At 72.8% G+C, this 55,964-nt stretch carries 53 protein-coding genes and 1 pseudogene (2 of these 54 cut by a window edge); 27 read left to right on the top strand and 27 right to left on the bottom strand.

Annotation, left to right across the window (positions count from 1 at the left end; translation table 11 throughout):
* From ACGFYQ_RS20600 to ACGFYQ_RS20570, 7 genes are all read left to right on the top strand, one after another.
* Positions 1-754: the 3' portion of a sensor histidine kinase gene (locus ACGFYQ_RS20600; protein ID WP_393745800.1), read on the top strand. 452 nt of this gene lie to the left of the window's left edge; only the last 754 of its 1,206 coding nucleotides appear in the window; its start codon lies off the left edge, out of view; the stop codon is at positions 752-754.
* A complete protein-coding gene (locus ACGFYQ_RS20595; protein WP_393745798.1) occupies positions 751-1,416 on the top strand; it encodes a response regulator in 666 nt (221 codons plus the stop codon). Before ACGFYQ_RS20600 ends, ACGFYQ_RS20595 begins: the two co-directional genes overlap by 4 nt.
* A 181-nt stretch (positions 1,417-1,597) precedes the next feature.
* A complete protein-coding gene (locus ACGFYQ_RS20590) occupies positions 1,598-1,888 on the top strand; it encodes an SHOCT domain-containing protein (protein WP_393745796.1) in 291 nt (96 codons plus the stop codon).
* Positions 1,885-2,745: an ABC transporter ATP-binding protein gene (locus ACGFYQ_RS20585; RefSeq protein WP_393745794.1), complete on the top strand. Its 861-nt coding sequence runs from the start codon at positions 1,885-1,887 to the stop codon at positions 2,743-2,745. Before ACGFYQ_RS20590 ends, ACGFYQ_RS20585 begins: the two co-directional genes overlap by 4 nt.
* Positions 2,742-5,312, top strand: a complete 2,571-nt coding sequence (locus tag ACGFYQ_RS20580) for an ABC transporter permease (protein ID WP_393745792.1) — start codon at positions 2,742-2,744, stop codon at positions 5,310-5,312. Before ACGFYQ_RS20585 ends, ACGFYQ_RS20580 begins: the two co-directional genes overlap by 4 nt.
* Positions 5,313-5,630: 318 nt before the next feature.
* Positions 5,631-6,776 carry a gluconolaconase gene (locus ACGFYQ_RS20575; RefSeq protein WP_393745790.1) on the top strand — a complete coding sequence of 382 codons (1,146 nt, stop codon included), beginning with the start codon at positions 5,631-5,633 and terminating at the stop codon, positions 6,774-6,776.
* A gap of 53 nt (positions 6,777-6,829) precedes the next feature.
* A complete protein-coding gene (locus tag ACGFYQ_RS20570) occupies positions 6,830-7,987 on the top strand; it encodes a hypothetical protein (RefSeq protein WP_393745788.1) in 1,158 nt (385 codons plus the stop codon).
* On the opposite strand, the pseudogene ACGFYQ_RS20565 reads toward ACGFYQ_RS20570, so the two are convergent.
* The 4 genes and pseudogenes from ACGFYQ_RS20565 to ACGFYQ_RS20550 all read right to left on the bottom strand — a co-directional run.
* Positions 7,977-8,150: pseudogene (locus ACGFYQ_RS20565) on the bottom strand (IS701 family transposase); the annotation flags it as partial. The gene ACGFYQ_RS20570 and the pseudogene ACGFYQ_RS20565 overlap by 11 nt on opposite strands.
* A gap of 95 nt (positions 8,151-8,245) precedes the next feature.
* Entirely contained in the window at positions 8,246-9,049 is an 804-nt protein-coding gene (locus ACGFYQ_RS20560) for an Ig-like domain-containing protein (protein ID WP_393745786.1), read from the bottom strand.
* A 664-nt stretch (positions 9,050-9,713) separates the two neighbouring features.
* Entirely contained in the window at positions 9,714-9,962 is a 249-nt protein-coding gene (locus ACGFYQ_RS20555; protein ID WP_393745784.1) for a hypothetical protein, read from the bottom strand.
* Positions 9,963-10,278: 316 nt separating this feature from the next.
* Positions 10,279-10,761 (bottom strand): hypothetical protein, encoded by a 483-nt coding sequence (locus ACGFYQ_RS20550; RefSeq protein WP_393745782.1) that lies wholly within the window; start codon positions 10,759-10,761, stop codon positions 10,279-10,281.
* A 263-nt stretch (positions 10,762-11,024) separates the two neighbouring features.
* On the opposite strand from ACGFYQ_RS20550, the gene ACGFYQ_RS20545 reads away from it, so the two are divergent.
* Together ACGFYQ_RS20545 and ACGFYQ_RS20540 are read left to right on the top strand one after the other, a co-directional pair.
* Positions 11,025-11,840 (top strand): serine protease, encoded by an 816-nt coding sequence (locus tag ACGFYQ_RS20545; protein WP_393745780.1) that lies wholly within the window; start codon positions 11,025-11,027, stop codon positions 11,838-11,840.
* A gap of 149 nt (positions 11,841-11,989) precedes the next feature.
* Positions 11,990-12,364, top strand: a complete 375-nt coding sequence (locus tag ACGFYQ_RS20540) for a toxin Doc (protein ID WP_388562788.1) — start codon at positions 11,990-11,992, stop codon at positions 12,362-12,364.
* Positions 12,365-12,385: 21 nt separating this feature from the next.
* On the opposite strand, the gene ACGFYQ_RS20535 is transcribed toward ACGFYQ_RS20540, so the two are convergent.
* The 10 genes from ACGFYQ_RS20535 to ACGFYQ_RS20490 form a co-directional block, all read right to left on the bottom strand.
* Entirely contained in the window at positions 12,386-12,772 is a 387-nt protein-coding gene (locus tag ACGFYQ_RS20535) for a hypothetical protein (RefSeq protein ID WP_393745941.1), read from the bottom strand.
* A 321-nt stretch (positions 12,773-13,093) separates the two neighbouring features.
* On the bottom strand, positions 13,094-14,011 hold the full coding sequence (locus ACGFYQ_RS20530; RefSeq protein ID WP_393745777.1) for a MurR/RpiR family transcriptional regulator: 918 nt from the start codon (positions 14,009-14,011) through the stop codon (positions 13,094-13,096).
* 64 nt (positions 14,012-14,075) lie between these two features.
* Entirely contained in the window at positions 14,076-14,708 is a 633-nt protein-coding gene (locus ACGFYQ_RS20525) for an NADPH-dependent FMN reductase (protein WP_393745939.1), read from the bottom strand.
* A gap of 290 nt (positions 14,709-14,998) precedes the next feature.
* Positions 14,999-15,331, bottom strand: coding sequence for a TcmI family type II polyketide cyclase (locus tag ACGFYQ_RS20520; RefSeq protein WP_393745775.1), 333 nt, complete (start codon positions 15,329-15,331; stop codon positions 14,999-15,001).
* Between the two features lie 32 nt (positions 15,332-15,363).
* Positions 15,364-15,843 carry an SRPBCC family protein gene (locus ACGFYQ_RS20515; protein ID WP_393745773.1) on the bottom strand — a complete coding sequence of 160 codons (480 nt, stop codon included), beginning with the start codon at positions 15,841-15,843 and terminating at the stop codon, positions 15,364-15,366.
* A gap of 1 nt (position 15,844) precedes the next feature.
* Positions 15,845-16,099 (bottom strand): phosphopantetheine-binding protein, encoded by a 255-nt coding sequence (locus tag ACGFYQ_RS20510; RefSeq protein ID WP_362306185.1) that lies wholly within the window; start codon positions 16,097-16,099, stop codon positions 15,845-15,847.
* Positions 16,100-16,163: 64 nt separating this feature from the next.
* Positions 16,164-17,402, bottom strand: a complete 1,239-nt coding sequence (locus ACGFYQ_RS20505) for a beta-ketoacyl synthase N-terminal-like domain-containing protein (RefSeq protein WP_393745771.1) — start codon at positions 17,400-17,402, stop codon at positions 16,164-16,166.
* On the bottom strand, positions 17,399-18,670 hold the full coding sequence (locus ACGFYQ_RS20500) for a beta-ketoacyl-[acyl-carrier-protein] synthase family protein (protein ID WP_393745769.1): 1,272 nt from the start codon (positions 18,668-18,670) through the stop codon (positions 17,399-17,401). The genes ACGFYQ_RS20505 and ACGFYQ_RS20500 overlap by 4 nt, the downstream gene beginning before the upstream one ends.
* On the bottom strand, positions 18,667-19,110 hold the full coding sequence (locus ACGFYQ_RS20495; RefSeq protein ID WP_328924097.1) for a cupin domain-containing protein: 444 nt from the start codon (positions 19,108-19,110) through the stop codon (positions 18,667-18,669). Before ACGFYQ_RS20495 ends, ACGFYQ_RS20500 begins: the two co-directional genes overlap by 4 nt.
* Positions 19,111-19,170: 60 nt before the next feature.
* Positions 19,171-20,268 (bottom strand): SchA/CurD-like domain-containing protein, encoded by a 1,098-nt coding sequence (locus ACGFYQ_RS20490; protein ID WP_393745767.1) that lies wholly within the window; start codon positions 20,266-20,268, stop codon positions 19,171-19,173.
* A 275-nt stretch (positions 20,269-20,543) separates the two neighbouring features.
* Here ACGFYQ_RS20490 and ACGFYQ_RS20485 point away from each other — a divergent pair, with 275 nt between their 5' ends.
* Positions 20,544-22,175 (top strand): FAD-dependent oxidoreductase, encoded by a 1,632-nt coding sequence (locus tag ACGFYQ_RS20485; protein ID WP_393745765.1) that lies wholly within the window; start codon positions 20,544-20,546, stop codon positions 22,173-22,175.
* Between the two features lie 50 nt (positions 22,176-22,225).
* On the opposite strand, the gene ACGFYQ_RS20480 is transcribed toward ACGFYQ_RS20485, so the two are convergent.
* Positions 22,226-22,441 (bottom strand): acyl-CoA carboxylase subunit epsilon, encoded by a 216-nt coding sequence (locus ACGFYQ_RS20480; protein WP_393745763.1) that lies wholly within the window; start codon positions 22,439-22,441, stop codon positions 22,226-22,228.
* A 263-nt stretch (positions 22,442-22,704) separates the two neighbouring features.
* Between ACGFYQ_RS20480 and ACGFYQ_RS20475 the strand changes: the two genes are divergently transcribed.
* The 4 genes from ACGFYQ_RS20475 (at position 22,705) to ACGFYQ_RS20460 (ending at position 27,399) form a co-directional block, all read left to right on the top strand.
* Positions 22,705-22,962, top strand: coding sequence for a hypothetical protein (locus ACGFYQ_RS20475; RefSeq protein ID WP_393745761.1), 258 nt, complete (start codon positions 22,705-22,707; stop codon positions 22,960-22,962).
* 285 nt (positions 22,963-23,247) lie between these two features.
* Positions 23,248-24,705, top strand: a complete 1,458-nt coding sequence (locus tag ACGFYQ_RS20470; protein WP_393745759.1) for a glycoside hydrolase family 16 protein — start codon at positions 23,248-23,250, stop codon at positions 24,703-24,705.
* Between the two features lie 23 nt (positions 24,706-24,728).
* Positions 24,729-26,252, top strand: a complete 1,524-nt coding sequence (locus ACGFYQ_RS20465) for a glycoside hydrolase family 64 protein (RefSeq protein WP_393745757.1) — start codon at positions 24,729-24,731, stop codon at positions 26,250-26,252.
* A gap of 100 nt (positions 26,253-26,352) precedes the next feature.
* Complete coding sequence (locus ACGFYQ_RS20460) at positions 26,353-27,399, top strand: LacI family DNA-binding transcriptional regulator (protein ID WP_393745755.1); 1,047 nt, start codon at positions 26,353-26,355, stop codon at positions 27,397-27,399.
* 83 nt (positions 27,400-27,482) lie between these two features.
* Here the strand turns inward: ACGFYQ_RS20460 and ACGFYQ_RS20455 are convergent, their stop codons facing one another.
* Positions 27,483-28,124: a DUF4360 domain-containing protein gene (locus tag ACGFYQ_RS20455; RefSeq protein WP_393745937.1), complete on the bottom strand. Its 642-nt coding sequence runs from the start codon at positions 28,122-28,124 to the stop codon at positions 27,483-27,485.
* Positions 28,125-28,339: 215 nt separating this feature from the next.
* On the opposite strand from ACGFYQ_RS20455, the gene ACGFYQ_RS20450 reads away from it, so the two are divergent.
* Complete coding sequence (locus ACGFYQ_RS20450) at positions 28,340-30,151, top strand: galactose oxidase-like domain-containing protein (protein ID WP_393745753.1); 1,812 nt, start codon at positions 28,340-28,342, stop codon at positions 30,149-30,151.
* Between the two features lie 4 nt (positions 30,152-30,155).
* On the opposite strand, the gene ACGFYQ_RS20445 is transcribed toward ACGFYQ_RS20450, so the two are convergent.
* Entirely contained in the window at positions 30,156-30,665 is a 510-nt protein-coding gene (locus ACGFYQ_RS20445) for a MarR family winged helix-turn-helix transcriptional regulator (protein ID WP_393745750.1), read from the bottom strand.
* A 19-nt stretch (positions 30,666-30,684) separates the two neighbouring features.
* On the opposite strand from ACGFYQ_RS20445, the gene ACGFYQ_RS20440 reads away from it, so the two are divergent.
* Complete coding sequence (locus ACGFYQ_RS20440) at positions 30,685-31,605, top strand: EamA family transporter (RefSeq protein WP_393745748.1); 921 nt, start codon at positions 30,685-30,687, stop codon at positions 31,603-31,605.
* Here the strand turns inward: ACGFYQ_RS20440 and ACGFYQ_RS20435 are convergent.
* The 3 genes from ACGFYQ_RS20435 to ACGFYQ_RS20425 are packed head-to-tail and all read right to left on the bottom strand — an operon-like array spanning position 31,553 to position 33,024.
* Positions 31,553-32,140: a HutD family protein gene (locus ACGFYQ_RS20435; protein WP_393745746.1), complete on the bottom strand. Its 588-nt coding sequence runs from the start codon at positions 32,138-32,140 to the stop codon at positions 31,553-31,555. The two genes, ACGFYQ_RS20440 and ACGFYQ_RS20435, sit on opposite strands and share 53 nt — an antisense overlap.
* An 8-nt stretch (positions 32,141-32,148) precedes the next feature.
* Positions 32,149-32,520 carry a DUF4180 domain-containing protein gene (locus tag ACGFYQ_RS20430; protein WP_393745744.1) on the bottom strand — a complete coding sequence of 124 codons (372 nt, stop codon included), beginning with the start codon at positions 32,518-32,520 and terminating at the stop codon, positions 32,149-32,151.
* Positions 32,521-32,580: 60 nt separating this feature from the next.
* The gene (locus ACGFYQ_RS20425; protein WP_393745742.1) at positions 32,581-33,024 is read right to left on the bottom strand and encodes a MarR family winged helix-turn-helix transcriptional regulator; all 444 of its coding nucleotides are present in this window, start codon (positions 33,022-33,024) and stop codon (positions 32,581-32,583) included.
* A gap of 145 nt (positions 33,025-33,169) precedes the next feature.
* Between ACGFYQ_RS20425 and ACGFYQ_RS20420 the strand changes: the two genes are divergently transcribed.
* Together ACGFYQ_RS20420 and ACGFYQ_RS20415 are read left to right on the top strand one after the other, a co-directional pair.
* The gene (locus ACGFYQ_RS20420; protein WP_393745740.1) at positions 33,170-34,714 is read left to right on the top strand and encodes an MFS transporter; all 1,545 of its coding nucleotides are present in this window, start codon (positions 33,170-33,172) and stop codon (positions 34,712-34,714) included.
* A 51-nt stretch (positions 34,715-34,765) separates the two neighbouring features.
* Positions 34,766-35,275, top strand: coding sequence for a DinB family protein (locus tag ACGFYQ_RS20415; protein WP_393745738.1), 510 nt, complete (start codon positions 34,766-34,768; stop codon positions 35,273-35,275).
* A gap of 123 nt (positions 35,276-35,398) precedes the next feature.
* Here the strand turns inward: ACGFYQ_RS20415 and ACGFYQ_RS20410 are convergent, their stop codons facing one another.
* Both ACGFYQ_RS20410 and ACGFYQ_RS20405 read right to left on the bottom strand, forming a co-directional pair.
* Positions 35,399-35,872, bottom strand: coding sequence for a hypothetical protein (locus ACGFYQ_RS20410; protein ID WP_393745736.1), 474 nt, complete (start codon positions 35,870-35,872; stop codon positions 35,399-35,401).
* Positions 35,873-36,032: 160 nt separating this feature from the next.
* Entirely contained in the window at positions 36,033-36,695 is a 663-nt protein-coding gene (locus tag ACGFYQ_RS20405; RefSeq protein WP_393745734.1) for an NADPH-dependent F420 reductase, read from the bottom strand.
* Between the two features lie 267 nt (positions 36,696-36,962).
* Between ACGFYQ_RS20405 and ACGFYQ_RS20400 the strand changes: the two genes are divergently transcribed.
* Positions 36,963-37,436, top strand: coding sequence for a hypothetical protein (locus tag ACGFYQ_RS20400; protein WP_393745732.1), 474 nt, complete (start codon positions 36,963-36,965; stop codon positions 37,434-37,436).
* 62 nt (positions 37,437-37,498) lie between these two features.
* On the opposite strand, the gene ACGFYQ_RS20395 is transcribed toward ACGFYQ_RS20400, so the two are convergent.
* Complete coding sequence (locus tag ACGFYQ_RS20395; protein ID WP_393745730.1) at positions 37,499-38,860, bottom strand: FAD-dependent oxidoreductase; 1,362 nt, start codon at positions 38,858-38,860, stop codon at positions 37,499-37,501.
* 181 nt (positions 38,861-39,041) lie between these two features.
* Here ACGFYQ_RS20395 and ACGFYQ_RS20390 point away from each other — a divergent pair, with 181 nt between their 5' ends.
* From ACGFYQ_RS20390 to ACGFYQ_RS20380, 3 genes are all read left to right on the top strand, one after another.
* The gene (locus ACGFYQ_RS20390) at positions 39,042-40,862 is read left to right on the top strand and encodes an Imm49 family immunity protein (RefSeq protein ID WP_393745728.1); all 1,821 of its coding nucleotides are present in this window, start codon (positions 39,042-39,044) and stop codon (positions 40,860-40,862) included.
* A 35-nt stretch (positions 40,863-40,897) separates the two neighbouring features.
* Positions 40,898-41,089: a DUF5302 domain-containing protein gene (locus ACGFYQ_RS20385; RefSeq protein ID WP_150521078.1), complete on the top strand. Its 192-nt coding sequence runs from the start codon at positions 40,898-40,900 to the stop codon at positions 41,087-41,089.
* Between the two features lie 172 nt (positions 41,090-41,261).
* On the top strand, positions 41,262-41,675 hold the full coding sequence (locus ACGFYQ_RS20380) for a rodlin (RefSeq protein ID WP_393745725.1): 414 nt from the start codon (positions 41,262-41,264) through the stop codon (positions 41,673-41,675).
* A 74-nt stretch (positions 41,676-41,749) separates the two neighbouring features.
* On the opposite strand, the gene ACGFYQ_RS20375 is transcribed toward ACGFYQ_RS20380, so the two are convergent.
* The 3 genes from ACGFYQ_RS20375 to ACGFYQ_RS20365 form a co-directional block, all read right to left on the bottom strand.
* Positions 41,750-44,533: an AAA family ATPase gene (locus tag ACGFYQ_RS20375; RefSeq protein ID WP_393745723.1), complete on the bottom strand. Its 2,784-nt coding sequence runs from the start codon at positions 44,531-44,533 to the stop codon at positions 41,750-41,752.
* A gap of 211 nt (positions 44,534-44,744) precedes the next feature.
* Entirely contained in the window at positions 44,745-46,499 is a 1,755-nt protein-coding gene (locus ACGFYQ_RS20370) for a S8 family serine peptidase (RefSeq protein WP_393745935.1), read from the bottom strand.
* Between the two features lie 408 nt (positions 46,500-46,907).
* Entirely contained in the window at positions 46,908-47,663 is a 756-nt protein-coding gene (locus ACGFYQ_RS20365) for a DUF1838 family protein (RefSeq protein ID WP_393745721.1), read from the bottom strand.
* Between the two features lie 230 nt (positions 47,664-47,893).
* On the opposite strand from ACGFYQ_RS20365, the gene ACGFYQ_RS20360 reads away from it, so the two are divergent.
* From ACGFYQ_RS20360 to ACGFYQ_RS20350, 3 genes are all read left to right on the top strand, one after another.
* A complete protein-coding gene (locus tag ACGFYQ_RS20360; protein ID WP_393745719.1) occupies positions 47,894-48,892 on the top strand; it encodes a DUF1996 domain-containing protein in 999 nt (332 codons plus the stop codon).
* A gap of 109 nt (positions 48,893-49,001) precedes the next feature.
* Entirely contained in the window at positions 49,002-49,607 is a 606-nt protein-coding gene (locus tag ACGFYQ_RS20355) for a sigma-70 family RNA polymerase sigma factor (protein ID WP_393745717.1), read from the top strand.
* Positions 49,604-50,326 (top strand): anti-sigma factor family protein, encoded by a 723-nt coding sequence (locus tag ACGFYQ_RS20350; protein WP_393745715.1) that lies wholly within the window; start codon positions 49,604-49,606, stop codon positions 50,324-50,326. Before ACGFYQ_RS20355 ends, ACGFYQ_RS20350 begins: the two co-directional genes overlap by 4 nt.
* Positions 50,327-50,741: 415 nt before the next feature.
* Here the strand turns inward: ACGFYQ_RS20350 and ACGFYQ_RS20345 are convergent, their stop codons facing one another.
* A complete protein-coding gene (locus ACGFYQ_RS20345; protein WP_393745713.1) occupies positions 50,742-51,473 on the bottom strand; it encodes a hypothetical protein in 732 nt (243 codons plus the stop codon).
* 81 nt (positions 51,474-51,554) lie between these two features.
* Here ACGFYQ_RS20345 and ACGFYQ_RS20340 point away from each other — a divergent pair, with 81 nt between their 5' ends.
* Together ACGFYQ_RS20340 and ACGFYQ_RS20335 are read left to right on the top strand one after the other, a co-directional pair.
* Positions 51,555-54,947 carry a hypothetical protein gene (locus tag ACGFYQ_RS20340; RefSeq protein ID WP_393745711.1) on the top strand — a complete coding sequence of 1,131 codons (3,393 nt, stop codon included), beginning with the start codon at positions 51,555-51,557 and terminating at the stop codon, positions 54,945-54,947.
* Between the two features lie 128 nt (positions 54,948-55,075).
* A protein-coding gene (locus ACGFYQ_RS20335; protein ID WP_393745709.1) for a RimK family alpha-L-glutamate ligase crosses the window boundary here: on the top strand, positions 55,076-55,964 show its 5' portion. The gene runs 17 nt beyond the window's last position; the window shows 889 of its 906 coding nt (coding positions 1-889); the start codon lies at positions 55,076-55,078; the stop codon falls past the right edge of the window.

Here is a 55,964-nt window from a genome sequence, read left to right as displayed (position 1 = left end):
GCAGGAGCTGGGCATCACCGCGTGGGTGCTGGCGATGCTCGCCGTCTCCGAGCTGGTCCGCGTACGCCGGGAGCAGTGGGCCCGTGACCGGGCCGAGCGGGCGGCGGCCGAGCGGCGCCGGGTGGACGAGGAGCGGCTGCGCATCGCCCGCGAGCTGCACGACGTCCTCGCGCACAGCATCTCGGTGATCAACGTCCAGGCGGGCGTCGGGCTGGCCCTGCTCGACAGCGACCCCGAGCAGGCCCGTACGGCTCTGACCACCATCAAGGCCGCCAGCAAGGAGGCGCTGGGCGAGGTCCGGCAGGTCCTCGACACCCTGCGTACTCCCGGTGACGCACCGCGCACCCCCGCGCCCGGTCTCGACCGGCTCCCCGAGCTCGTCGAGCAGGCCTCGGCGGCCGGGCTCGACGTGGCCGTGGCGCCGGAGGGCACGGCGCGGGCGCTGCCCCCGGGTGCGGACCTCGCCGCCTTCCGCATCCTGCAGGAGGCGCTGACCAACGTGGTGCGGCACTCCGGTTCGCGGACCGCCCGGGTCCGCCTCTTCTGGCGGCCGGACACCCTGGAGCTGCGCGTGGACGACGACGGCCCCGCCACCGGGGGCGCCGCGGGCGGCAGTGGAAACGGTCTCGTCGGGATGCGTGAGCGGGCCGCGGCCCTGGGTGGCACGATCGAGGCCGGCCCACGTCCCGACGGGGGTTTCCGGGTGGTCGCGAGGCTGCCGCTGGGGCCCGTCGCGTCCAAGGAGGACTCGTGATCCGCGTACTGCTCGCCGACGACCAGCTGCTCGTCCGGGCCGGGTTCCGGGCGCTGCTCGACGCACAGCCCGACATCGAGGTGGCGGGCGAGGCGGCCGACGGCGACGCGGCCGTACGGCTGGTGCGGGAGCTGCGCCCCGACGTCGTGCTCATGGACATCCGGATGCCGGTGCTGGACGGGCTGGCCGCCACCCGCCGGATCACCGAGGACGGGAAGCTGGCCGCGGTCAGGGTCGTCATGCTCACCACCTTCGAGCTCGACGAGTACGTCTTCGAGGCGATCCGGTCCGGTGCCTCGGGCTTCCTGGTCAAGGACACCGAGCCGGAGGAACTGCTGCGCGCCGTCCGGGCGGTGGTGGAGGGCGACGCTCTGCTGTCCCCGGGTGTGACGCGCCGTCTGATCGCGGAGTTCGCGGCCCGCTCGAAGCAGCCCGCGGCCGCGGCGGAGCTCGGGCGGCTCACCGACCGGGAGCGGGAGGTGATGGCGCTGGTGGGCATGGGCCTGTCCAACGAGGAGATCGCCCGCCGCCTGGTCGTGAGCCCGCTCACCGCGAAGACCCACGTCAGCCGGGCGATGGTGAAACTCGGTGCCCGGGACCGGGCCCAACTGGTGGTCCTGGCCTACGAGTCCGGGCTGGTCCGGCCCGGCTGGCTCGGCTGACCCCGGCCTCCTGCGACCCGCGACGCTCCCCCGTCCCGGCACCCGCGCGCCCGCGCGCCCCGGCCCCGTACTCCCGGGGAAGTACGCACGGTGCAGCCGGCCGTACGACGACCCGACCCCTCTCCCGGAGCCAGTCTCGGAGTGAGACGAAACGTCCACGCTTCCGAGGAGCTGAACCGAGATGAACACCCTCACCACCCTCGCGTACGACGGGCCCGGCCCGTGGATCCTGTTCTTCCCGCTGATCTGGGCGGCGGTCGTGATCGGCGCCGTGACGGTACTGCGCCGCACCGTGTGGCGCGGCCGCCGCGGGCCGTGGCAGGCCCGGGGGGCGGCGTACGGCGAGCAGTCGCCGATCGCGGTCCTGGGGCGCCGCTTCGCGTCCGGGGAGATCGACGAGGACGAGTACTGGCGGCGGCTGTCCGTGCTGGACGAGCAGTTCGGCCCGGCCTCCAAGGGCGGTGCGGCATGAGCACCGTCAGCGCCGTGCCGGGCGGCGGCAGCGACGCCGCCGCCCGGGTCGTCGACGCACGGAAGGTCTACGGCCGGGGCGACACCGAGGTCCGGGCCCTGGACGGGGTGAGCGTCGACTTCCCCGCCGGCCGCTTCACCGCGATCATGGGGCCGTCCGGTTCCGGCAAGTCCACGCTGATGCACTGCGCCGCCGGGCTGGACACGCTCACCTCCGGATCGGCCTTCATCGGCGGTACGGAGCTGGGAGCGCTCGACGACCGCGGGCTCACCCTGCTGCGCCGCGAGCGCGTCGGCTTCGTCTTCCAGGCCTTCAACCTGGTCCCCACCCTCACGGTCGCCGAGAACATCACCCTTCCGCAGGACCTCGCGGGCACCCGCGCCGACGGCGCGTGGCTCGACAGCCTCATCGACATCGTCGGCCTGCGCGACCGGCTGCACCACCGGCCTTCCGAACTGTCCGGCGGCCAGCAGCAGCGGGTCGCCGTGGCCCGCGCCCTCGCCGGCAGCCCCGACGTCGTCTTCGCCGACGAGCCGACCGGGAACCTCGACTCCCGCTCGGGCGAGGAGGTGCTGGGGCTGCTCGGCCGGGCGGTGCGCGAAATGGGCCGCACGGTCGTGATGGTCACCCACGACCCGGTGGCCGCCGCCCACGCGGACGAGGTCGTCTTCCTCGCCGACGGGCGGCTGGTCGACCGGATGGCGGCTCCGACGGCCGAGCGCGTCCTGGACCGGCTCAAGGCCTTCGACAACCGTTCACCGAGTTCACCGAGTTCGCCGAGTTCCGCGAATTCCCCGAGTTCTTCGAGCTCCCCGGAGGCCGCTTCGGCCCTCGCACCGTCGGGGGTGGAGTCATGAGTGCCGCCCGTACCACCCTGCGGCTGAGCACCGCTTCGCTGCGCGCCCACAAGCGGCGCTTCGCCGGGACGTTCATGGCCGTACTGCTCGGCGCCGCCTTCTTCGCCGGCACCCTCGTCATGGGCGACACCCTCCGCGCGAGCTTCGACAGCATGTTCGCGGGCGCGGCGAGCGGGACCGACGCGGTCGTCCGCAGCTCCCGCGTCGTCACCGTCCCCGGCGAGGCCCAGGGCAGCCGGCAGCCCGTGCCCGCGGACCTCGCCGAGCGGATCCGGCGTACGCCGGGGGTGGCCGCGGCGGAGCCGGACATCAAGGGCGCGGGACAGCTCGTCGGCTCGAACGGAAAACCGATCGGCGGCCAGGGCCCGCCCACGCTCGCGGGCAACTGGATCACGGACCCGCAGCTCAACCCGTACCGGCTCGCGGAAGGCCGCGCGCCCCAGGCCTCCGGTGAGGTCGTCGTCAACCGGGGCACCGCCGCCAAGGGCGGGCTGAAGATCGGCGACACGACGGTGCTGCGCACCCCCGACCCGGTCCGGGTGACCGTCGTCGGGCTGGCCACCTTCGGCGGCGCGGACGGCATGGCCCAGGTCACGTACACGGGGATGACCCGGGCCGACGCGGAGAAGTATCTGACGTCCGGGCCCGGTCAGGCGGCCTCCATCCAGGTGCGGGCCGGCCCGGGCACCAGCCAGCGGGAACTGGTGGCCGCGCTGGCCCCCGTGCTGCCGCAGGGCGTCGAGGCGATCACCGGTGAGGAGTCGGCCCAGGAGAACACCGACATGATCTCCGGCCAGTTCCTGTCCCTGTTCACCACCCTGCTCCTCGTCTTCTCGGGCATCGCCCTGCTCGTCGCGACCTTCAGCATCCACAACACCTTCGCGATCGTGGTCGCCCAGCGCACCCGCGAGAACGCCCTGTTGCGCGCGCTCGGCGCCTCCCGCCGCCAGGTCGTCGGCGGCACGCTGGCCGAGGCCGCGGTCGTGGCCGTCCTCGCCTCGGCGGCCGGGCTGCTCGGCGGCATCGGGATCGCCGCCGGGCTCCAGGCACTGTTCCCCGCCATCGGATTCCCCTTCCCCGAGGGCGACTTGGTGATCAGCGGCCTGTCGATGCTGCTGCCCCTCGCGGTGGGCGTCACCGTCTGTCTCGGCTCCGCCCTGCTGCCGGCCGTACGGGCCGGGCGTACCGCTCCGCTGGCGGCGCTGCGCGAGAGCTCCGTGGACGACTCCGGGACCTCGCGGGCCCGGACGGCCGTCGGCGCCGGACTGGGCGCGGCCGGCCTCGGGGTGATCCTGACCGGGGTGCTGGCCGTACCGTCCCTGTGGCTGTCCGGGGCGGGTGCGGTGCTGGTGACGGCCGCGTTCGTCGTCCTGGGGCCGGTCGCGTCCTCGTCCGCCGTACGGATCCTCGCGCGCCCGCTGGTACGGCTGCGCGGGGTGACCGGCGCACTGGCCGGGCGCAACGCCCGGCGCAGTCCCAAGCGGACGGCGTCGACCGCGACCGCGCTGATGATCGGCGTCGCCGTCGTCTCGCTCTTCACCGTCTTCGGGGCCTCTTTGAAGGCGACGATGGACCGGACCGTGTCGCGGTCCTTCGCCGGTGACGTCGCCATCAGCGCGCCCGCGTTCGGGGCCGGCGGCAGCGGCCTCAGTCCGGCGCTGGCACCGGCGGTCGCGGCGCTGCCCGAGGTGGCGAGCGCGGTCGGCCTCGGCAAGGGGGCCGCGGAGGTCGACGGCTCCGGCCGCGCGCTGACGGTCACCGACCCGGCCGCCCTCGCGGTGGACCTCGACCTCGGAGCCGTCCGGGGCCGACTCGACTCGCTCGGCGCGGACGGGATCGCCGTGGCCGGCCAGGAGGCCGACCGGCACGGCTGGCGGCCCGGCAGCACGGTGGAACTCGCCTTCACCGACGGGCAGAAGCAGCGCTTCACGGTCCGCGCGGTGTACGGGCGCTCGGAGCTCGCGGGCGACTACGTCATCACGCGGACGGCCTGGGCCCCGCACCACACGCAGGACACGGACAGGCTGGTGGCCGTCACCTTCAAGGACGGGGTGTCGGTGGCGGACGGTACGGCGGCGGTCGAGCGGACCGCGGAGCGGTTCGGCGGCCCGGAGGTGCAGACGCGCGAGGCGTACGCGCAGTCCTCGGCGGGCGGCATCGACATGATGCTCACCCTCGTCTACGCGCTGCTCGCGCTCGCCGTGCTGATCGCCCTCCTGGGCATCGCCAACACGCTCACCCTCGCGGTGTACGAGCGCACCCGTGAGCTGGGTCTGCTGCGGGCGGTCGGCCAGAGCGGGGCGCAGCTGCGGGCCATGGTCCGCTGGGAGTCGGTCCTGGTCGCGGCGTTCGGCACGGCCGGGGGGCTGGCCCTGGGAGGCTTCCTCGGGTGGGTCCTGGTGAAGGCTTCGGACGGGACGAGCGACAGCGCCTTCGCCTTCGCCGTCCCGCCGTCGCAACTGGGCGTCGTCGCCCTGGTCGGTGTCGCGGCGGGCGTCCTGGCGGGCTGGCGTCCGGCCCGGCGGGCGGCGCGCCTGGACATCCTGCGCGCCATCGCCGCCGACTAGCCGGGCCCGGACGACCCGGCCCACTCCGGCCTGACCCGCTCCGGCCTGACCCGCTCCGGCCCGGCCCGCGCGCGTACGGCACGGCGCGCCGCCGGCTCGCACCGGCGCACACCCGCAAGAGCGGCGCGTCCCGGCAGCGGCACATCCCCGCCACTTCCCGACCGCCCCCGGCCCCGCACGCGGTCCGGGACCACGGATCCGGCCACACCGGACGTCCCACGCCGCCGGGGGACGGGCCGGTCCGACCGTCGCCGAAAGGGTGATCACGCAGGTGGAAAGGGGGTTGTCCGGTTTTCACCCCATGACCATTTCCGCTCGATGATCATCCTGCACCGGCCGCGTAGTTTCACCATGCACCGGAAACATCTCATTTCCGCGACGCAGGGAGACCTCAGGTACATGTCGGAGAAAAGCGCGAAGAGTGATGTGGGCAAGGCCTATATCAACGACGTGTTCATGCGCCACCCGCTCACCACGCGGAACCAGGACGAGCTCGAAATTCCGGCCAAGGCCGAAGCCATCCTGGAGCGGAACAAATTGCGGGGCGCGCTGAAGAGGACCCCCGAAGGAGGGGGCGAGCCGATCAGCCCCATCGGGTTCTCGTTGAACAAGAAGCGCTACGGCGAGTTTCCCGAGGATGAGAAGACGGCGCAGGAGCGCGGGTGGCGCGCGTTCATGAACATGGGCGTACCGGTCGTCGAAGAGCGGAGCGACATCACGCAGCCGCCGCCCGACATGATCTCCAAGCAGACGTACATCAACGGCACCGACCCCGTCAAGATAACCGTGACGGACACGGTCGAGTTCTCCGTCTCGAACACGATCAACTGGTCGCTCCAAGGCGAGGTGAAGCTCACCTTCGGGGCGAAATCCATCGCATCGCTGCAGCAGGAGATGCAGAAGAGCATGGCGATGCAGCAGTACCAGAAGACCACCCTGAAGAACAGCAAGGACAATCAGGGCGTCGACCAGGAGTCCCAGACAGAGGCGACGAGCACGACGACGGCCACGACTTCCGCCACGGGCACGGGTGAGCTGTGGGCGGACCTGCTGCTCGGCATCACCGCCTCCGTCAGCGGTTCGCTGACCACTGAATGGAAACACCAGTCGTCGGTCAGCCTGGAAGTGATGAGCCGGGCGGACGTCATGGCCACGACCCGCCGCCAGGTGAGGCAGTTCGACTACGAATTCCCGGTCACCTTCGGGGGATGGGTCGCCTTGTACTACCCCCGGCCGGTGGAAGTCAGGGGAACTCCCCCGCAGGCCAAGGAGCCGAAGTACTCCCGGGTCGTCGCATGGAAACTCGGTGACTCCGTCGAGGACCGCGGCAACTTCGATCTGGCCGATGAAGGCAAGAGGTTCATGCAGAAGGGGGCGGCCGAAATCGTGGCCGTCCGCACCGGGGAACACCGGGTCTTCCAGCCCGAGACACTCGACTACGAGAGCCAGAAACAGCCTCTCTGAAACGGCGACCACCCACCGGGCAGGCCAGATCAGCCACATCAGGAGGAACTCTCGTGTCATTCGGAAACATCTTCGACGGCGGCGGCAGCGGAGCCGACTCCGCCAAACAGTCCGCTGAAGCGCTCGGCAAGGACACCCCCGGGGCCGGCGACGTCTCGGACGCCGTCCGCAAAATGGAGAGTGAGCGCGACCCGTGGCTCGTGCGTCAGACGGCGCACGGGGCGTTCGACGTCATGGGTTTCCTCAATCCCCTCTTCCAGAAATTCCATGACGCGGCCGCCGATCAGCGTCAGGTCTCCGAGGACCCCGGTTCGACGTCCGCCATGGCCTCGTCGACCCTGAAGGCGGCCGGACCGCCGAAGGTGAGCATCGGCGAGGACGACATGCCGAAGCTCGAAGACCTGTCGAAGCTCATGGCCACAAGGCGGAGCTTCGCCCTCATCGCGACGGGCCTGGGGACTTCCGAGGGCCTCGCGGTGGACCCGTCGCAGAACACGGCGTACGTCGCCGACCGGGGCGGCCAGAAGATGTCCGCGGTGAAGATCTCCACCGGCGCGCAGCGCGTGGTCGCGAGCAGCCTGGGCGACGTCTGCGATGTGAAGCTGGACGGGAAGGGCAAGGCCTACGCCGCCGACTACGGCAACGGGCGCCTGCTCGCGGTGGACCTGTCCACCGGCACCTCCAGCGTGGTCGCCAGTGTCCCGGGCGCGTACGGCCTCGCGCTGGACGGAAACGGCAAGGCCTACGTCGTCAGCCACAGCGAAGGGAAGCTGATCGCGGTCGACCTGCAGAAGGGGCAGAAGACCACGGTCGCCACCGGCCTGCCGGTCGGCGTCTCCGCAGTGGCGCTGGACGGCAAGGGCAAGGCGTACGTCGGCCAGAAGGACCACGGCGGCAGCCTGTACGAGGTCAACCTGGCCGACGGCACGAAGCGCCTGGTGACCACCCTCCCCGGGGCGAGCGCCATGCGCATGGAGCTCACCGGCGACGGCAAGGCGTACACCCTCGACCACACGAACGGCCGCCTGTACGAGATCACCCTGGCCGACGGCGCGCAGCGCGTGGTGGCCAGCGGCCTGGCGACGTGCGAAGGACTCGCACTGGACACCGTCAACGGCCAGATCTACGTCAGCAACCGTGAAACCCAGCTCTGGCAGATCACCCAACGCGACACCCAGCCCATGGGCGGCGTCGGCAAGGTCACGGCGTAGGACGTCCTCCACAGCCGGGCGGGCATGAGGCGTGGGCGAGCATGGCCAGGGTGATGTGCCGGTACCGGCCGACGTATCGGCGGACTTCGTACTCGTCGAGGCCGCATTCGTTCTTCGCGGCCTGGAAACACTCCTCGATCGCCCAGCGTATCCCGGCCACCCTCGCCTGTCTGCGCCGCTGAAGTGCCGGGCGGCGGGCGGAGTTCCGCCCGCCGCCCGGACCCTTCAGCGTCCGGTCACGGTCGGATCACCGTCCGGTCAGCCGCATTGACCGAAGCGGGGACCCTTGACGGTGTTCCCGCTCAGGAACGGCGCCGGTTCGTTGCCCGCGCAGCGCAGCGGGCCCGTGATGGCGTTGCCCCCGCAGCCGTCCGTGCCGTCGGCCGTCCCGCCGATCAGAACGTGACCGCTGGTCCCGTTGACGGTGACCGGCCCGGCGAGCTGCGACCGGCAGAGGGTGACGGCGAGCGCACCGTCGGCGGTGAGCGGACCCGTGATCCGGGCGTCCGACACGGCCAGGGCGCCGCCCTGCTGCACCACGACCGGTCCGGTCTGCGCGCCGCCGGAGCCGATGCACACCGATTCGCCCGCGGCCACGGTCAGGGCGCCGTGGTGCTCCGCCGTGAGGCACGGGCCGCTGAATCCCACGGACATCTCGGCGGGGGCCGGGGGGTCGCTCGGTGTGAACTCGGCGTCGCCGCTGTAGTGCGCGGTGACGGTGTGGGAGCCGGGCTGGAGTCCGGCGGTGCTGAAGCGGGCGAGGCCGTCGCTGACCGGCACGGTGGCGAGTGTCCTCGTACCGTCCGAGAAGCTGACCGATCCGCCCGGGGTGCCGGCCACCGCGTTCGCCGGAGCGACGGCGGCGGTGAAGGTGACGGCGTGCCCGAACAGCGGGTTGGCCGTGTCCGGGGTGAGGGTGAGCGTCGTCCCGTAGCGGAACGAGACGACCGCCTTGCCGTTGCCGTGCCGGACGCCGGGGATGAGGGAGACCTCGGTCGCCGCGGCGCGGGGGGCTACGCCAACGGCGCTCCTCCCAGCGGCATCGGAGGGAGCCGCGGACACCGTTCCGTCCGCGCCGGGACACGGGCACCGGCCCGCGCCGGCCCCGGCGTGCGCGGGCACCGCACCGCGCTGCGGGGGGCGGTTGAGCCTGCGGCAGCGACACCGCAAGGCGTCGTGGACGGGTGGGCCACGTCCTTCGGGCTCCGACGCAGCGCTGACCACGCGGACACGCGAAAGGCACCAGCCCGTCACCTCCGCGTGCGCGAGCGGAGCCTGTCGGCGGTGGCGCGGGCCGCCATACGCTCAGACGCCGAACGCAGCCTGTCCGGGCGTAGACGCCGAGGCGCCGGCCCGGGACGACCCCGGCGTCTGCGCGGGCCCCGCCGTTCCGGCGTCGGCGCAGCGCTGACCGCGTGGGGATACGGGGCATCGACCGGGCCGCCTCCACCGTGCACGGGCCCCAGCCACAGGGAGCCACGGACCCCGCCCTACGGGCGCCGGCGCACGGGCGTGCACCCGCCGGACAGCGGGACGCGTGCCCGAGCGGCTCCTCCTAGCATGAGCCGGGTGAGCCGGTCTCGGCGTCGGCCCAGCAGTGACCGAGCGGGGAGCGAACGCATCGGCCGGGCCGCCTCCCGGAGTGGGACGGGCGCCCCGCCCCACCGCCGAAGCGTGTGCGCGGACAGGACCGCGCCGCGGCGGGCCGGTCAGGCCCGCGGCGGCGTCACGGGAGGTCGTCGGTCGGCGGGTCCGCCATATACACGTGGGGGGTGTCGGCGTCCCACTCCAGCAGTTCCGCACCGCCGAGGACCACGTCGTCGGGGTCGGGCATGCCGGCCCGTCGCAGGAACTCGATGACATCCTCGTCCGAGCGGGCCACACCGAGGGACTCCTCACCTCTCGCGGTCCGCAGCGTCACCTGCCGGCCTCCCGACGGGAAGATCCGGTGCACGACGACCGGTGCATGATGCATACCACCAGCCTCACCCCGGCGGCCGGACCCGGCACCCCGGGGACCCGCTAGTGCTGTGGCCGGAAAGGTTTGCCGGGGCGCGGCTCCCCCAGCTACCTCCCCCAGACTCCGTCCGGGGGGACCCCCAGGGAGGTGCCCCCAGGTGCGGTGCATCGCAAGGCGGAGGGCCGCGGCTCGTACTGGACGTACCTGCGCCGTCCGACAACGCGGCGACGTGCCGTGCCCGGGGGTACCTCCCTGGGGGTCCCCTCGGACGGAGTCTGGGGGAGGTAGCCGGGGGAGCGTCGCGACCCGGTGAAGCTTTCCGGTCACAGCGCTAGGGGGTGCGGGCCGGGGCCGGGATGCGGAACGTCGACGGGTCGGGGTAGGTCGCGGCCTCGGCGCGTACGACCTCCTCGATCTCCGCCTTGAAGGCGGGCTCGAAGAGGTCGACCGTCAGGAGCAGCTCCAGCCCCCGCAGGGTCGGGTCGAGCAGCGGGCGGGCCATGCGGGAGCCGCCGCCGGAGACGCCCGTGAAACCCGTCCGGGCCGTCGCCGCCCGCCCGCTCAGCCGGTCCTCCAGGCCCGCCGTCGCGTAGCCGGCGAGCAGGGCGAGCTCGGTGAGGAACCTGCGGGTCCCGAGGACCATCTCCTCGGCTCCCTGGAGCGTCTGGACGGCGCCGCCCGCCACCTTGAAGTCGTCGGTCCGTTTGAGGCCGCGCGCCTCGTACACGGCGAGCGCCTCCTCGAAGAGCCGTCCTGCCTCGTCGACCGCCTTCATCGCCGCCACCAGCTGGTCGATGTCGATCTCGCGCTCCACGCTGCCTCCTGGTCCGGAACTGTGCTGCACAGACCGTAGGAGGCAAAGCCTCCGCTACGGAACACCCGTGCGGAAGGGTGATCACGCTGTCACCGGACCGTCACCACGCCCGGCAGCGGGTCGCGTGCCCGCGAAGCCGAACCCCTCTCCCCGACGCGTCCCCAACTCCTCACGCCCTCTTGCGGGTTGACCCCCGGGTATCAACAATGCGCATGACAACCGAAGGATCTTCGGTTGCATCGTCCTCAGAGGGGAACCCCCACATGTACAAGCCTCTCGCCGGCGCCTTATTCTCCCTGCTCCTCGTGGGAGCGGTGGGCGCCCCCGCCGTGGCCGCACCGGCCGTCGCGGTCACCTTCGCGGGAACGGTCGCGCTCAGCAACTGCTCCGGCTCCGTCGTCCGCGCACCCGGCTCCCAGCCCAACGACCCCGCCCTCGTCCTCTCCAACGGCCACTGTCTGGAGACCGGCTTCCCCGCGGCCGGCGAAGTCATCAAGGACCAGCCGTCCACCCGCTCGTTCTCCCTGCTCAACGCGTCGGGCTCCAAGGTCGGGACGCTGCGGGCCAGCAAGATCTCGTACGCGACGATGACGGACACCGACGTCTCCGTCTACCAGCTGACGAAGACGTACGCCCAGATCCAGAGCCAGTACGGCATCACGGCGCTGACCCTCAACGACGTCCGCCCCACACAGGGTTCGGCCATCAAGGTCGTCTCCGGCTACTGGAAGCGGACGTACAGCTGCAACGTGGACGGCTTCGCGTACCGCCTCAAGGAGGGCGCCTGGACCTGGAAGGACTCCGTCCGATACACCTCGTCCTGCAACACCATCGGCGGCACCTCCGGTTCACCGGTGATCGACACGACGACCGGCAAGGTCGTCGCCGTCAACAACACGGGCAATGAGGACGGCGGCCGGTGCACGGACAACAATCCGTGCGAGGTCGACGAGAACGGCAACGTGACGGTCCGCGAGGGCATCAACTACGCGCAGGAGACGTACATCATCGTCCCCTGCATAGCCCCCGGCAACAAGATCGACCTGAGCCGCCCCGGCTGCACGCTCCCCAAGCCGTAGCCGCCGTGCCGTAACCGTCAGACCGCAGCCTCCCCGCCGCCCGGCTCCCGGAGCCGGGCGGCGTCGGGCGGGCGGCGTCGGGGCGTGGCGCGCCCTCGCGCTTCGCGAACAGCCCCCCGGCAGGCCCCCGGACGGGGATACTCGGACGCGTGGAACTGCACATCGATCACCGCTGGCTGCTGGAGCGGCAGGAGTCACTGTTCAAGGACGTGGCGGTGGCCGACCACTCCGCGCTGGTCGCCGCCGTCGCCCGGCACCGGGTCAACACCCCCAGCCTGGATGTGGACGACCCCGACGCCTACTGGCGCGCGGCCGCCCTCCTCGACGCGATCGTCCTGCTCCGCCCGCTCCCCGACTCCAACGAGTACTTCGGCTACGGAGTCGCCGTCGCGTACATCGAGGCATCCGGCAAGGCGGTGGACGCCTCGTACGAGCAATGGCGCGACCTCATCACGGACATCCGCATGCTCCGCGTCACCGTCTTCGACGTGGCCGCCCGGCTGCGCTCCTGGCAGCCGGCGTAAGGCCCGGTCCGGTCCGGCCGGTCAGCGCCTGCGCTGGGCGGGGGTGCCCACGAGGAGGGCGTCGGAGACGAGCCGCGCGCCGCGGGCGAGGCGCCCGAGCTGCTCCAGCTCCAGGGCGTACATCCTGATCGTGTTCTCGATGACCGACTCGGCCATGCCCAGCATGGGCAGTTCGGCGCGGCTCGTCTGCAGGGCCGCCCGCACCGCGCGCATCTCGTGCTGGAGCTGGAGCTGGACGTGCCGCCCCAGCAGCGCGTGGTGACGGGTCAGCGTGAGGTAGCCGCCGTAGCGGGCCGGAAGCAGATCCCGCAGCCAGCGCGTGGCCGTGCGTTCCCAGTCATGGGTCCCGGGGGCCTTGACCTGCATGGGCCAGTCCGGACTGCGCGTGATGGTGGCCGTCTGGGGCATTCTCGTCACTTCCGAGTGGTGTCGAACTCTGATCGAGATGGTGCTTGGGGCGGCCTCGGCCCAGGGGTTGACCGAGGCCGCCATGGGCGCTCTGCGGGATCCGAAAGCCTGGACTCGACGCGCGGCCGCGACGTGAGGAGGTTCGTCGTGCCGCGCGTGCGTTCAGGAGGGGGTCCTCCTCCTTGGCATCTGGAGGATCCGGAGCGCCGCCGTCAGTAAACATATATACCGTCGAGTAAGCAAGCGCATGAAAAATTTCATGCACCTCGCTGGCTGAATATCCCCCTGGTCAGCAGGATGGGAATCCGCCCCGATCAGCCCTTAAAGGAAGAAGCCGTGCTGGTCGGCGACCTGCTCGTAATCCTCCAGGCGCGCCTGCGTCCGCTCGGGGTCCGCGTCGGCCATGGCTTGAAGCAGCGCGGCGGACAGCATTCCGGGGGCCGCGTACGAGTCGAACACCAGCCGCGATCCGGTCCCCGCCGTCAGGGACACGTCCGCCTCGTCCACGAGCGGCCCCAGGGTGGGGTCGGTGATCAGCACGACGCGCAACCCCGTGCTGCGGGCGGCCCGGATCGCGGCCAGGGTCTCCTTGGCGTGCCGCGGCATGGCGAAGGCGAGGACCCAGGTCCCGCCGGCCGCCTTGGACTGGAGCAGCGCGTCGAAGGCGACGCTGCCGCCGCGGGTCACCAGGCGTACGTCGGGGTGGATGCGCCGGGCCGCGTAGGCGAAGTACTCGGCCAGGGACACCGAGATGCGCAGTCCGAGGACGGTCAGGGGCACCGACTTCGCCAGTTCGCGGCCGATGTCGAGCACCTGGTTGGTGTCGGCGAGCAGCCGGCGTACGTTCTCCAGGTTCTCGATCTCGGCGTCCACGGCCGCCTGGAGCTCGTTGCGGCGGATCTGTTCACGGGTGTCCGGCGACCCGGCCACGGCGCTCAGGGCGATCGGCTGGAGCACGTCGCGCAGGGCGGGATAGCCGCTGAATCCGAGGGAGGCGGCGAAGCGGGTCACGGAGGGCTGGCTGACGCCGACCCGTTCGGCGAGTTCGGTGATCGAGAGGAACGCGGCCTCGGTGAGGTGGTCGATCAGGTACTGGGCGATCCGGCGCTGGCCAGGGGACAGGCGACGGCCGTCGAAGAGCGCGAGGAGCCGGTCGGCCGGGGGGCGGACCTCCTCCGGCGACTGGCCGCTCGGCTTGATCGCGGCCGCCTGCGCGCGTGCCTGCTGCCCCGATGACACCGGAGGGCCTCCTTCTCATGTCACTCGCGTTCAAACATAGCTCACGCCCTGTGGTCGTCGATGATCAGTCCTGTGCGCGGGAGGTCACCGGCGCGTCCGTGCAGTCGCCGAGGAACTCGTACCAGCGGCGCTGCAGGGACAGGTAGCGGGTGTCCGCCTCGACCAGGTCGAGGAAGGAGCCGATCGTCGCGGTCAGCCGCTCGCCGAGGCCCGGATCGGTGAGTGCGCCGTCCTCGCCGAAGGCGTGGTGGGCGTTGGCAAGGCTGAACATGTCGGGGTAGACCCGGGCGCCGAGGTGTTCGAGCGGGACGCGCAGGGCCCACAGGCCCCGGTTGCCGCCGACCATCGACGGTGAGGCCGAGAGCAGCAGGGTCTGCTTGTCCTTGAAGGGCTGCGGGCGGTAGCGGGAGACCCAGTCGATGGCGTTCTTCACCGCTCCGGGGACGGAGGCGTTGTACTCGGGCGAGGCGATCACCAGCGCCTGCGCCGCCTCGATCCGCTCGCACAGCGCGAGCGCGCCCTTCGGCAGTCCCTCGTCGGCCTCCACGTCGCCGTCGTACGACGGCATGGGGAAGTCGGCGAGCGTCGCGGGGTCCGGCGCGGCACCGGCCCCGGCCACCAGGCGCGCGACGAGGGCGGCCAGGCGGGCGTTGACCGAGCCGGTACGGGAGGACCCGGACAGCACGAGCACGCGCAGCGAGGTACGGGCAGGCCCGGCGCCGTCGCGCGGACGGGCCGGATCCGCAGGGAAGTGGTCCTGATCGGTCGGGTTCATCGCCGTCTCCTGCTGTCGGGTCCGGGACTGCGGACGGGTCCCGGACGGGTGTGTACCGGATGGGGCCGGGTGTGAGCCGGGTGTGGGCCCGGCGCGGGCCGGGTGCGGGCCGCACGCGGGCCCGGGCGCGGCCCGCACGCGGGCCCGGGCGCGGCCCGCACGCGGCGGGACCCGCACACGCCGGTGTGCGGGTCCCGTCCGGGCCACTCGGGTCACTTCGCGGCGGGGTTCTCCCAGCGGTAGAACTCGTGGGCCATCGCGTCCTTGGGACTGCGCCACGTGTCCGGGTTGTGCGGGCTGATGTAGGCGGTGAGCCGGTCGCTGAGGTCCCGGAACTCCGGGTGGTCGGTGACCTTGGCGATCGCGGGGCCCGGTGGCCGGTCCGCCTCGATCAGGTGCATGTACACATCGCCGAACTGGAACAGGCTGCGGCGCGTGACGCCGACCAGGTGCGGCAGTTCGCCCGCGTCCGAGCTCGCGAAGAGCTCGGCGATGTCGGGGGCCGATCCCGGCGCCATGCGGGCGACGATGAGAGCGCGGTGCATCCGGTGGTGCTCCTTCCGTTGGGGGGACGGCTTCAGATGCGGCTGACGGCCGGGGCGTGGTCCTCCCGCTCGCGCTGCTCGATCTTGTCCCGGATGAGCGCCATCTGGATCGGCGAGTTGCGGTTGATGTTGTCGGTCATCCACGCGTCGTCGACCGGCGCGTCCGGCTTCATCGCGAAGTCCTGCGTCCACTTCATCCGGGTGCCGCCCGGCACCGCGAAGTACTGCCAGTGGATGTCCATGTGCGCGAACGGGCCGGTCTCCACGCGCCGCGCCCGGACGGTGAGGCTCTTGCGGTCCACGGTCCGCTCCGAGACCCAGCTCCACACCTTGCCGTTCTCGTCGGGGTGCATGGTCAGGCGGAAGCGGGTCGTGTCCCCCTCCTGCTCCAGGATCTCCAGCGAGGCGTACTCGCTGAACAGGTGCGGCCAGCTGGGGAGGTCGTTGGTCATCTCCCACACGACGTCCACGGGCGCGTTGACGGTGATCTCGTTCTCGGTGTGTCCAGGCATCTCAGGCTCCTGTCATGAGGCTGTTGTTGACGAGGTCGAGGAACTCCCCGGGGGTCTTGCACCGGTCGGCGTCGGTGGGCAGCGCCCGCCCGCGCCGGTTCTCCAGTTCGCCGACGATGCCCAGCAGGCCCAGCGAGTCCAGGCCGTAGTCGTCGAAGGCGGAGTCCGGACGGCTCGCCAGCTCGGCGGGGTCGACGGTGATGCCGGCGGTCTTCATCAGGGCCGCCAGCTCCTCCAGGGTCAGTCGGTCGGACATGTGGCTTTCTCTCTCTTCCTACGAGGGGACTGCGCGGGTCCGGTCGCACCCGGACCCTGCGTCACTACGTGGGCGCGAGCGCGCCCTTGCGCAGGACGAGCGCGGAGTTCGAGCCCATCCGGCCGCGGCTCAGCACGAGCGCGGTGCGCAGGTCCGCTGAGCGGGCGCCGCCCGTCACCACGTCGAGGTCGTGGCACACGTCGAAGACGTTCGGAGTCGGCGGCACGACGCCGTGCTCCAGCGCCAGGACCGCGGCGGCGGTGTCCAGGGCGGGCGCCGCGCAGTACGCCCTGCCCGTACCGGTCTTGGGCGCGGTGACCGGCACCCTGCGCCCGTGTCCGCCCAGGGCGTCGGCGATGGCCGCCGCCTCGGCCGCGTCGGCCTCCGGCGTCCCGAGGGCGTCGGCGAAGACCACGTCGATCTCCTCGGGGGCGCAGCCCGCCTCCGCGAGCGCGCCCCGGATCGCGTGGGCCAGTCCTTCGCCGGCCTCGTCCGGCCGCCGGGTCCCGGTGAAGGTGGCGGCGTGGCCGGCCAGTACGGCGCGTACGGTGGCGCCCCGGCGCAGGGCCGCGGCCTCGTCCTCGACGAGGAACATCGCGCCGCCCTCCGCGGGGACGAACCCGCAGGCCTTGGCGGTGAACGGCCGGTAGGCACGCTCGGGGTCGTCCCGGGTGCTCAGGCCCTCGTACTCCAGCTGGCAGACGATGGAGTACGGGGCGAGGGGCGCCTCCGTGGCCCCGACGAGCATCGCCCGGCTGCCCTGGCGGATCGCCCTGACGGCGTGCGCGAAGGCGTCCAGGCCGCCCGCCTCGTCGCTGGCGACGACCCCGCACGGACCCTTGAGGCCGCGGCGGATGGAGATCTGGCCGGTGCTCGCGGCGTAGAACCAGGCGATGGACTGGTACGGGCCGACGTAGCGGGGGCCCTGGTCCCAGAGCCGTTGCAGCTCGCGCTGGCCGAACTCGCCGCCGCCGGATCCGGCCGCCGTGACCACGCCCACCGAGAAGGGGTCGGCCTCGTAGTCGGCCCGGCCGAGCCGGGCGTCCTCCAGGGCCAGGTCGGCCGCGGCGAGGGCGTGATGGGTGAAGCGGTCGGTCTGGACGAGGAAGCGGTCCTCGACCATCGCCCCGGGATCGAAGCCCCGTACCTCGCCGGCCACGCGCAGCGGCAGGTGCTCGCAGCCCGCCCGCGTGACGCGGTCCAGCACGCTGAGGCCGGACTGGGTCGCCTTCCAGAAGGCGTCGGCGCCGACGCCGTTGGGCGCGACGACCCCGATGCCCGTGATGACCGTACGGCTGGTCACGAGACCTCCTCCTCCGACCGGGTCATGACGACGGCGGACTGGAATCCGCCGAAGCCGCTGCCGACCGAGAGCACGTTGCGCAGCTTGCGGCCGCGTGCCGTGCGGGGCACGTAGTCCAGGTCGCACTCGGGGTCCGGCGTCTCGTAGTTCGCCGTCGGCGGTACCACCTGGTGGGTCATGGCGAGCACACAGGCCGCCAGTTCGATCGCCCCGATGGCGCCGAGGGAGTGACCGACCATCGACTTGATGGAGGTCATCGGCGTCTTGTAGGCGTGGTCGCCCAGGACCCGTTTGACTGCCGCCGTCTCGTGGCGGTCGTTCTGCTTGGTGCCGGATCCGTGCGCGTTGACGTAGTCGACGTCGGACGGGGATATCCGTGCCTGGTCCAGAGCGGTTTCGATGGCCCTGGCCATCTCCAGGCCCTCGGCGGTCAGCCCGGTCATGTGGTGGGCGTTGCCGAAGGTGGCGTAGCCGCCGATCTCGCAGTAGACGGTCGCACCGCGGGCGCGGGCGTGTTCCAGCTCTTCGAGTATGAGGACGGCGCCGCCCTCGCCGAGGACGAATCCGTCCCGGTCGGCGTCGAACGGCCGGGACGCGTGGGCCGGGTCGTCGTTGTTCGGCGAGGTCGCCTTGATGGCGTCGAAGCAGGCCACGGTGATCGGCGATATGGGCGAGTCCGAGGCACCGGCGATGCACACGTCCATCCGGCCCTCCGCTATGGAGTGGACGGCGTACCCGACGGCGTCGAGTCCCGAGGTGCAGCCGGTGGACACGGTCTGCACCGGGCCGCGCGCTCCCGTCTGCTCCGCGACGGCGGAGGCGAGGGTGGCGGGCGTGAACGCCCGGTGCAGGTGGGCCCCGGCGAGCTTCTCGTCCACGTCCCACCAGGCGCCGTTCTGGCTCACGGCCACGTAGTCGTGCTCCAGGCGGGTGGTTCCGCCGACGGCGGTGCCCAGTGAGACCCCGGTGCGCCAGGCGTCGTCCGAGGTGAGGTCGAGTCCGGCGTCGAGCAGGGCCTCGCGGGCGGCGACGAGGGCGAACTGGATGTACCGGTCCGCCCGGGCCGCGTCGTTCTCGTCGAGGCCGTGCGCGGCGGGGTCGAAGTCGACCTCCGCGGCTATCCGTGAGCGGAAGCCCTCCGGGTCGAAAAGGGTGATGCCGCGGGTCGCCGTACGGCCGTTGGACAGCAGGTCCCAGAAGGCGGAGACGCCGATCCCGCCGGGCGCGACGACTCCGACTCCGGTGACCGCCACCCGGCGGCGGGTCACGAGACCGCTCCTGTGCGGTCCGGGGGCTGCTCCCAGGCGGTGCCCTCCGGGTGCGGGGCTTCCTCGGTGTCGACGTGGCCGAGTTCGGGGCGCGGGGCGAGCGGGCCGAGGTGGAAGACCATGCGGGCCTCGGTGTCGCCGACGTTGCGGAACCGGTGGCGCATGTTGAGCGGGACCAGCAGTCCCTGGTCGGTGCGCAGCGGGTGGGCCTCGCCGTCGAGGTCGACCTCCAGCCGGCCGGCGACCACGTACACGAACTCCTCGGAGTACGGGTGGTAGTGCTCGGCGATGGACTCCCCGGGGGCCATGATCGCCATGCCCATGAAGCCGCTGGTGGAACCCACCGAGGTCGGGGTGAGCACGGCCCTCAGGTCGCCACCGCGCCGGCGGTTGGGCGGCGTCTCGCTGAGGTCGACGATGCGTGGGCGCTGTCTGGTCATGGCGGGTTCCTCCTGGCGTGTGGGGAGCCTGAACGGGCTGGGGTGGGGGTCCGGGTGGGGTCAGGACTGCGCGGGTGCCCGGCGGTCGGTGATCAGGTTCATGGTGTGGTGAGCGGCGCGGGTCCGCTTGCCGGCGGGGGCCGTCAGGCGGTCCAGTACGGCGGCCTTGCGGGCGCCGCGCACCCCGAGGACGGCCTCGGGATCGGCGTCGAGCGGGCCGCGCACGTCGATGAGGCGGACCACGATGTCGTCGCGCTGGAAGATGCTGCTGCTCCGTACGGGGCTGTCCGTCAGCTGCGCGGCGGCTTCGTCCTGAAGGGCGAGGAAGCGGGCCAGCGCCTGGCCGCAGCCGGGCCTGGCCGGGTAGAACAGCGCGTGGCGCGTGACGTCGTCGGTGTCCGGTTCCCCGGCCTCGATGTGGTGGACGGCCGGGACCGCTGCCCGCATGAAGAACATCCGGGCGGACTCGGGGTCGTTCAGGTTCCGGTCCTGCTCCAGGTAGGGGTTGATGGCCTCTTCGACGGCGCGCACCTCGGGCTGCTCGGAGACGTGCCGCAGGGCCGCCAGCAGGTCGCCCTTGACCTCGACCGTGCGGACGACGCGGTTGCCGTGCATGAAGAGGGACGTGCGGCAGAGCCGGGTGTGGTCGTCGACGCGGGCGGCCGGGGACGCGTAGCTGGACAGGATGGACGCGACCTCCTTCTCGCTGCCCGGTCTGACGGTGAAGGTGAGGGCGTGGCGGACGATGCCGGCGCCGAGGCGGGGCATCGGCTGCAGCCGGGCGGCCGCCGGGCGGGAGGCCTGGTCGTAGCCGCGGCCGGTCTCGCGCAGGACGGTGAACTTGAGCGGGCGCATGACGCGGGCGCAGGCGCCGAGCGGCTTGACCTGTTCGGCGTGGTGCTCGCTGTTGACCCATGCGAGGTACTGCGGTGCGCTCTCCCACTCGCTGGTGATGAGCCACTGCGAGGGGTTCTCGAAGGACTGGCACAGCTGGTCGCTGATGTGGCCCGGGACCGACGCGATGTCGCTGCGGAGCTTTTCGTACGCCTCGAAGAACCGCTGCTGGGTCCCCTCGTAGAGGTCCATCAGAAGGACGACCCGGATCATGGAGCCGTCGAAGGCTGACTGCGACACCCGATCCGACAGGGTGGTTGTCATCTACTCACTCCTTCATGAGGGGGTGGAGATCCATCGCGTACGGACCCCTCGTCCGTCACCGGTGGCGTCCGCCCGGGCCGGCGGCCGTCTCGGTCGGGAACGGCAGGCCGGCGCATCTCAGGGGGAGCCGCTGTCGCTCATCGTCATCCGGGTGGGGACGTACCGCTACATGTCCGGATCAAGCGGGTGACAAGCGGCGAATCAACCGGGCCTAATCGACGATCGGGGGCATAAAGAGTCCACTCCCCCACACAGAAAACAGGAGCCCGCAGCTGATGGAAGACAACGCCGATGTTCGCGTACCGGTTCTCGTCGTGGGCGGCTCCCTCGTGGGCCTGTCCACCTCGCTTTTCCTGAGCCGCCACGGAGTGAGGCACCTTCTGGTCGAAAAGCACTCCGACACCTCCGTGCACCCGCGCGGCCGCGGCATCAACGCCCGGACCATGGAGCTCTTCCGCACGGCGGGGGCGGAACGCGCGATCCGCCGGGCGGCGTCCGCGCTGGAGGGCGTCCAGGGCATTCTGCAGGCCCGCTCACTGACCGGCGGCGACCACACGTGGCTGGTCAAGTCGGTCGACCCGTCGGGGGCGCTGCGCAAGTTCAGTCCGACCGGCTGGTGCCTGTGCAGCCAGAACAACATCGAGCCGGTGCTGGCCGCGCAGAGCCGCGCGCAGGGCGCCGAGGTCCGGTTCTCCGCCGAGCTGATGACCTTCGACCAGGACGCGACGGGGGTGAACGCCGTGGTGAAGGACCACCGGACGGGCGAGCACATCACCGTGCGGGCCGACTTCCTGATCGCCGCGGACGGACCGCGCAGCCCCGTGCGGGAGCTGCTGCGGATCCCCCAGACGGGTAACGGCGAGCTGTTCCACAACGTGAGCGTCACCTTCCGCTCGGAGCGGCTGGCCGAGGCGCTGGGCGAGCTGCGCTTCATCGTCTGCTACCTGATGCGCGAGGGCGCGGACGGGGCGCTGCTGCCGGTGGACAACGCGACGCAGTGGGTCTTCCACGCGCCGTGGCACCCGGAGCGGGGCGAGACGCTGGAGGACTTCACCGACGAGCGGTGCGTGGAGCAGATCCGCAACGCGATCGGTGTACCCGACCTGGATGTGGAGATCGGCGGCAAGGCTCCCTGGCACGCGGCCGAACGGGTGGCGGTGCGCTATTCGTCCGGCCGGGTGTTCCTGGCGGGGGACGCGGCGCACGAGATGTCCCCCACCGGCGCCTTCGGCTCCAACACGGGCATCCAGGACGCGCACAACCTGGCGTGGAAGATCGCCGCGGTGCTGGACGGGTCCGCGGGCATCGGGCTCCTGGACACCTACGAGGCCGAGCGGCTGCCGGTGGCCAAGGCCACGAGCGAGCGGGCCTCGGCCCGTTCGGCGGAGCACAGCCACCCGGGGTACGTGCCGCCGCCCACCATGGGCGGCGGACCGGGCAGCGGGGTCCTCACCACGGCGATGGGCTACTGCTACCCGCAGGGCGCGGTCGTCGGCGGCGATCCGGGACGCCCGGTCATCCCCGAGGCGCTGCGCCTGATGGGTGACACCGGTACCCGGGCCCCGCACATGTGGCTGGCCAGGGCCGGTGAGCGGATCTCGACGCTGGACCTGTACGAGCGCTCCTTCGTGCTGCTCAGCGGCACGGGGACGCCGTGGCGGGAGGCGGCGGAGCAGGTGGCCGAGCAGCTGCCGGCCCGGCTGGAGGCCTACACCATCGGTTCCGGGCCGGACGCCGACCTGATCCAGGAGACGGGCGCCGACTGGGCCGAGGTCCACGGGATGGAGGCCGCGGGCGCGGTGCTCGTACGGCCTGACGGGTTCGTGGCATGGCGCTCGGAGGGCGCCGTGGCCGATCCCCGGGCGACCCTGCTCGAGGTCCTCTCCACGGTGCTGCGGCGGAGGTGACCACCTCGCTCTCCCGTCCGCCGGCCGTGTGCCCGGCCGGCGGTCGGGATTCAGCGGCAGGCCCAGCAGCCTGCCCAGCAGCCGGCGGGCGGCCGGACGGGGTGCCGGCGGCCGGTTCCCTGTCCGGCGCCCTTCGCCGCGTCGCGGGCGCGGGCGGTGCGGCTCGCGCAGCAGGCGACCACGACCGTGATGGCGGCCAGTTCCTCGGGGGCGGCCAGGCCCTTCTCGACACGGAGCAGGCTCGATATCGGGGCATCGTTCGGCATCGGCACGGCCTCTCGTACGGGGGCTGCGCGTGCGCCCTGTCGCGGCGCGAGGGGCGGGCCGTCTCGGCGCCGGCGCGGGCTGCGCTCGGGTGGCTCGGCGCGCCCATGAGGCGTGTTCCGCGTACTCCGCGGTTGCGCACCGGCCGGCGGACTCCTGTCGGGTCACCAGGACTCCTGACGCGACCGACGCTACAAGCGCGCGGCGGACCCGGCACGTTGGGCCGGCCGGGCCCGCGTCGTGGCCCGGCGGCCGCGGAGCCGCTGTGCGAGCCGGGGCCGTCGCCGGCGGGCCGGCCGTGACCGGCCCCGAAGCCCTGCTCTGCCGGGGCTGCGCCGGCCGCCTGTACGCGGTGTGCACCACCGACGGCCGCAAGGGCCGCGGGAGTGCGGTCGGCGAGTGGGAGGTCGACCACGAGATGCCCGGGCTGTGCCCGCTCTCCGGGCTGCTGCCGCTCACCGGGACCGCCGCCGCCGTCCACGACCTGCCCGGCGCGCGGGAGGTCCTCGGCCCGCCGGACTGAGCGCGGCGCGTTGGCCCTTACGGGTGACTCCCGTCGGCGCGATCGGAGCCGCCGGGACTTCGCGGAAGCCCCTTGAGTGCCCGAACGCCCGATCGCGCGCGTACCCGAGCGTTCAAAGGTTGAACTCCCCCAGCCCGTGCGGCCTTTGGCGGTTCAATGCCTTGACGCCCGATCCGGCGGGGAGCACAGTGTCCAGCGGCGCCGCTTGAGAGCGCTCTCAAGCTGGTGAGCTCCGTCGGCTCTTCCCCCCACCGCGCCTCACGGGGCGCTTCAGAGAGGGCACCCATGCGTCAGATATCCGAGAGGAAACGGCCCACCGCACGGCGGGCCGTCCTGGCCGCGCTCGGCACGATCGCGGTCGTCGCGGCCGCCTCGGCGGCGGTCGTCCTACCCGCCGGGGCCACGGCTCCCCCCACCCCGGCCGGCTGGTCGCAGGTGTTCCTGGACGACTTCAACGGGGCCGCGGGCTCCGGCCTGAACACCGCCGACTGGCAGTACACCACAGGTACGAGCTACCCCGGCGGGCCCGGCGGCTTCGGCACCGGCGAGATCGAGACGATGACCGCCGATCCCGCGAACGTCTCCCTCGACGGGTCGGGCAACCTGCGCATCACCCCGCGGCGGGACGCGGCCGGCAACTGGACCTCCGGCCGCGTCGAGACCAGGCGTTCGGACTTCCAGCCCCCGGCGGGCGGCAAGCTGCGCACCGAGGCCCGCATCCAGATGCCCAACGTCACCGGCCCCGCGGCCAAGGGCTATTGGCCGGCGTTCTGGATGCTCGGGGCGCCGTACCGGGGCAACTGGTGGAACTGGCCCGGCGTCGGTGAGATCGACATCCTGGAGAACGTCCAGGGCATCAACAACGTCTGGGCCACCATGCACTGCGGCACCAGCCCGGGCGGCCCGTGCAACGAGAAGTCCGGCATCGGCGGCCAGCGCGTCTGCCCCGGCACCAGCTGCCAGGGCGGTTTCCACACCTACGCCGTGGAGTGGGACCGCTCGACCGCGGTCGAGCAGATGCGCTTCTACGTCGACGGCATCAACTTCCATACCGTACGCGCCGATCAGGTGGACGCCACCACGTGGACCAACGCCACGAACCACGGCTACTTCATCATCCTGAACGTCGCCATGGGCGGCGAGTTCCCCGCGGCGTTCGGCGGCGGGCCCGACGCGGGTACCGAGCCCGGCCATCCCATGGTCGTCGACTACGTGTCCGTCCTCAGCTCGTCCGGCGGCACGACCCCGCCCACGACACCCCCCACCACACCGCCCACCACTCCGCCCACCACTCCGCCGACGACTCCCCCCACCACCCCGCCGGCCGGCAACCGCGACGCGTACTCCGCGATCCAGGCCGAGTCGTACGACTCCCAGGCAGGGGTGGCGAAGGAGACCACCACGGACACCGGCGGCGGCCAGGACCTCACCACGCTCGGCAACGGCGACTGGGCCCTCTACAAGGGCGTCGACTTCGGCTCGACGGCCGCGAAGCAGTTCTACGGACGCGTCGCCTCCGGCGCGGCCGGCGGGGTCAGCGGCCTCGTCGAGGTACGGCTCGACAGCCGGACCGCGGCGCCGGTCGGCAGCTTCTCCGTGGCGAACACCGGCGGCTGGCAGAGCTGGCGGACGGTACCGGCGAACATCACCGCGGTCACGGGCACCCACGACGTGTACCTGACCTTCACCAGCGGCCAGGGCGCCGACTTCGTGAACGTCAACTGGTTCGACTTCGGCCACTGACGACCGGACCGAGGAGAGCCCTCGTGAAGACCACCCACGCACTCCCCCGCCGGGGCCGGTTCCTGCCGCGGCTCCTGCCGGCCGTGCTGCTCGCCCTGGCGGGATCCCTGACCGTCGCCCCGGCGCCCGCGCCCGCCGCCCCGGCCGCGGCCGACTACACGCAGGGCGTCACCGCTCAGGGCTCCGGCACGGTGCGGATCTGGTTCAGGCCCACCGTCCCGGCCGCCCTGGTCGACGTCCACTACCTGCCCGGCGGGGGCGTGGGCCAGCAGAACTTCCGCATGGCGAACGACGGGGGCACCTGGCAGCAGAACGTCGGCGGCCTGGCCCCCGGTTCCACCCTCACGTACTGGTTCACGTACGAGAAGGGCGGACCGCTCCACGACACCCCCCACTTCACGCACACGGTCGGCGGGACCGGCGGCGGAGGCGGGGGCGGCGGGACCGGCAGCTTCCCCATCACCTTCCAGAACAACACCCGCGGCACGTACGCCGATGCGCAGGTCTTCGTCACCGTCCTCGGCCAGGTGATCCCGGGGCAGTGGTCGTACATGAAGCCCGACGGCACCATGGCCCACATCAGCCACCTCGACGCCACCGCCCCCGGCCACCTGGTCAAACGGGGCGTGAACTACCCCAACATGTCCTTCACCCTCACCCAGGTGGGCGGCACCGTCCCCTCCCCGCCCGCGATCCGCGGAGGCCGGATCTACCTCTCCCTCGGCTCCCCCGTGTACATCCCCGTCTCCGCCGACGACCAGGGCTGGGGCGGCCCCGACCCGCGCAACCCGAACGATCCCAACAGCGACGTCCACTACGACTGGTACGAGTACACGTACGTCCACGGACAGGTCGCCTTCGGCGGGAACACCACCCAGGTCGACCAGTTCGGCTTCCCGATCACCTCACGGCTGCGCCAGAGCTCCAGCGGCCACGACACCACCCAGGGCATCACCCGCACCCGTGCCGAGGTGATGCGGCAGTACGCGGCCTCCGTCGGCGCCGCATTCAAACCGCTGCAGAACGACTACCGCATCGTGGCGCCCCGTTCCTCGGACGCCTTCCTCCCCGGCGGCGCCCAGCAGAACCACCTGACCGCCGCCGTCGACCAGGCCTGGGCCCACTACACCACCCACCCCTTCACCCTGAACCGTCTCGGCGAGACCTTCTCCGGACGCGTCACGGGCTCCACCCTCACCTTCAGCAAGAACGGCGCGGGCACCTTCACCCTCCACAAGCCCACCTCATCCGATGTCATGGCCTGCGCCGGCGCGATGGCCTCGGGCAACGACACGGAGAAGCAGCTCGGCGCGGAGTTCTGCGCCGCGTTCAACCGGGGCGTCGCCCTCGACACCGCAGCCTGGTACAGCCCGGCGGCGTACTACACCGGGCCGGCGAAGAACGACTACGCCGGCTTCTTCCACACCGTCGGCCTGGACCGGCGGGCCTACGGCTTCCCCTACGACGACATCAACGACCAGTCCTCCGTGCAGATCCTCGGCAACTCCGACCCGCCGACCGGGCTGACGCTCGGCATCGGCTGGTAAGGGACCCTTACCGCCGGGATCCCACTCGGGCTCCCGGCGGTACGCGTTACCCTGCTGCCCGGCGAGGCCACCGGCCCGCGGACACCCAGGAGGAGCGCCCGTGCCCGAACAGCGTCCCGGGGACCGCCCCACCCTGGAGGCGGTGGCAGCGCGCGCCGGGGTGTCCCGGGCCACCGCGTCCCGCGTGGTCAACGGCGGCGACGGGGTCCGCGCCCACCTGGTGGACCGGGTCAGCGCGGCCATCCGGGAACTGGGCTACGTGCCCAACCACGCGGCCCGCACCCTGGTCACCCGGCGCACCGGCGCCGTGGCAGTGATCATCGCCGAGCCGGAGGTCCGGATCTTCTCCGATCCCTTCTTCTCCCGCCAGGTGCGCGGCATCAGCAAGGAACTGACCGCGCACGACATGCAGTTGGTGCTGCTGCTGGTGGAGGACCGCGGGGACTACGACCGGATCGAGCGCTATCTGGCGGGCGGCCATGTCGACGGCGCGCTCGCCTTCTCGCTGCACACCGACGATCCGCTGCCCGCGATCACCCGCCGCATCGGCATGCCCACGGTCTACGGCGGCAGGCCGGGCTGGACTTCCGCACCCGGGGAGCCCGGTGGCGGTGTGGCGTACGTGGACGCGGACAACCGCGGGGGCGCGCGGGACGCCGTACGGTACCTGCTGGCGCGGGGGCGCGAGCGGATCGCGCACATCGCCGGCCCGCTCGACCAGACGTCGGCGGCCGACCGGCTGAGCGGCTACCGGGACGTGCTGCCGGACGCCGATCCCGGACTGGTCGCCGAGGGGGACTTCACCGCGGCGGGCGGGGCGCGGGCGATGGCCGAACTGCTGGACCGCCGGGCCGGGATCGACGCCGTGTTCGCCGCGAACGACCTGATGGCGACGGGCGCGCTGCGGGTGCTGCGGGAGCGCGGCCGCACCGTTCCGGCGGATGTCGCGGTGATCGGCTTCGACGACGCCGAACCGGTGGCGGAGAGCGCCGATCCGCCGCTGACGACCGTACGCCAGGACATCGAGGGCATGGGGCGGCTGATGGCGCGGCTGCTGCTCGGAACTCTGGGCGGGATCCGGGGCGAGGGGATCGCGGCCGGCCCGGTGATCACCGAAACGGCCCTGGTGCGGCGCGCGTCGGCCTGAGGCCGGGGCCCGGCCGGACGTGCCGGAGCCCGCCACGATGGCGGGCCCCGGCCGGTGCGGCTGTGATGGGTGCGACTGCCTGGTCAGCGCACCGGGCACTGCTTCCAGGAGAAGTGGTAGATGCTGTTGATGCTGCCGTCGGTGGAGTCGAGCGCCATGAAGCTGGTCTGCGACGGGTCGGAGGTTCCGACCTCGGCGCGGAGCTCGGTGTTGATGTTGAAGTTGCGCTGCTCGCCACAGGGGGCGAAGACCAGGGCCTGGACGCCCGTGGTGTCCGTGGCCTGCCAGTTGTCCTCGAACGAGCCGTTGAACTTGTGGGTGCGCTGGGCGGTCTGGCTCATGCCCTGGAAGTAGTAGCTGGCCTTCTGCGTTCCGATCGCGCCCTCCTGCAGGCTGCCGAAGCCCCGGTAGTCGACCTGGGCCACGGCGTAGGTGTAACCCTGGGGGACGTGGACGACGAGGGAGAGCTGACAGTTCTTGCGGCCCTCGGTGGCCGGGGCGCCGCCGCCGGCCTGGGCCACGTACTCGCTGTAGGTGACGGTGAAGGCCGTGTTGTCCGGTGAGACGGCGACGGCGGCACTGCCTGGACGGCAGCCCGATCCGTTGACGGAGGCGACGTCCACGGTCACCTGGTCGGAAGGAGCCTTGACGGTGGGAGCCGAGGCGGAGGGAGCCGAGGCGGAGGCCCCGGCCGAGGGGGACAGCGTGACGAGAGAAGCGGTCACGACGGCTGCGGTGAATCCGGTACGGAGCGACTTGATCACGTGGTCATGGATAGCCCTCCACGGGCGCCCCGGGCGGCCGACGGGTACGCGGGCTCACCTCTATGGGCGCAGCGGTTCACCGCAGAAACGATTATTCGTGACATAACGGACGTCCAAATGGCTCCATGCCGAGTCACACCGGTGCGATTGATCCCTTTTCTCCTAATATCGGCGCAATGAGGAGTCCCCTGTCCCGCGCCCATCGGTCCGCCGCCGTGTCGGCATGGGTCATCGCCGTCACCGCGGCCCTCACGGCGGTGTCGCCCGCCCCGGCGCCGGGGCCCGAGCCGAGGCCGGACGAGGCCGCCGTGATCGGCGAGGACCACGCCCGGGCGCACGCGCGGCTGCGCGAGGCGGCCAAGGGCACGCAGGGCTACCCGCAGTCGAAGCGCACGGCGAGCCTGGTCACGCTCCAGGAGTCCCAGCGCGAGACCAACGCGGGCTTCGCGGCAGCGGAGTTCGGCCGGTTCACGGAGTTCTTCCCCTCGCCGGACTTCGGTGTCCACGTGGCCCAGCTGCCGACGGGCAAGGTGCTGCTCTTCTCCTTCGAGCGCGTGGAGGCCGATCCCACCAAGGAGACCGGGCCCACGAACACGGTCGGCCGGACGAACGCGGGCCGCGCCTACCTCTGGGACCCGGCCCGGGGGACCGGGGCGCAGGCCTTCAAGAAGGTGGCGCCGCCCATCGTCCTGATGCCCGACGGCACCTACACCCCGCGCCCGGCACCCTTCTTCTGCGCGGGACACGCCTTCCTGCCCAACGGGATGGTCGGCGTCTTCGGCGGCAACGTCGGCGGCAAGGGCGGCAGCGGCGCCAAGCTGTCCTTCGTGTTCGACCCGTGGACCGAGACCTGGTTCCGCAACCGGGACATGTCCGTGGGCCGTTGGTACCCGTCGGTCGTCACCGGGGCGGACGGCCGCCAGATCATCATGTCCGGCCAGTCCGAGCGCGGTACGGGCACACCCACCCCGGTCGTGGAGCGCTTCCCCGCACTGCGCCATCCCGTGCCGTGGCGCCCGTACGACATCCCGCTGGACCTCGCCCCGCAGCGGCTGCGGTCGGACGCCCCGTTCCGCAACGACTATCCGCACCTCTTTTCGCTGCGGGACGGAATGATCTACGGGCTGGGCCGCGACGCCGACCAGCAGTGGCTGTTCGACCCGGTCAAGGAGGTGCGCACGGACCTGCCGCGGCGGCCCGCGGATTTCCGCGGGTACGGCTCGGCAGTGCCGCTCCCGGCCGGTTTCCGGGGCCCGGACTCGGTCCTGGTGCTGGGCGGCGACCCGCGCGACCCGCATACGTACCGGCTCTCCGGCGGCCGCTGGAGCACCGAGGAGCCGCGGGCCTTCGGCCGCACCCAGGACGACACCCTGATCCTGCCGGACGGCACGCTGCTGACCGTCAACGGAGCGCTCGACACCCGGGACTACGGCAACGGGCCCTTCAACCCGAAGGCCGATCTGAAGTTCCGGCAGATCGAGCTGCGCGACGCGCGCGGCCGCTGGCGGCTCGGTCCGGCCCAGCGGCTGCCCCGGGGCTACCACTCCAACGCCCTGGTCATGCCGGACGGCCGGATGATGGTCACGGGGGACGAGCTCCAGCAGATCGCCAACGACCCCGACATCACGGACGGGATGGACGGCAGCATCGAGCTCTACGAGCCCGCCTACCTGCACCGCGGGCCCCGGCCGGCCCTGGACCGGGTACCGGCGGGCGAGCTCGCCCACGACCAGGCCTTCGAGGTCGTGAGCTCCACGCCGAAGGATGTCGCGCGCGCCGTGCTGCTGGCGCCGACGACCGTCACCCATTCGGTGAACACCAGCCAGCGCCACCTGGAGCTCCGGCTCACCGGCGTCCGCGGCACCACGGTGGGGCTCCGGACGCCGCCGACCGCGGCCGACGCGCCGCCCGGGTACTACATGCTGTTCCTGCTCGACGCGAAGGGCGTCCCCAGCACCGCGAAGTGGGTGAAGCTGGGGGTCCGCTGAGCGCTCACGCCGCGGGCGGCGGTGGTTCCACCCTCGCCAGCCAGGTGGTGAGGAGCGCCTCCAGCTGCGCGGCCTCCTCGGGCGTCAGGCCGTCCAGGAGGCTCCGCTCGTTGCGCATGTGTTCGGTGAAGGCCTGGTCGATCAGGTCCCGGCCGGCCGGGGTGAGGGCGACCACGCGGCCCCGGCCGTCGGCGGCCGACCGCCGGCGGGTGACCAGGCCGGCCCGTTCCAGCCGGTCGATCCGCTTGGTCATCGCGCCGGTCGTCACCATCGTGTGCACGGCGAGTTCGCCGGGCGCCCGTTCGAAGGGCGCTCCCGCGCGCCGCAGCGCGGCCAGGACGTCGAAGTCCCCCTCCCCGAGGCCGTACCGGCCGTAGACGAGGCAGAGGCGTTCGGTCAGGAGCAGGCCGAGGCGGTGCAGGCGGCCGATCACCCCCTGGGGGCTGACGTCGACGTCGGGCCGTTCGCGCGCCCACTCGGCCTGGATGCGGGCGACATGGTCCATAGCTTCCATGGAAGATATAATACCTTCCATGGAAGCCAATCTGCGGTGGTCACTCGTCACGGCCATCGCGCCGGTGGCGTGGGGCACGAACTACTTCGTCACGCGCGAGTTCCTGCCCGCCGGCCATCCCCTGTACGGAGCGGCGATCAGGGCGCTGCCCGCGGGCCTGCTGCTCCTGGCCGTGTGCCGGAAGCTGCCGAGCGGGTCCTGGTGGTGGAAGTCCCTGCTGCTGGGCGTCCTCACCACGGGCGGCTTCTTCGCGCTGGTGTACCTCGCCGCGCAGCGGCTGCCGACGAGCGTGGCCTCGACGGTCATGGCGACGGCCCCGCTGGTGATGATGCTGATCGCCTGGGCGCTCATCGCCGAGCGGCCGGGGCCGCGGCATCTGGCGGGCGCGGCCGTCGGCGCGGCCGGGGTGTGTCTGATGCTGCTCACGGCGAGCGTGTCGCTCGACGCCCTCGGCGTGTTCGCGTCGGTCGCCGCCATGGCGATGTCCTCGCTCGGCTACGTCCTCGCCAAGCGGTGGAGCGGCGAGGTCGAGGTCCTCGCCTCGACCTCCTGGCAGCTGCTGGGCGGCGGCCTGGTGCTGCTGCCGTTCGCCGCGGCCGTGGAGGGGGCGCCGCCCGCGCTCGACGGGGCCGCCCTGCTGGGATTCGGCTACGTCACCGTGGTGGCGACGGCGCTGGCCTTCGCCGCCTGGTTCGCCGGTCTGCGGCGCCTGCCCGCCGGTACGGTCGGCCTGCTCGGCCTGCTCAACCCGGTGACGGGCGTGCTGCTGGGCACGGCGATCGCGGGCGAGACGCTCAGCCTCCAGCAGCTCTGCGGGCTCGCGCTGGCCCTGACGGGCATCCTCCTCGGCCGCCCCGGCGCCGCCCGGGGACGGGGCGGGGACCGGCCTACCGGAAGCGCACCACGGCCGCGCGCCCGGAGGTCCGTACGAGGCCGGTGAAGGGGCCCGGCGCGAGGACCGCGTCGTACGGGTCCAGCACGACGGCCCGGCCGTCCGCGTCGAGCGCCGCCGCTCCCTCCAGGGCCACCACCAGCAGGGTCTCGTCCGGCGGGGCGGCGAGGGTGAGCCGGCCGCGTACGACGGCGGTCTCCACCACAGCGGCGCCCCTGCGGTACATCACGTTGAAGTTCACGACGGGGCCGTCGAGGAGCCGGCAGTCGGTCGGCTCGTCCCCGGCGAAGTCCTGCGGCGCGTAGCGCTCGTCCACGAGGCGGCGCACGCCCCCGACGGTGAGGTCCATGCCCGCGCCCTCGGCCAGGGTGAGGGTGCGGTCGATCCCGGGGAAGGCCGAGAAGGGGCCGTCGGAGCCGACCTCGGCGAGGCTCGCCCGCCAGACGAAGTCGTCCATACCCGAGCCCTCGGGCCGGACCGCGATCTCGCGGGTGACTCCCCCGCCGTTCTTCCACACGGTGGCGGTACGGTCGGCCGCCCGCAGGACCCGGACTCCGGCGCCGCCGCTCGTACGACCGTCCACGCCGCCGCTCATACCGCCGACCCGGCCAGTCGCTCCCGCAGTTCCGCCAGGTCGGCGAGGAACCAGGTCTGGCGCCCGCGATTGCACTCGCGGACGAAGTCCCGCAGCGCCGGGCTGGCCGCCGTATGCGGGGTGATGTCACCGAGGACGACGACGCCCATCCGGTACTGGACGAACTTCTGGATGATCTCGCCGGCGACGCGGGTGCTCAGCCGGAAGAACGTCTCGTCGAACCGCGCGACGGGGATCACGACCCACTGAGCACCCTGGTAGCCGGCATCGCCGATGCAGTCCAGGGCTTCGCGTTCACTCGCGATGGTCCCGCCCTCGGCCTCGTACATCAGGACGGGCACGTCATTGATCGTCTGCAGGGAGCTCATGAAGGTCGAGGCTAGTTCCGGGCGCGCACGCCGTCGACGCGATTTCGGCCCGAGCGTCCCTCAGGCGTCCTTCTCCATCGTGGGACGCAGGCGCTCCAGGAGGGCGTAGAGCGTCGTGCTCTCGGCCTCGTCGAGGGTGTCCAGCGCGCTGTGCGTCGCCTGCATCTCCTCCCGTACCCGGCGGATGATCTCCCGGCCGGCGTCGGTGGCCACCACGTTCTTGACGCGGCGGTCGGTGGGGGCCGGCTCGCGGCGCACCAGCTCGCGGGCCTCCAGGCGGTCGACGATGCCCGTCACGTTCGACGCGTCGCACACCAGCAGCGTGGCGAGTCCGCGCATCGGCACGGGGCCGTCGAGCTGGGCGAGCACCCGGGCCTGGGTGGAGGTGAGGCCGTAGCGGGCGGCTGCGGCCGCGAAATCGCGCCACTGGGCGGTGCCGATCGCGGCGAGCAGTTCCAGGAGCTGGAGCTTGGTGGGGGCGGTGTAGGCGGCGGTGTCGCTCATACCTGGAGCGTACTCAGGATCGTTGACATTATCAATTGTTTACTTGACCACCTGAACTATTGACGTCTACCGTCGACCGAGTTACTTGATGACATCAAACATCTGCGCCCTGAAGCTCTGACGCCCGAAGAAGGTCCTGCCAGCCATGAGCACCCACTCCCCCGCCGCCGCCCCGGCCGCCGGGCGACGGAACGAGACGGTCATCGTCTTCGCCCTGAGCCTCGCCGCCATGGTCGTGTCGATGATGCAGACCCTGCCGGTCCCGATCCTCGGCCTCATCCGCAACGACCTCGGCACTTCCACAGCCAACGTGAGCTGGGTGACCACCGCGACCCTGCTGTCGGCGGCCGTCTTCACCCCGCTCCTCGGCCGCTTCGGCGACCAGCACGGCAAGAAGCCGACCCTGGTGGCCGTGCTCGGCGTCATGGTCGTCGGCTCCGTCATCGCCGCGCTGGCCACCTCGCTCCCGCTGCTGATCCTGGGCCGGGTGCTCCAGGGAGCCGCCACCGCGATCTTCCCGCTGGCCCTCTCCGTCCTGCGCGAGGAGGTCCGGCCGCAGAAGCTGCCGGGCGCCATGGCACTGGTCAGCGGCACGCTCGCGTTCGGCAGCGGCCTGGCGCTCGTCGCCACCGGGCTGCTCACCTCCGGGTCCGGCGCCGACTACCGCAATGCCTTCTGGATGGCGACCGGCTTCGCGGCCCTCGCCCTGCTCGCTGTCGTCGTCCTGGTCCCCGCGACCCGCCACAAGACGGGCGGGCGCACCGACTTCCTCGGCGCGCTGACCCTCGGCATCGCGCTGCTGCTGCTCCTGCTGCCGATCTCCCAGGGCCACGAGTGGGGCTGGGCCTCCGCCCGTACGCTGGGCAGCTTCGCCGGCGCCGCCGTCATGACCGCCGTCTGGGTGCTCGTCGAGCGCAAGGTCCGCGAGCCCCTCGTCGACATGCGGATGTTCGTCCACCGCCCGGTGCTGATGGCCAACCTGGCCGGCATCCTCGTCGGGTTCGGCATGTTCGCGAACTTCCTGGGGGTCTCGTACCTCGTCCAGATGCCGAAGGCCCTCACCGGCTACGGCTTCGACGCGTCGATCCTGCGCGCCTCCGTGCAGTTCCTGCTGCCCGGGGCGATCGTCTCGCTGCTCGCCTCGCCCGTCGGCGGCCAGCTGGTCCGCCACCGCGGTCCGCGCGTGGCGCTGGGCCTGGCCGCCGCGCTCGGCGCCGTCGGCTTCGCCTGGCTCGCCCTGGACCATCAGCACAGCGCCTCGGTGATCGGCGCCGGCCTGGTCGTCGGTGCGGCCGTCAGCTTCGGCTACGCGGCCATGCCCGCCGTGATCATGGCCAGCGTGCCGCACCACCAGAGCGGCATCGCCAACGGCATCAACTCGATCTCCCGCTCCACCGGCAGCGCGATCGGCAGCGCCATCGTGACCACCATCCTGGCGTCCAAGACCATCGAGCACCTGCCGGCGGGCGTCCCCGCGCTGCCCGCCGAGTCCGGGTTCACCCTCACCTTCGGGATCGGCGCCGCGGCGTTCGCCCTGGTCGCGGTGATCAGCCGGTTCGGCCTGCGGGGCGGGCACGGGACCGTGACCGCTGCCGCCGCACCGGCCGCTGCCGCGGCCCCGGCCGGTCCGGAGGAGCCGGCCGGTTCGGAGGAGCCGGCGGTGGTGGAGAAGGCCGACGCCGCCCGCTGACCCGCGTGTCGCTCGCGGCGGGCGGGCCAGGGCGCCCCGCATGGTGAGTGCATGAAGGCTACGGACGTCATCGCCGACGGATTCGGACGGATCCGGGAGATCGTGCACGAGGTCGTCGAAGGGCTCCCCGCGGAGCGGCTCAACGCCCGCGTCGACCCGGCGGCCAACTCGATCACCTGGCTCGTCTGGCACCTCACCCGGATCCAGGACGACCACGTGGCGGATGCCGCGGATCTCGAACAGGTCTGGCGGGCACAGGACTGGGCGGCCCGGTTCGCCCTGTCCCTGCCCGCCGGGTCGACCGGATACGGCCACACCGCCCGACAGGCCGGCTCGGTGCGGGTCGACTCCGGCGAGCTGCTGCTGGGGTACCACGACGCGGTCCACGAGCAGACCCTGCGGTTCGTCCGGCAGCTCGCCGCCACGGACCTGGACCGGGTGGTGGACGAGCGCTGGGACCCGCCGGTCACCCTGGGGGTGCGCCTGGTCAGTGTGCTGAGCGACGACCTCCAGCACGCGGGCCAGGCCGCCTTCGTACGGGGGCTGGTGGAACGGGGCTAGAACAGGGGGTTCGTGCAGGACAGCCGCCGCCTCAGCTCCTCCAGGTAGCCGCGGGCTTCGGGGATGTCGGGGTGGGCGGGGCCCCCGACGCGTTCCAGCGCCGCGATGAGGCGTTCGTGCCCGTCAGGAGGTCCCGTCCGTACCGTTCTGCTCGTCGGGCGGCGGCAACTGCCCGTCGGCGGCCTGGTGGTAGTGGAGGTTGCCGCCCTGCACGGCGAACAGGGTGGAGTGGTCCCGGGCGGTGTTCGACTGCACCCATACCTGGCGTTCGGCCGGCAGTCCGCTCCGCACCCGCTCGACCAGCTCGCGCAACTCTGCCTCGGAGTCGGGGTGTTCTTCCAGCAGCAGGAGCAGCCTGCGGCGCCACACGGGCCGGAGTTCCTCCCGGATCTCGTCCGCGCCGCCCGGTTCGGCGCGCACGACGAGCACGGCGTCGTCGTCGAGCTGCGCCCCGATCGCGTCGCCGCGTGCCTCGCCGCCCCGGCCGAAGAGCCGGACGGCCCCGCTGCGGGCCCCCTGCCACATGTCGGTGGCCATGGCCCCGATCAGCGCGGTGGCACCCGCCCCGGCGAGCGCCGTCACAGACTCGGCCAGCATCCGTCCTCCTGAGTTCGACTCCGGGGGTCCCCCGGCCCGCGGTGGTCCCCGGAACTCCCCATGCCCGGAGCCAGGTTAACCGCATGCGGACCGTCGGGGGCCGGCCGTGCGGGCCGCGGGAGCGGCGCCGCAGGCCGGGTTCCCGGCGGGCGCGCGTCCGTCAGCCGCGGAAGGCCGCCTTGCGTTCCGGGGAGGCTTCGGCAAGGGCCTTGGTGACGCCTTCGACGCCTTCCCGGAGCCCGTAGACGGGCGTGTCGGGCTGCTGGCGCCAGGAGTCGTCGAGACCGCCGGCGTCGACGGTGTCGAAGCCGAGCTCCTCGATGAGGGCGCGGACGGCCTTCTTCCCCGCCTCGTCGTCGCCCGCGACGGGCAGCGCGATCCGGTCCGGGGCGCCCGCCGGGCGGTGCCGGTCGAGGATGTCCTGGGCGTAGGTGCCGTTGAAGGCCTTGATCACGGGGTGGCCGAGCGCGCGCTCGGTCCAGCGGCTCTCGGTGAGGCCCTCGTCCTCGACGCCGGCGATCCGGCCGTCGCGCTGCTGGGGGTAGTAGTTGCCGGTGTCGATGACGGTGAAGCCGTCGGCGGCTCCGTCGAAGAGGCCGGAGGGCAGGTCCGGCACGTTCTTGAAGGGGATGGTGACCACGACGATCTCGGCGCCGCGCGCCGCTTCGGCGACGGTGACGGGGGTGGCGCCGGTCTCCTCGGCGAGGGCGGTCAGGGTTCCGGGTCCGCGCGAGTTCGCCACGGACACGTCGTGTCCGAGGGCCGTGAGGCGGCGGGTGAGGTTGCCGCCGATGTTGCCCGCGCCGATGATGCCGATCTTCATGAGCTCTCCATTGCGTACGGGATCAGGTCTCGCGCTGGTGGGAACTCCCGCGATCGGCGCGGCATTCCGCCGGGTGTCCCTGGTCCCCCGGACGAACGACGTGATCGGGCCGCCGTACGAGGGCGGGGAGGTGCCCGACGGCGCCTCTGGCCTGCCCGTCACACCCGTCGGCGTGACTTTTCGGCCATTCCTCGCATTCCGAGAACCGGGCGGGGCCGCGACGGCGTCGGTCGGTGCAGCCACTCAGCACGGGGAAAGGCTCAGCCGATGTCCAAGCCCACAGCCAAGCGAACCGCCTCCCTCGCCCTCGCGGCCGCCGCCGTACTCACCCTCGCCTTCGTCACCGGCGCCTCCGCGGACGGATCCACGCCGCAGCAGGCCCCGGCGGCCGCGGCTCCGTCCGTCTCGGGCAGCCCCGAGGCCGCCTTCACCCGGATCGCCGACTTCTACGGCTCCTACATCGACGCGGTGTACGACGGAGACGGCCGGACCGCGGACCGGCTGCGCGGCTTCTACCTCTCCGAGCCGCTCCAGGCGGAGCTGAGGCAGTGGGAGGAGACGAACCACGCGGACGGCGTGCTCCGCGCGCAGAACGTGCCGATCGAGTGGAGGGTCACCTCCACCGGAAGCGGGGTGGGCAGGACCAGCGCCACGGTCACGCTGACGTGGGGCAGCGACACGACGGAGGTCTACGTCCAGGCCGATCTGGCCACCCGGAAGATCGTGTCCGTCCGGGACTGACCCGCGTACGCGAGGGGGCCGGGGCCGGGACCCGTCCCGGCCCCGGCCCCCTCGTCCGGCCTCTAGGCTCCGCTGGCCTCCAGCATGTCGTCGCGCTCGACGATCTTCACGCGCTCGCGGCCCTGGGGCTCGCCGAGCGCCTTCTCGGCCGCGTCCAGCCGGTGCCAGCCCTCCCACGTCGTGTAACGCACGCCGCGCTCGCCGAGGAAGTCCTCGACGGCCTCCGGCGCGGGCGCGGCGGGGGCGTGCAGACGGCCGTCCGCGTGGTCGGCCAGCAGGTTCGCGACGGTCTCGTTCGCGTCGCCCTTGGTGTGGCCGATCAGGCCGACCGGGCCGCGCCGGATCCAGCCGGTCACGTACGTCGACTGCAGGTGGCCGCCGGCCTCGATCACGCGGCCGCCCTCGTCAGGGACCGTTCCCGACTCGACGTCCCAGGGGAGCTTGGGCAGTTCGTCGGAGAGGTAGCCGACGGCACGGTACACGGACTGGACGTCCCAGTCGGTGAACCGGCCCGTGCCCTTGACGTTGCCGGTGCCGTCGAGCTCGGTGCGCTCGGTACGCAGGCCGACCACCGTGCCGTCCTCGCCGAGCACCTCGGTGGGCGACTCGAAGAAGTGCAGGAACAGCTTGTGCGGCCGGTCGCCGATGTCCCGGATCGCCCAGTTCTCCAGGGTCTTGGCGACCATGTCGGCCTGCTTGTTGGAGCGGCGGGTGGCGATCGAGCCCTCGTCGTAGTCGATGTCCTCGGGGTTGACGATGACCTCGATGGTGGGCGAGTGGTCCAGCTCCCGCAGTTCCATGGGGCTGAACTTGGCCTGGGCCGGGCCGCGGCGCCCGAAGACGTGGACTTCGAGGGCCTTGTTGGCCTTGAGGCCGTCGTAGACGTTCGGCGGGATCTCGGTCGGCAGCAGCTCGTCGGCCGTCTTGGCCAGGATGCGCGCGACGTCGAGGGCGACGTTGCCGACGCCGAGCACGGCGACCTTCTCCGCCTCCAGCGGCCAGGTGCGCGGGACGTCCGGGTGGCCGTCGTACCAGGAGACGAAGTCGGCGGCGCCGTAGGAGCCGTCGAGGTCGACGCCCGGGATCGCGAGGGCGCGGTCCGCCGTGGCGCCGGTGGAGAAGATCACGGCGTCGTAGAAGGAGTGCAGTTCGTCGAGGCTGATGTCACCCGGGTAGTCGACGTTGCCGAAGAGGCGGACCTGCGGCTTGTCGAGCACCTGGTGAAGGGCCGTGATGATGCCCTTGATCCGCGGGTGGTCGGGGGCCACGCCGTACCGGATCAGGCCGAACGGCGCGGGCATCTTCTCGAAGAGGTCTATGGACACACCGGGATCGGCGGCGGCCTCGGACTTCAGCAGCGCGTCGGCGGCATAGATCCCGGCGGGGCCGGCACCGACGATTGCTACCCGCAGAGGGCGAGGCATGGCAGGGGTTCCCTTCGAGCGACAGCAAGGTGGATCACAGGTGGATCAAAGGGAACCCTAAACTAAGGCAATCCTTACCCGGCACCCGGCATCGCCTTATGACCCCATCATCACAACTTATGACCTCCCCAAGCGATCCTTGGGTACGGAAGGGCCGCGCACCAGCCCTCCTATGCTTCCCTTGAAGATCGAACAGGGTTACAAGCGGGAGGCAACGGTGCGAATCGAGCGCCACGAGGTGGGGGCCGCGGCACTGGACGCGGCGGTCGAGGGGTTCGCCGAACGCATCGAGGGCGAGGTGCACCGGATGAGCAACCACGATGTACCCGAGTACGGCTGGTGGCTCGTGTCCGAGTCCTTCCTGGACTACGTGGCCGCCCGGTCGGTGCGCGATCCCGGACTCCTCGGCGGGAAGGACTGCCGTCTCGCCTTCCAGTCGGCGGCCACGGCCGCGATCGGCTCGACGGCCCTGTGGGCGGGGCTGAAGGACCGGGCGCGCGTCATCGTCGAGTACACGGGCAGCGGGATGATCTACGAGGACGACGCCGAGGTCCCGGCGGACGCCGCCGCACCCCCGCGCCATTGGCTGAACGCCTTCTACCTCAACTGGATCAGCGGCGCCCAGGAGGACAGGCTGCTCGTCGACGCGGCCCCGACGCTCCGCGGCCACACCGACCGGGCCGACATCGGGCTGGTCCACGCCCTCATGGCGCTCGCCTTCGGCCACATCGAAGGCCAGGACCCGGCCGCGGCGGCCCGCGGCACCTCGGACGCCGAACGGCTGGCGCTGATCGACTCGGTGGTCGACGGGGTCGGCCCCGGCACCGACCTGCCGGGCCACCGGGCGGCCCTGACCGCCCTGCGGGCCCTGGCCGCGGGCGACCGCCCGGGCTACCACCGCGCGCTGACGGCGCTGCTGGAGCACCACCACGCCCAGCACTCCGGCGAGGACGACCCCGCGCCGCGCACCCTGCTGCCGCTCGACGCCATCACCCTCGCATCGCTGGGGCGCTGGGGCGGCGGCGAGTGGCGGCCGAACGAGATCGACTCGGACTACCTCCCGGAGGCACTGGTCCGCTGCTTCGACACCGGCGAGCCGCGGGTGCTCACCTACGGGCGGAAGAAGCGCGCCGACGCCGTGGAGGCGCTGGCCGCGGGGCCGATCGTGGTCGACCGGCCGCCGCATCCGGCGGCCGAGCAGGCCGACCTGGCCCAGTACGACGAGTACGCGCGGCAGCAGCCGGCCGAATTCCGCGAGGCGGGGACGGACGCGGACAAGGCCACCGGACTGCTGCTCGGGCTGACCGGCCGGCAACTGCGGCGCTTCCGTCTGCGGGCGGCCGTCGATCCGCAGGGACGCGACGAGCGGCAACAGGAAGCGCTGCTGAGCGCCGCCGAGGCGGGGGCCGCCGCCCTGCGCCTGATGAGGGCCGAGGCGGGAACCGAGGTCGACATCACCGTCGGGGGCACCACGCACCGGCTGACCGCGACCGGCGGCCGCTCCGCCGGCCCGCACCCGTACACCTGGCTGGACCTGGTGGCCCTCGCGCTCATCACGGGGCAGCGGGAGCTGCTCGCCGCCTGCGTCCTGACCGACCCGGAGATCCTCGCCCGGAGCGCCACCGCGGGGGCCGCGTACGGGCAGGCGCTCCAGGACTACCTGCGCGGGGCCGACCCCGAGCCGGCCCTGGAGCGCGCGGTGCGGGTGATCGCCCCGCTGCGCGACACCACCTTCGTCGTTCCGCCGGTCGTCCTGCTGTCACAGCTCGTCGAGGGCGACCGGGAGGGCTTCGCCCTGGCGCTGGCCGACGCCCTGGAGGCGCACCGCGAGCACTACGAGGTCGGCGACCTCGGCAAGGAGGCCGAGGCCGCCCTCAGCCTGGACATCCTGGCGCTGGTCTGCCATGCCCGGCGCATGGGCTGGCCCGTGCCGGTGGTCTCCCCGTACCTGCCCGAGCAGCTCATCAAACGGAACTCGCTGGTCAGCGGGCACGCCAGCTGACAGACTGAAACGGCTTGATCACCCCAGGAGGACACATGGCAGACGAGACAGACACCCCGCAGGACGAATCACCGGCCGACGAGGCCAAGCGCAAGTTCCGGGAGGCGCTGGAGCGCAACGCCGCGAATGCCCAGTCCCAGCAGGCGCATCAGAGTCGCGCGAAGGTCCAGGGTTCCAGCAGCGGTCCCGGCGGCAAGAACAAGAAGGTCCGCCGCAAGACCGGCTGACCCTCGGACACGAGGAGCTCAGTCTCGCCGTCACGGACGGCGGGACCGGGCCGCTTCGTGACGTTGGGCCACTCGGGTGAGTGGGGATAACCAGGAGCGCCGACAGCAGTTGATCAGCTCGCCCGCCGAGGGCGGCTATCTCATGCGACAGTGCGACAGAAGGATCCCCCACATGTTCAAGAAGTTCATGGCCACCGCCGCGGTCACCGCCTCCGTGCTGGGCGCGGGCGCCGCAGTAGCCACCCCGGCGATGGCCATCGGCAACGACAACGGCGTCAACACCGTCAACGGCAACGGCGCCGCGCAGATCTACGGCAACCAGGAGACCCACGGCAAGATGAGCCCGCAGCTCAGCGCCGTCCAGGGCTCCCTGAACAAGCTCTGCATCGGCCTGCCGGCCAAGGTCAACGCCCAGTCCCTGTTCGCGTTGATCGCCAACATCGGCGTCCAGGACATCAACGTGGCGTCCAACCCGCAGAACCAGCAGTGCGCCGAGAACTCCACGCAGGCCAAGGGCGACGAGACGGCCTCGCACATCCTCAGCAACATCCCGATCCTCTCCGGCAACCTCTCCGCCGGCAGCTGATCGCTGATCCGCTGATCGAGCGCCGGCGTGGCATGCCACGCCGGCGCCGCGTCGTTCGCGGCGGCTGCGCCGTCTCAGCGGGAGGAGCGCAGTGCGGTGGCCAGCGCGGTGGCGAGCTGGGCCCGGGAGCGCACGTCGAGCTTCTGGTAGATACGGGTCAGCCGGGCCTCCACCGTCTTCACGCTGAGGAACAGCTTCGCCGCGGCCTCCTGGTTGCTGGCCCCCTGGCTGACGAGCAGCGCGAGGCGGGTCTCGGCCTCGGTCAGGGCCGCGACCGCCACCGTCTCCGTACCGCCCCCGTCGCCGGGAGCCGGCTCCCTGGCGAGTTCCGTCCACGGGGCCGCGCCGGCCTGCTGGAACACCTCGGCCGCGGCCTGGAGCGCGGCGCGCGCGGGTGCGCGGCGCCGGCGGCGCCGTTCGACGCGGGCGAGGGCGAGCAACGTACGGCCCCGCTCCAGCGGCAGCCGCAGCGTCTCGAACCGCTGCGCCGTGGCCTCCAGCAGCTGCACGGCGGCGTCGGCGTCGCCCTGTGCGGACAGGCACAGGCCGCGGGCCCGGTCGAGTGCGGCGACGACCCCGGTCCGGCCGAGGCCGCGGGCGACGGTACGGACGGAGTCGATCAGCCGGGCGGCCTCCTCGGTCGCGTCGGCGGCGACCAGGGCCTCGGCGAGTTCCCCGTGCCAGCGCAGGACGGAGGGGTCCACCACCTTCTGCGCGGCTTCGAGTTCGGCGACCCGGCGCAGGGTGGCGACGGCCTTCGCCGCCTCTCCGGTGGCCAGTTCGACGAGGCCGAGCGCGTGCAGGCTCCGGGAGAGGAAGACCTGGTCGTGCTCCTCCTGCGAGGCCTGGATGCCACGCCGGGCGTATCCGGCGGCGCGTGCGAAGCTGCCGCCGGTGGCTTCGGCCATCGCCGCGACGTACCAGGCGGGGCCGGGCGAGAGGCCCGCCTCGATCGTCAGCTCCAGCGCCTGGCGGGCGCGGGCGGAGGCGGCCGCGCAGCGGCCGCTGCGCAGTTCGACCTCGGTGAGGCTGCGCAGGACCTCGAAGACGTCCTCGGCGGAGCCGGTGCGCTGGACGGCGGGCAGCAGGGCCATCAGCTGGCGGCGGGCGTCGTCCAGGCGGTCGTCGAACAGGGCGTGCCGTACGGCGAGGTACTGGGGCGCGTTGCGCATGCCGAGCGGTACGTCGGGGGCGGGCAGGGCGAGCGCCTCGGCGAGGATCGCCTCGGCGCCCGGGTCCCCGAGGATGCGGCCCATGCGGGCCCGTACCGTCAGCGCCATGGCCTCGGCGACCTGGTCGCCGCCGAGCGCGGCGAGGGCCCCGGCCCGGGCCGCGGCGTCGCGGGAGCGGACGGGGTCGCCGTCGCTGAGGTTGTGCTTCCAGGCGATCCGCAGCTGGACGGCGGCCTGGAGCGAGGGGTCCCCGGCGGCGTCGTCCATGGCGCACGCGAAGGTCTCGTCGAGGGCGCCGAGGGCCTGGCCGGCGGCGTCGATCACGGCGAGCCGGGCGCGGACCCTGTCGGCGGGTGAGGCGTCGCGGGCCAGGACGGCGCGGGTGGCCCGGCGCGCGAGGTCGGCACGGCCGGCCCAGCCGGCGTCCTCGGCGGCGGTGACGAGGCGGGCGAGCTGTTCCCCGGCCAGGTGGGAGGGCGTGCGTTCGGCGGCGAGCAGGCCGAGTTCGGCGGCGAGGGCCCGCTGGCCGCGGCGGCGGCAGACCGCGGCGGCCTCGGATATCTCCGCGGCGAGCCACTGGTCGGGGGTGTCCACGGCCAGCGCGCGGTGGCGTACGGCCTGGACGGGGTCGTCGACGGCGGCGGCCAGCGCGGCGTGCCCGGCGGCGCGCTCGGGCCAGCCCGCGTCGGCGGCGAGCGCGGTGGGCAGGGCGCCGGCGGTGAACTCGATCGTGCCGTCCTCCCCCACCCGGACCAGCGCGGCCCGTTCCGCCTCGGCCAGTTCGGCCTCGGCGTCGGGGCGCCCGGCCCGGCGCAGCAGGGCAGTGGTCGGGCGGGCGGCGAGCGCGGCGAGCAGCAGGGTGCGGCGGGCCTGGGCGGGGGCCTCGGCGAGCAGTCGGCGGGCCACTTCGCGGGCCTGGCCGGAGACGGGCAGGGTGTCGGCGTGGTGGGCGCCGGCGTCGCGACTACCGGCGGCTTCGGCGAGGGAGTGCCCGAGGGCGAGGGCGAGGCGTGGGTTGCCGCCGCTGGCCTGGTGGATGCGGCCGGCGAGGCGGGCGGGGAGGCCGTGGCGGACGAGGAGTTCGGCGACCTCGTCGGCGCCGAGCGGGGGCACCCGGATCGCGGGGGTGCCGGCGCCGCAGAGGGGTTCGCCGACGGATGTGCCGCCCTGGACGCATTCGGCGACGAGGACCCGGACGCGCGGCGGGGTGAGGCGCAGGGCGAAGCGGAGCAGGTCGGTGCTCTCGGCGTCGAGCCACTGGGCGTTGTCGAGGACGAGGAGGACGGGGTGGCGGGCGGCGAGCGTGCGGAGCACCTCGACGACGGCGAGGCGCAGGGCGACGTGGTCACGGCCGTCGCGGGGGGCGTCCGCCTCGCGGCACAGGAGGGCGATCGCCGTGCGCTGGGGGCCGGAGAGCCGTTCCAGTGCGGCGCCGGGGACGGTGGCCAGGAGGGCCGCGGCGGAGGCCTCGGGGATCCACTGGTCGGCGGCCTCGGGTGCGAGGCGCAGCACGGTCTCGCGGCGCGATTCGGCCGCCGCCGCGACGGCGCGGACGACCTCGGTCTTGCCCGCGCCGGCCGGGCCGGTGAGCAGCGCCCGGCCGTGCGTGGTCAGCGCGCGGTCGACCGCTTTGACCAGTTCGCCCTGTCCGACACTTGTGTCAGCGTGCCCCGTCGCCGCCACCACGCACAGCCACCAGCCTCTCGGTCCCCAGCTCCTGTGCCTTCCCTGTGACGCGACAATACGAGGTCGGATGCCGGGTGAACACGGATTGTGACGCAGAAATCAGTCACGCGGCCGGAAAAGCCGGCGGGCCTGCCGATACGAGGTGTATCGGCAGGCCCGCTGGTTCACTTGGTCCGTACTATCGGCCCGTCAGGCCGAGTTGGGAACCGGATCAGAAGCCGAGGCCCCAGGAGTCGATGTAGCCGGTGTCGGCGGAGTAGACGTCCTGGACGCGCAGCTGCCAGGTGCCGTTGGCGGGCAGCGTGGAGGCGTCGACGGTGTAGGTGGCGGAGATGTTGGCGGCGCTGTCGCTCGACGAGGAGTTCTTGAGCCGCTGGACGACCGCACCGCCGGGACCGACCAGGTCGATCACGACGTCACCGCGGTAGCTGTGCTTGATGTCGACGATCACCTTGAGCGCGGCCGGGGCGTTGCCGGTGCGGCCCGAGACGGTGATGGAGGAGGAGACGGCTCCGCCGTTGTCCGGGATCGCCACGTCGGTGGTGTTCTCGTACGTGGGGGCGGGCACGGAGGTCACGGCGGTGACCGACGCGGCCGCGTCGGCGAGGCCGGCGCCGCAGCCACCGGTGCAGGTACCGGCGAGCGGGCGGGCGTTGGTCTTGATCGCCGACTCGACCTGCGCGGGGGTCAGCGAGGGCTTGGCGGCGACGAGGAGCGCGGCGAGGCCCGCGACGTGCGGGGCGGCCATGCTGGTGCCCTGGTAGGGCTTGTAGATCTCGGCGCCGGGGGTGGTGGTGCCGGCGTTGAGGGTGGAGAGGATGCCGTTCTCGGGGGTGGTGACGGTGCCGGGGGTGTCCGTGGCGCGTCGGGTCTCACCGCCCGGGGCGGCGACGTCGATGATCGCGCCGTAGTTCGAGTAGAAGGAGCGGTCGCCGGTGCGGTTGCTGGCGGCCACGTTGATCACGTTGTTGCAGCTGGCGGGCGAGAAGTTGGCCGCGTCGGAGTTGCTGTTGCCCGCGGCCACGACGACGGTCGTGCCACGGCCGACGGCCGCGTTGATGGCGTTCTGGTAGGTGGCGGTGCAGGCACCCGAGCCACCGAGGCTCATGTTGATGACCTTGGCGGGGGTGGCGTTGGCCGGGATGCCCGCGACGGTGCCGCCGGACGCCCAGGTGATGGCGTCGACGATGTCCGAGGTGGCGCCACCGCACTTGCCGAGCACGCGGACGGGCTGGATCTTCGCGTTGTACGCGATGCCCGCGACGCCCTTGGCGTTGTTCGTGGCCGCGGCGATGGTGCCCGCGACGTGCGTGCCGTGCCAGGAGGAGTTGCTGGCCGTGGAGCCGGTGCCGCACTCGCCGGCGGCGCTCCAGTCACCCTGGTCGGCGGGGTTGTTGTCGCGGCCGTTGCCGTCACGGGCGGCGGTGGAGTTGCTGATGAAGTCGTAGCCGGCGACGACGTTCGGGGCGACGTCGGAGTGGGCGACGTAGCCGGTGTCGATCACGGCGACGGTGACGCCGGAGCCGGTGGTCTTGTCCCAGGCGGCGGGGACGTTCATGCCGGCGGTGGGCTCGAAGAGGTCCCACTGCTTGGCGTACTCGGTGTCGTTCGGGGTGGCCAGCGCGTAGGCGCGGGAGTCCGGCTCGACGTAGGCGACGTCCGGGTCGGCGCGGAACTGGGCCATCACCTTGGCGGCGTCGGCGGGGGAGCCGAGGCTGACCAGGGCGGCGCCGGTGCCGAGGCGGCGGTCGAACTTCGCCTTCTTGCCGGCCTTCTTGCCCTTGGCGGCGGCGTCGTCCGCGGCCGCGCTGTTGGAACTGGCCTCGGAGGCGGAGGCCTTGTATCCGACGATGAGGTTCTCGACCGGAGCGGCGGCCGCGGTGGCGGCCGGAGCGGCGGCGGCAGGGTCCGAGGTGGCCAGCGCCATGGAGGTGGTGGCGGAGCCCGCGAGCAGCGTGACGGACATCGCCACCACGGATATGAGCCTACGTCTGGATGCGTGCACGGTGTTCCCTTTCGCGGGCCGATTCCGGGCAGGCCGGAGCGGCCGGTCGGTGCAGTGTGGGAGGTGACTGGCGGCTGCGGGGCCGGGAGCGAGCTGGTCGAACTCGTCCCGGCCGCCGCCGCGCGCCACGTTGCCCCGGCCTCGACGGTGGGGCAGGGCAACGGCGGGTACCGGTGATTCCCCCTGGTCGAACGGCATCATGCCATGTGGGGTTGGCGTGTCGGCCGCTGGGTCAGGAAGATCGCCGGTGGGCAGACAGTAGGCAACACGGGGATGAACTGGATACGGGGAAAACCCTTGTCCGCGCCCTGCCGCTCCCCCGCGGGTCCCTCGGCGGGCGCCGGGCCGCCGCGGCGGGCCGGTTCCGCGTCACTCCCCGGACGCCTCCCGGTGGGGCGGGAAGAGCTTGCGGAAGTACGTCCAGCTGGTCTCGTTGGGCTCGGTCCACTTGTCCGGGGCGTGGGCGAATTCGGGGTGCCGGGCGGCGATGTAGGCGCGTGTGCGCTCGGGGACCTCCGCGTAGGAGCCGAGTTTGCGCCCGCGGCAGTGGAAGGTGAGGCCGCCGGGGCGCCCGCCCTGTTCCATCCAGGGCAGCCACGGGGACATCCGGGTCCAGGACATCGTCGAGGGGACGCTCGGCGCCTCGGTGGTCAGGGCGGTGGCGGGCGCGAAGAACTGGAAGAGCTCCAGCGCCCGGTAGGTGTCATCAGCCGAATTGTCCGGGTATTCCTCGACCGGCAGCGGCGAGGGATAGGCCAGCGGGATCTCCAGGCTGAAGCAGACCTGGTCGCCCAGCTCCGTCACGGGGACCGGGAACGGCCGCCACTTCTGGTTCGCCGGATCGTTCCAGACGTGCACCACCGGCTTGCCGCCCCAGCTCTCCATGATCTCCCGGGTCCGGGGGTCCAGGTAGAAGGCGGCTTCCCTGGACAGCAGCTGGTAGCCGCCGCCGTCCTCGTCCGTGACGAGCCGGGCGACATTGAGCCCTTCGAAGCCGAAGAGGCGCTGGTAGGCCTCCCCGGGGGACCAGGAGTGGACGTCGCCGGACCACCAGAAGGTGACCTCCTCGCCGTCGAGCGAGGCGCGGGTGCGGGCGAAGGCGTGCAGCAGCTCGGCGGGTGTCATACGCCGTACTGTGCGCGGTCGCCGCGCGGACCGGCAAGCGACCCCACGGACAAACCGCCCGCCGGCGCGGCCGGTTCACCCGGGGTGGCCGGCCGGTCCGAGCTTCCCGGTCTCGCCCCAAGGCAGGGTTTTTGCGGACAAATCGTGATCCGGAGCGGATGGTTCCGCTTGGTGCCCGCCATCCGGATGCCAGGTTGACGACGCTGTCGCCACGGGCGACGGTGACCGCCATGGGGAACGAACGCCGACTGCTCACTCTCGTCATCTGCCTGGTCCTGGGCGGCGGCCTGACCGCCGCCGTGCTGGGGGCCTCGCGAGCGGCCGGACCGCACGCGGGGACGGCGGCGGCCGGTCCGGCCCCCTCCGATTACGTGGACATATCGAAGGTTGCGCGCGCCCCGGGCCCGGCGGCGGCAGCGGGCCCCGACGCCTCGGCCGGCTCGGTGGTCGTGGACTGCGGCCGCAACGAGCAGGGCCACTACAACGAGGACAACCTGGTGGTCTCGCCGGGACTGCGGGCGGGCGCCCACCACACGCACGCCTATGTCGGGAACCTCTCCACGGACGCGATGTCGACCGACGCCTCCCTGGACGCGGCCGCCACCAGCTGCACGGGCGGCGACCGGTCGGCGTACTACTGGCCCGTCCTGCGCCGCCCGGACCGGCCGGGCGCGCGCCCGCACGAGAGTTCGGCGGGCCACGGCAACACCGGCGAGATCCTGCCGGAAGCCTCGGTCCTGGTGGAGTTCCGCGGCAGTCCGGTGAGCAAGGTGGTGGCGATGCCCCGCTTCCTGCGGGCGATGACCGGCGACGCCGTCGCGTACACGGCGGAGAGCGACGCCGACGTCCGGGCCCGCTGGGGCTGTTCCGGCTCCCCCGACCGGTCCACCACCCGCTATCCGCGCTGCCCCGCGGGAGAGCGCGTCACCCGCACCCTCACCTTCCCGAGCTGCTGGAACGGCCTCGACACCGTCGGCGCCGGACACCGCTCGCACCTGCGGTTCCCCTCGGCGAACGGCGTGTGCCCGCAGGACACCTTCCCCGTGCCCGAGCTCCGGATCTCCCTGGCCTACGAGGTCCCCGCGGGGGTGCCCGTCGCGCTTGACTCCTTCCCCGAGCAGCGGCACAGCCCGAAGACGGACCACGCGATGTTCGTGAACGCGATGACGGAGCCGCAGATGGGCGCCGTCGTCGACTGCCTCAACTCGGGCCGCGCCTGCCGGATGTGAGCGGCGTACGGGAACGGCGCGCCCGAGTGACGTACGCCACATGAACCGGAAGGTTCCGGGCGGCGTGTTCCGACCGCACCACGTAAGCGAGGAAGACGGAGAGGGTGAGATGGCCGGACCACTGTGGCCCCGCACTCGGCGGGGCTCGACCGATGAGGCACTGATCAAGTCGGTGTACGAGGAGCACGGCCACGCCCTGCTCGCGTACGCCACCCGGCTGACCGGGGACCGGGCCGCCGCCGAGGACGTCGTCCAGGAGACGCTCATCCGGGCCTGGCGGCACTCCGAGGTGCTGGTCAACGGAAAGGGCTCGGTGCGCGGCTGGCTGCTCACGGTGGCCCGCAACATCATCACGGACCGGTACCGGGCCAGGGCGGCCCGGCCGCCGGAGGTCTCCGGGGCTTCGGCCACTCCCCCGGTGGAGGCGGACCACGCCGACTCGGTGGTGGACACGATGACGGTCCTCGGGGCTCTCGACCAGCTGTCGCCGGAACACCGGGACGTGCTGAAGGAGTTGTACTACCGGCAGCTCAGCGTCGCCGAGGCCGCCGACAGCCTCGGCATCCCGGCGGGTACGGTCAAATCGCGTTCGCACTACGCGCTCAAGGCCCTGCGCGACGTCTTCCGGGACAGCGGCATCAAGGACAACAGCGATGGCAGACGACCGGGCAGGCCACCCCAGCAGCCCGCCGGACTGCGTGAGGTGGTGGCATGAACCGGCAGCGGCACGAGGAGGAACTGCTCGGTCCGTACGTGCTCGGCGTCCTGGACGCGGAGGAGCTCCGCCGGGTCGAGGAACACATGAGCGGATGCGTGCAGTGCCGGGAGGAGGTGGCCGCGTTGCGCGAGATGGAAGCGGCACTGGGTGAGGTGCCCGAGGAGGCGTTCCTCGACGGACCGCCGCAGGGCGGGGACCTGTTGCTCCAGCGCACGCTGCGGGAGATGCGCGGCGAGCGGGAGCGCGCGCGGCGCCGGGGCCTGGGGCTCGCGGGGCTGGCGGCGGCGGCCTCACTGGCCGCCGTGTTCTGGGCCGGTACTCAGCTGGCCGCGGGTGATCCGGATGCGGTGGCATTGCCTCCGCGGCCTTCCACGACGGCGTCGGCGGACCCCTCGCAGCCTGCCGGGACCAAGGTGCTCTCGGCGACCGATCCGGTGACGGGCTCACGGATGACCGTGAAGATGACTCCCGCCGCGAAGTGGGTACGGCTGCACGCCGCGGTCACCGGGGTCCCGCCGGGCGAGCGGTGCCGGCTGGTCGTGGTCGCCAAGGACGGTACGCGCTCCACCGCCGGCGGCTGGGTCGTGGGCAGCCAGGAGAACGGCGAGGGCAAGGGCGCGGCGCTGGACGGCTCGGCGGCCGTGGACCCGGCGGACGTCAAGGCGATCCTGGTCGAGAACGAGGCGGGCAGGGCGTTCGTGTCCGTACCGGTGTGACCGGCCCCGGACCTGGGTCCGGGGTGTGACGGAGCCCGGGAGCATATCCAGCTCCCGGGCTCCTGTTTGCCACCCAATTGCGCACACCGGCACGTTTAAGAGTCGCGGATCATTCTTAGATCGACGTGTTCTACCTTTGAACTACCGCGCCATGAGGAGAGGCGCAGAAGGGACTTGAACCCCTATCCATCGATGATCGTCCACGCTCGGTCGATCCGGTGTTCGGCGGCGAATACTGAGACTGGAGCGAGAATCTGAGATTTACGGGGCCGCCTCTACCGGCTTGGGCCACCCCGGCACGCAATGCCGGGGGAGGGATTCGAACCCCCAACTGACACCCCTGTTCAGCTTCAACATCAGTTTCAGCTTGCGCTCTCGCGCACCCCCTGCAGACATACAGGGGGAGATCTTGGGGCTACCTGAACAGGTAGCCGAACACCGCGTCCCCGACCCGCTGGTCGGTGACCTCGGTGCCGTTGGCCTCCTCGCGGGCGAACTTGACGGCCTGCTGGAGCTTCTCCACGCGGTCGATCAGTTCGTTCACCCGCCGGGCGGGCAGCGCGCCGGAGAACTTCACCGTCGTCCAGTAACCGACCGGGACGTCCTCGTAGTAGACCTCGACCTGCGCCGGGTGCTTCTCGGTGGCCTCGGCCTTGACGTGGTTGCGCGGCACCTTCTTGGTGCGGATGGTGCGCACCGGCTCCGTCTTCCAGGAGTCCGTGGAGGGGTCCAGGTTCCAGGACTCGGACGCGTCCAGTACCGGCAGCTTGCGCACGAAGGTGTGCATGTCCGTGAGCTGCTTCTCCAGGAAGAGCAGGTAGGGCACGGGAACCTGCGCCAGCAGGACGCTGCCGTCCACGACGACGTCGGCGGCCGCGGTGCGGTTCGCCCAGTCCTTGGTCGCCGTCACGTCGAAGAGCCGCGTCAGCGTGCCGGCCGTGGCCCGCAGCACGTCCTCCGCCTTGACCTGAACCCGTGTGGACTCGGGCGGCAGCTGCTCGCCCTCCTCGTCCTTGGGCTGGTAGGTCCGCGAGATACCGGCCAGCAGGGCGGGCTTCTGGACGTCGTGGTGAGCCTGCGAAAGCTCCTGGAGGGACTTGGACTTGACGCCCTTTTCCACTGCGATGATCTGATTCAGCTTCGGCACGCGATCAACCTAACAGGGGGCGGGGCGCCCGTACATTCGAATATCGCTGGCCGGAAATCAGCGGTGCCGGAGAATGGCCCCATGCGACACACTCCGCCCGCCGCCGGCTCGCTGCTGGACTCGCTCGACCCGCTCCCCCACGCGGCCCGGCTGCGCCTGCTGGCCACCACCGCCCGGGACCTCGCGCGCACCGGCGCGCTGGCCGGCGTCCTGGCCGATCTGGCCGGACGCGGGCGGTACGAGCGCCGGCTGGCGGCGCTGGCCGCGCTCGCCGGGCGCCACACGGCGTACCTGACGGAGCGTCTGGCCGACCCCGATCCCGTGGTGCGCCGCTACGCCCTGCGGGCCGTCCGCACCCTGCCGGTGCCGGACGAGGCGATCGCGGCGGCCTACGGGAACGCCTCCGCCCTGGTGCGCGGGCAGCTGACGCAGGCCGTCCTCGCCGGGTCGCGGCAGGCGCTTGCCGAGCGGCTGGTACCGGAGCTGCGCGAGCGCTGGGGCGACGGCGAGGCCGCCGCCCTCCTCCCGGCCTGCGGGACCCCGTTCACGGCCCGGCTGCTGCCCGAGCTGGCGCCGGCCGTCATCGACCGGCGCCGGATCGCCCGCTTCCACCCCGGCCCGGTACTGGACCAGGCGCGGAGCGAACTCGCCGCGCTGCCCAGCGCCCTGCGCGCCGACTGGTGGGAACTCCAGGCTCCGGCCGTCGCCGTGGCTGTGGGCGCCGAGCCGGGCCGGGTACTGGACCTGCTGGAGGCGTACGGACCGGCCCGGCTCCCCCACGTCCTGGCGGACCGGCTCGGCGACCTGGCCGCGGCCGACGCCGAGCGCGTCGTGCGCTGGCTCACCGCCCCGCGGCGCGGGACCGGATGGAACGAGCCGCTCCCGCCGCCGTCCGTGCTGCGCCGGATCGTCCGGGCCGACCCCGCCTCCCTGCCCGCCCTCGGGCGCCGCTGGGCGGAGCGGCCGAACCACCTGGCCGCGCTGCTGAAGGCACTGCCCCCGGGCCGGCGAGCGGCGTTCCACGACGCCGCCACCCAGGGCGGAGCCGACCGGGGGGAGGCACTCCCCGCCGCCGTGCTGGCGGTACTCCCCCGGGAGCGCCGGATCGCGGAGGCCCGGCGCGGCCTCGCCCTCAAGGAGACGGGCAACCCGGCCGTGGCCGGCCGTCTGCAGCTCCTGGCCCAGCTCCCGGTCGCCGAAGCCCGCGGCGAACTGCTCGCCGCGGTCGGGGACCACGAGGCGCTCGTCCGGGCGGCCGGCTGGGAACACCTCGTCGCCAACACCGGCCACGCCCGCGACCACGCCGCGCTGGCCGAGGTGGTCGCGATGATGGCCCGGCGCCTGCGCAACGACCGTGACCCCGTACGGCAGTCCGCACTCGGCGCGCTGGCCGCCCTGCCCGGTCCGCTGCTCGCCGACGCCGCGGCGGCCGACGCGGAGGTGCCCGGCCACCTGGACCGCGTCCTGGGGGACGCGCTGGAGGCCCGGGACGTGTCCGCCGCTACCCAGTTGTGCCTCGACCGCCTCGTCTTCGCCGTGCTGGAGCAGCCGTCCACCGGCCCGCTCCTCGACTGGGCCCTCGCCGCGCTGCGCCGGCTGGCCGCCGAGACCGGCACCACGGGACTCGCACTGACCAGCACCCTGAGCCGCAGCCGCGAACGGCAGGTGGTCGAAGCACTGCGCCCCTGGCTCGACGGCGCGGCCGACAAGGGCGAATACGGCCCGCTGGTCGCGCTCACCCGCCTCCTCGGCCCGCGGGCCCACCGCGTCCCGGAGCTCCGCCGGCTGCTCGCCGAGGCCCTCGGGCGCTGCGACGACAGCGACTTCCCGCGTCTGGCCCGGGCCTGGCTCGCGGACCGCGCCACGCGGTGCGAGCGGGTGGAGTCCCTCCTGGCGGACGAGCCCTCCGCGGCCGCGCTGGAGCCCGTACGGCAGGTGCTGTCCGCGCACCGCACCGACCTGCTGGACCGGATCCTGGCCGAACGGCCGCCGTACGGCCGGTTCCTGCGGGAGCGCGCCGACCGGCCGCTCCCCGTCTTCACCTGCGCGGACCGGTGGCTTCCGCGTCAGCAGGAAGCGGCCGCCCGGCTCGCGGAGGCCGCCGTCGGCGACACCTCCAGTCCGCCGCGGGTGCGGGCGGCGGTGCTCCGGCGCGCCGCCCGCGTCCCCGGCCACGGCCCGGCCCTCGTACGGCGGTACGCGGGCTCGGCGGAGACCGTGCTCGCCGAGGCCGCTCTGGCCGCCCCGGTCCTGGACGGCGAACCCGGGGCCGCCCTAGGCGAACTGCTCGCGCACGCCGACGGCGACCGGGCGCGCGTCGCGGTGTACGCGGCGGGCCGGGCGGCGGCCGGGACCGCGCCGGACCGGCTGACGGAGTTGCTCGACGGCCTGCTGGACCCGCCCCAGGGGGCGAAGGTGACGAGCCGTAAGGAGGCGGTCCGGCTGGCGGTGCGCTTCCTGCCGCCGGGCCGGGCGGCGCGGATGCTGTCGCGGGTCGGCCGCGACCCGGCCGCCCACCCCGACCTGGTGGCCGCGGCCGTCGCCCTGGCTCCCCGGCTGCTCGCCTTCGGCGAGGTCTGGGAGCTACTGGACACCGCGGTCGGCACCGACAACGCGGCGGCGCGGCACGCGGTCCTGCGCACGCGCCCGCTCGACGTGGCGCCGTCCCACCGGCCCCGCTACGCGGGGCTGGTGGCCACGCTCGCGACCCGCGCCGACCGGGACACGTCCGGGCCGGCGGTCAGGGCACTGCCCCACTGGATCGCGTACGCGCCCGAGGCCGCCGACACGGTACGGGCGATGGTCTGCGATCTGGCCCGCCGGGCCCGGAGCTGGCGCAACGCGGCCTGGGTGCTCGGGGAGATCGCCACGTCGGGCGTGGAGCACCCGGTCGGCGGCGGCGCCCCCGGGAGCACCCTGCACCGTACGGTCGAGCAGCTGCTGGCCGCCGTACGGGACGGGGACGGGCCGGAGGCCGAGGCGGACGGCGACCTCCCGGGCCGGCAGCGGCTGCGCTGGCTGGCGACCCGCGTGGTCGGCGACGACGCCGGGCTGGCCGCCGCCCTGGCACGGCAGCTGGCCGGCGAACCGTCCCTGACCACGACCCGTACGAACCTGCTGGTCCGTGCCGTCGAACCGCACGCGTCGGCGCCCCGGCAGCTGGCGGCCCTGCGGGAACTCGTCGCCGCGCACGAGGACCGCCCCGGACTGGCGACGACCACCGCGGCCGCGCTGCGCGAGCGCCACCGGAGCGCCGAACCGGCACCTGACACCGCCGCGACCCTGGAGCTCGTCACCGCCCTCGCGGGCGACGGCGCCCCGGCGGCGGGGCTGTTCGCGGTCGCTCTCGTCTCGGCCCTCGGCTCCCGCCACGGCTGGCCGGAGCCCTGCCGCGAGTTGCTGCGGGCCCTGCGCCGCCACCCCGCACCGGAGGTCCGGGACGCGGCGCTGGGCACCACGACGCACCTGGAGTGATCGCCTCCACCGTGGCCCGGCAGGCCCCCCGAGGCAGGACGATCATCACATTGTGGTCCATGACATCCTGTGACGTCACAACTCGCCGGGCGGGATCGGCGGACGTCCGGGGAATTTGGGGAAGGTCCATGAGGCTCTGCTTCCTGGTGGAGGAGCACTACCGCCACGACGGCATGCCGAACGAGGTGATCCGGCAACTGACCGCGTGGGGGCACCAGGTCGACGTGGTGCGGCCGGGGGGCTCGCTGCTGCGCATGACGGAGGCGGTACGGGCGGGCGCGCACGACGCCTGGGTGCTGAAGACGGTCTCGGGCGGCCCGGGGCTGACCCTGCTCGAAGCGGCGGCGGCGACCGGGATGACCACGGTCAACGACGCGCGGTCCATCCGGGGCGTACGGGACAAGGCGCTGGCCGCCGCCATCGGCCGCGCCCGCGGGCTTCCGCTGCCGCCGACCTACGCGGCGGCCCGCCCCGAGCTGCTGAGGGAGATACCGGCGGCGGAGTACCCCCTCGTCGTCAAGCCCGCCGACGGGAGTTCCGGGCGGGCCGTGCACCTGGTGTCCTCGCCGGAGCGGCTGGAGGCGGTGCTCCCCGTCCTCGCGGGCGAGGGCCTGCTCATCGCCCAGCCGTACGTGCCCAACTCGGGTACCGACATCAAGGTGTACGGGGTCGGCGGGGAGCTGTTCGCCACCGAGCGCTGCTCCCCGCTGCACCCGGACTCCTCGGTGCGCGAGCGCCGCGTGCCGCTGTCGCCGGAGGTCGCGGCGATCGCCGCGCAGGTGGGGGCGGTGTACGGGCTCGATCTGTACGGGGTGGACGTGCTGCTCGGGCCCGACGGGCCCGTGGTCGTCGACGTGAACGACTTCCCGAGCTTCCGTCAGGTTCCGGACGCGGCGGCGCGGGTGGCCCGGGCGGTGCTGGACCTGGCGCGTACGGGCGGCTCCACGCCCCCGGCGACGGCGTCGGCGCTCCCGTACACGCTGCCCGTCTCGATCCCGGCGCAGGTGGCCGCGGGGG

It is taken from the genome of Streptomyces sp. NPDC048258, from assembly GCF_043201995.1.
GTDB lineage: Bacteria > Actinomycetota > Actinomycetes > Streptomycetales > Streptomycetaceae > Streptomyces.
This window is presented reverse-complemented; position numbering and strand designations above follow the sequence as displayed.

Bases quoted from the DNA above. Each gene is read 5' to 3' on its own strand.
- ACGFYQ_RS20590 (WP_393745796.1), top strand. From the start codon at position 1,598: ATGAACACCCTCACCACCCTCGCGTACGACGGGCCCGGCCCGTGGATC.
- ACGFYQ_RS20585 (WP_393745794.1), top strand. From the start codon at position 1,885: ATGAGCACCGTCAGCGCCGTGCCGGGCGGCGGCAGCGACGCCGCCGCC.
- ACGFYQ_RS20580 (WP_393745792.1), top strand. From the start codon at position 2,742: ATGAGTGCCGCCCGTACCACCCTGCGGCTGAGCACCGCTTCGCTGCGC.
- ACGFYQ_RS20575 (WP_393745790.1), top strand. From the start codon at position 5,631: ATGATCATCCTGCACCGGCCGCGTAGTTTCACCATGCACCGGAAACAT.
- ACGFYQ_RS20555 (WP_393745784.1), bottom strand. From the start codon at position 9,962: ATGCATCATGCACCGGTCGTCGTGCACCGGATCTTCCCGTCGGGAGGC.
- ACGFYQ_RS20545 (WP_393745780.1), top strand. From the start codon at position 11,025: ATGTACAAGCCTCTCGCCGGCGCCTTATTCTCCCTGCTCCTCGTGGGA.
- ACGFYQ_RS20535 (WP_393745941.1), bottom strand. From the start codon at position 12,772: ATGCCCCAGACGGCCACCATCACGCGCAGTCCGGACTGGCCCATGCAG.
- ACGFYQ_RS20520 (WP_393745775.1), bottom strand. From the start codon at position 15,331: ATGCACCGCGCTCTCATCGTCGCCCGCATGGCGCCGGGATCGGCCCCC.
- ACGFYQ_RS20515 (WP_393745773.1), bottom strand. From the start codon at position 15,843: ATGCCTGGACACACCGAGAACGAGATCACCGTCAACGCGCCCGTGGAC.
- ACGFYQ_RS20510 (WP_362306185.1), bottom strand. From the start codon at position 16,099: ATGTCCGACCGACTGACCCTGGAGGAGCTGGCGGCCCTGATGAAGACC.
- ACGFYQ_RS20495 (WP_328924097.1), bottom strand. From the start codon at position 19,110: ATGACCAGACAGCGCCCACGCATCGTCGACCTCAGCGAGACGCCGCCC.
- ACGFYQ_RS20490 (WP_393745767.1), bottom strand. From the start codon at position 20,268: ATGACAACCACCCTGTCGGATCGGGTGTCGCAGTCAGCCTTCGACGGC.
- ACGFYQ_RS20485 (WP_393745765.1), top strand. From the start codon at position 20,544: ATGGAAGACAACGCCGATGTTCGCGTACCGGTTCTCGTCGTGGGCGGC.
- ACGFYQ_RS20480 (WP_393745763.1), bottom strand. From the start codon at position 22,441: ATGCCGAACGATGCCCCGATATCGAGCCTGCTCCGTGTCGAGAAGGGC.
- ACGFYQ_RS20470 (WP_393745759.1), top strand. From the start codon at position 23,248: ATGCGTCAGATATCCGAGAGGAAACGGCCCACCGCACGGCGGGCCGTC.
- ACGFYQ_RS20450 (WP_393745753.1), top strand. From the start codon at position 28,340: ATGAGGAGTCCCCTGTCCCGCGCCCATCGGTCCGCCGCCGTGTCGGCA.
- ACGFYQ_RS20445 (WP_393745750.1), bottom strand. From the start codon at position 30,665: ATGGAAGCTATGGACCATGTCGCCCGCATCCAGGCCGAGTGGGCGCGC.
- ACGFYQ_RS20440 (WP_393745748.1), top strand. From the start codon at position 30,685: ATGGAAGCCAATCTGCGGTGGTCACTCGTCACGGCCATCGCGCCGGTG.
- ACGFYQ_RS20430 (WP_393745744.1), bottom strand. From the start codon at position 32,520: ATGAGCTCCCTGCAGACGATCAATGACGTGCCCGTCCTGATGTACGAG.
- ACGFYQ_RS20425 (WP_393745742.1), bottom strand. From the start codon at position 33,024: ATGAGCGACACCGCCGCCTACACCGCCCCCACCAAGCTCCAGCTCCTG.
- ACGFYQ_RS20420 (WP_393745740.1), top strand. From the start codon at position 33,170: ATGAGCACCCACTCCCCCGCCGCCGCCCCGGCCGCCGGGCGACGGAAC.
- ACGFYQ_RS20415 (WP_393745738.1), top strand. From the start codon at position 34,766: ATGAAGGCTACGGACGTCATCGCCGACGGATTCGGACGGATCCGGGAG.
- ACGFYQ_RS20410 (WP_393745736.1), bottom strand. From the start codon at position 35,872: ATGCTGGCCGAGTCTGTGACGGCGCTCGCCGGGGCGGGTGCCACCGCG.
- ACGFYQ_RS20405 (WP_393745734.1), bottom strand. From the start codon at position 36,695: ATGAAGATCGGCATCATCGGCGCGGGCAACATCGGCGGCAACCTCACC.
- ACGFYQ_RS20400 (WP_393745732.1), top strand. From the start codon at position 36,963: ATGTCCAAGCCCACAGCCAAGCGAACCGCCTCCCTCGCCCTCGCGGCC.
- ACGFYQ_RS20395 (WP_393745730.1), bottom strand. From the start codon at position 38,860: ATGCCTCGCCCTCTGCGGGTAGCAATCGTCGGTGCCGGCCCCGCCGGG.
- ACGFYQ_RS20385 (WP_150521078.1), top strand. From the start codon at position 40,898: ATGGCAGACGAGACAGACACCCCGCAGGACGAATCACCGGCCGACGAG.
- ACGFYQ_RS20380 (WP_393745725.1), top strand. From the start codon at position 41,262: ATGTTCAAGAAGTTCATGGCCACCGCCGCGGTCACCGCCTCCGTGCTG.
- ACGFYQ_RS20370 (WP_393745935.1), bottom strand. From the start codon at position 46,499: ATGTCCGTCACGCTGCTCGCGGGCTCCGCCACCACCTCCATGGCGCTG.
- ACGFYQ_RS20365 (WP_393745721.1), bottom strand. From the start codon at position 47,663: ATGACACCCGCCGAGCTGCTGCACGCCTTCGCCCGCACCCGCGCCTCG.
- ACGFYQ_RS20360 (WP_393745719.1), top strand. From the start codon at position 47,894: ATGGGGAACGAACGCCGACTGCTCACTCTCGTCATCTGCCTGGTCCTG.
- ACGFYQ_RS20355 (WP_393745717.1), top strand. From the start codon at position 49,002: ATGGCCGGACCACTGTGGCCCCGCACTCGGCGGGGCTCGACCGATGAG.
- ACGFYQ_RS20350 (WP_393745715.1), top strand. From the start codon at position 49,604: ATGAACCGGCAGCGGCACGAGGAGGAACTGCTCGGTCCGTACGTGCTC.
- ACGFYQ_RS20340 (WP_393745711.1), top strand. From the start codon at position 51,555: ATGCGACACACTCCGCCCGCCGCCGGCTCGCTGCTGGACTCGCTCGAC.